60 protein-coding genes (1 of these 60 running past the window's edge) are annotated in these 54,893 nt (G+C 71.1%); 24 read left to right on the top strand and 36 right to left on the bottom strand.

The window, feature by feature from the left end; translation table 11 throughout:
- Positions 1–329 precede the first annotated feature (329 nt).
- The 11 genes from A37W_RS0111265 to guaA form a co-directional block, all read right to left on the bottom strand.
- The gene (locus A37W_RS0111265) at positions 330–947 is read right to left on the bottom strand and encodes a TetR/AcrR family transcriptional regulator (RefSeq protein WP_018303139.1); all 618 of its coding nucleotides are present in this window, start codon (positions 945–947) and stop codon (positions 330–332) included.
- Position 948: 1 nt separating this feature from the next.
- Positions 949–1,830, bottom strand: a complete 882-nt coding sequence (gene ppk2 / locus A37W_RS0111270; protein ID WP_018303140.1) for a polyphosphate kinase 2 — start codon at positions 1,828–1,830, stop codon at positions 949–951.
- Positions 1,831–1,877: 47 nt separating this feature from the next.
- Positions 1,878–2,834: an alpha/beta fold hydrolase gene (locus tag A37W_RS0111275; RefSeq protein WP_018303141.1), complete on the bottom strand. Its 957-nt coding sequence runs from the start codon at positions 2,832–2,834 to the stop codon at positions 1,878–1,880.
- Positions 2,824–3,744 (bottom strand): homoserine O-succinyltransferase, encoded by a 921-nt coding sequence (locus tag A37W_RS0111280; protein ID WP_018303142.1) that lies wholly within the window; start codon positions 3,742–3,744, stop codon positions 2,824–2,826. The genes A37W_RS0111275 and A37W_RS0111280 overlap by 11 nt, the downstream gene beginning before the upstream one ends.
- A 156-nt stretch (positions 3,745–3,900) precedes the next feature.
- On the bottom strand, positions 3,901–4,755 hold the full coding sequence (locus A37W_RS0111285) for a hypothetical protein (RefSeq protein WP_018303143.1): 855 nt from the start codon (positions 4,753–4,755) through the stop codon (positions 3,901–3,903).
- Positions 4,756–4,764: 9 nt separating this feature from the next.
- Positions 4,765–5,682, bottom strand: a complete 918-nt coding sequence (locus A37W_RS0111290; protein ID WP_018303144.1) for a DMT family transporter — start codon at positions 5,680–5,682, stop codon at positions 4,765–4,767.
- A gap of 103 nt (positions 5,683–5,785) precedes the next feature.
- On the bottom strand, positions 5,786–6,979 hold the full coding sequence (locus A37W_RS0111295) for an OmpP1/FadL family transporter (RefSeq protein WP_018303145.1): 1,194 nt from the start codon (positions 6,977–6,979) through the stop codon (positions 5,786–5,788).
- 120 nt (positions 6,980–7,099) lie between these two features.
- A complete protein-coding gene (locus tag A37W_RS0111300; protein ID WP_018303146.1) occupies positions 7,100–7,975 on the bottom strand; it encodes a DMT family transporter in 876 nt (291 codons plus the stop codon).
- Positions 7,972–8,247 (bottom strand): putative quinol monooxygenase, encoded by a 276-nt coding sequence (locus tag A37W_RS0111305; protein ID WP_018303147.1) that lies wholly within the window; start codon positions 8,245–8,247, stop codon positions 7,972–7,974. Before A37W_RS0111305 ends, A37W_RS0111300 begins: the two co-directional genes overlap by 4 nt.
- Before the next feature lie 64 nt (positions 8,248–8,311).
- Positions 8,312–8,959 carry a YdcF family protein gene (locus tag A37W_RS22820; RefSeq protein ID WP_018303148.1) on the bottom strand — a complete coding sequence of 216 codons (648 nt, stop codon included), beginning with the start codon at positions 8,957–8,959 and terminating at the stop codon, positions 8,312–8,314.
- Positions 8,956–10,518 (bottom strand): glutamine-hydrolyzing GMP synthase, encoded by a 1,563-nt coding sequence (gene guaA, locus A37W_RS0111315; protein ID WP_086016998.1) that lies wholly within the window; start codon positions 10,516–10,518, stop codon positions 8,956–8,958. Before guaA ends, A37W_RS22820 begins: the two co-directional genes overlap by 4 nt.
- 180 nt (positions 10,519–10,698) lie before the next feature.
- Here guaA and A37W_RS0111320 point away from each other — a divergent pair, with 180 nt between their 5' ends.
- Both A37W_RS0111320 and A37W_RS0111325 read left to right on the top strand, forming a co-directional pair.
- Positions 10,699–11,181 (top strand): YciE/YciF ferroxidase family protein, encoded by a 483-nt coding sequence (locus A37W_RS0111320; RefSeq protein WP_026198442.1) that lies wholly within the window; start codon positions 10,699–10,701, stop codon positions 11,179–11,181.
- A gap of 187 nt (positions 11,182–11,368) precedes the next feature.
- Entirely contained in the window at positions 11,369–12,907 is a 1,539-nt protein-coding gene (locus tag A37W_RS0111325; protein WP_018303151.1) for a trimethylamine methyltransferase family protein, read from the top strand.
- Here A37W_RS0111325 and A37W_RS21575 read toward each other — a convergent pair.
- A complete protein-coding gene (locus tag A37W_RS21575) occupies positions 12,862–13,221 on the bottom strand; it encodes a DUF6477 family protein (protein WP_018303152.1) in 360 nt (119 codons plus the stop codon). The two genes, A37W_RS0111325 and A37W_RS21575, sit on opposite strands and share 46 nt — an antisense overlap.
- A 201-nt stretch (positions 13,222–13,422) precedes the next feature.
- Here A37W_RS21575 and A37W_RS0111335 point away from each other — a divergent pair, with 201 nt between their 5' ends.
- From A37W_RS0111335 to A37W_RS0111360, 6 genes are all read left to right on the top strand, one after another.
- A complete protein-coding gene (locus tag A37W_RS0111335; RefSeq protein ID WP_229666064.1) occupies positions 13,423–14,553 on the top strand; it encodes a DUF6456 domain-containing protein in 1,131 nt (376 codons plus the stop codon).
- Positions 14,554–14,605: 52 nt separating this feature from the next.
- Positions 14,606–15,520 carry a serine hydrolase domain-containing protein gene (locus tag A37W_RS0111340; RefSeq protein WP_018303154.1) on the top strand — a complete coding sequence of 305 codons (915 nt, stop codon included), beginning with the start codon at positions 14,606–14,608 and terminating at the stop codon, positions 15,518–15,520.
- Between the two features lie 283 nt (positions 15,521–15,803).
- Positions 15,804–16,292, top strand: a complete 489-nt coding sequence (locus A37W_RS0111345; RefSeq protein ID WP_157236477.1) for a Hint domain-containing protein — start codon at positions 15,804–15,806, stop codon at positions 16,290–16,292.
- 100 nt (positions 16,293–16,392) lie between these two features.
- On the top strand, positions 16,393–17,364 hold the full coding sequence (lipA, locus tag A37W_RS0111350; protein WP_018303156.1) for a lipoyl synthase: 972 nt from the start codon (positions 16,393–16,395) through the stop codon (positions 17,362–17,364).
- Positions 17,361–18,017 carry an SGNH/GDSL hydrolase family protein gene (locus tag A37W_RS0111355; RefSeq protein WP_018303157.1) on the top strand — a complete coding sequence of 219 codons (657 nt, stop codon included), beginning with the start codon at positions 17,361–17,363 and terminating at the stop codon, positions 18,015–18,017. Before lipA ends, A37W_RS0111355 begins: the two co-directional genes overlap by 4 nt.
- Positions 18,018–18,091: 74 nt before the next feature.
- Positions 18,092–18,289: a hypothetical protein gene (locus A37W_RS0111360; protein WP_018303158.1), complete on the top strand. Its 198-nt coding sequence runs from the start codon at positions 18,092–18,094 to the stop codon at positions 18,287–18,289.
- A 223-nt stretch (positions 18,290–18,512) separates the two neighbouring features.
- On the opposite strand, the gene A37W_RS21580 is transcribed toward A37W_RS0111360, so the two are convergent.
- The 3 genes from A37W_RS21580 to A37W_RS0111375 all read right to left on the bottom strand — a co-directional run bounded on the left by A37W_RS21580 (position 18,513) and on the right by A37W_RS0111375 (position 20,980).
- Complete coding sequence (locus tag A37W_RS21580; protein ID WP_018303159.1) at positions 18,513–19,565, bottom strand: FAD-dependent oxidoreductase; 1,053 nt, start codon at positions 19,563–19,565, stop codon at positions 18,513–18,515.
- Positions 19,566–19,634: 69 nt separating this feature from the next.
- Positions 19,635–20,519, bottom strand: a complete 885-nt coding sequence (locus tag A37W_RS0111370) for a cytochrome c (RefSeq protein ID WP_018303160.1) — start codon at positions 20,517–20,519, stop codon at positions 19,635–19,637.
- A complete protein-coding gene (locus A37W_RS0111375; RefSeq protein WP_018303161.1) occupies positions 20,519–20,980 on the bottom strand; it encodes a c-type cytochrome in 462 nt (153 codons plus the stop codon). Before A37W_RS0111375 ends, A37W_RS0111370 begins: the two co-directional genes overlap by 1 nt.
- A gap of 80 nt (positions 20,981–21,060) precedes the next feature.
- On the opposite strand from A37W_RS0111375, the gene A37W_RS0111380 reads away from it, so the two are divergent.
- Positions 21,061–21,957 carry a LysR family transcriptional regulator gene (locus tag A37W_RS0111380; protein ID WP_081617097.1) on the top strand — a complete coding sequence of 299 codons (897 nt, stop codon included), beginning with the start codon at positions 21,061–21,063 and terminating at the stop codon, positions 21,955–21,957.
- Here the strand turns inward: A37W_RS0111380 and A37W_RS0111385 are convergent.
- Positions 21,920–22,099 (bottom strand): hypothetical protein, encoded by a 180-nt coding sequence (locus A37W_RS0111385; RefSeq protein ID WP_018303163.1) that lies wholly within the window; start codon positions 22,097–22,099, stop codon positions 21,920–21,922. The two genes, A37W_RS0111380 and A37W_RS0111385, sit on opposite strands and share 38 nt — an antisense overlap.
- On the bottom strand, positions 22,096–22,632 hold the full coding sequence (hpt, locus tag A37W_RS0111390) for a hypoxanthine phosphoribosyltransferase (RefSeq protein WP_018303164.1): 537 nt from the start codon (positions 22,630–22,632) through the stop codon (positions 22,096–22,098). Before hpt ends, A37W_RS0111385 begins: the two co-directional genes overlap by 4 nt.
- Positions 22,633–22,781: 149 nt before the next feature.
- Between hpt and A37W_RS0111395 the strand changes: the two genes are divergently transcribed.
- A complete protein-coding gene (locus A37W_RS0111395; RefSeq protein WP_018303165.1) occupies positions 22,782–23,225 on the top strand; it encodes a type II toxin-antitoxin system RatA family toxin in 444 nt (147 codons plus the stop codon).
- Between the two features lie 27 nt (positions 23,226–23,252).
- On the opposite strand, the gene A37W_RS0111400 is transcribed toward A37W_RS0111395, so the two are convergent.
- Genes A37W_RS0111400 through A37W_RS0111410 form a run of 3 tightly spaced genes read right to left on the bottom strand, consistent with a single transcriptional unit; the run spans position 23,253 to position 25,335 of the window.
- The gene (locus A37W_RS0111400; RefSeq protein WP_018303166.1) at positions 23,253–23,726 is read right to left on the bottom strand and encodes a CinA family protein; all 474 of its coding nucleotides are present in this window, start codon (positions 23,724–23,726) and stop codon (positions 23,253–23,255) included.
- Complete coding sequence (locus A37W_RS0111405) at positions 23,723–24,211, bottom strand: phosphatidylglycerophosphatase A family protein (protein ID WP_018303167.1); 489 nt, start codon at positions 24,209–24,211, stop codon at positions 23,723–23,725. The genes A37W_RS0111400 and A37W_RS0111405 overlap by 4 nt, the downstream gene beginning before the upstream one ends.
- Positions 24,208–25,335 carry a bifunctional 2-C-methyl-D-erythritol 4-phosphate cytidylyltransferase/2-C-methyl-D-erythritol 2,4-cyclodiphosphate synthase gene (locus A37W_RS0111410; protein ID WP_026198443.1) on the bottom strand — a complete coding sequence of 376 codons (1,128 nt, stop codon included), beginning with the start codon at positions 25,333–25,335 and terminating at the stop codon, positions 24,208–24,210. The genes A37W_RS0111405 and A37W_RS0111410 overlap by 4 nt, the downstream gene beginning before the upstream one ends.
- A 207-nt stretch (positions 25,336–25,542) precedes the next feature.
- Between A37W_RS0111410 and dusB the strand changes: the two genes are divergently transcribed.
- The 5 genes from dusB (at position 25,543) to ntrX (ending at position 32,751) form a co-directional block, all read left to right on the top strand.
- A complete protein-coding gene (gene dusB, locus A37W_RS0111415) occupies positions 25,543–26,529 on the top strand; it encodes a tRNA dihydrouridine synthase DusB (RefSeq protein WP_018303169.1) in 987 nt (328 codons plus the stop codon).
- The gene (locus A37W_RS0111420) at positions 26,526–27,617 is read left to right on the top strand and encodes a two-component system sensor histidine kinase NtrB (RefSeq protein WP_018303170.1); all 1,092 of its coding nucleotides are present in this window, start codon (positions 26,526–26,528) and stop codon (positions 27,615–27,617) included. Before dusB ends, A37W_RS0111420 begins: the two co-directional genes overlap by 4 nt.
- Positions 27,617–28,981 (top strand): response regulator, encoded by a 1,365-nt coding sequence (locus A37W_RS0111425; protein WP_018303171.1) that lies wholly within the window; start codon positions 27,617–27,619, stop codon positions 28,979–28,981. The genes A37W_RS0111420 and A37W_RS0111425 overlap by 1 nt, the downstream gene beginning before the upstream one ends.
- A 100-nt stretch (positions 28,982–29,081) precedes the next feature.
- Complete coding sequence (locus tag A37W_RS0111430; protein ID WP_437437303.1) at positions 29,082–31,343, top strand: sensor histidine kinase NtrY-like; 2,262 nt, start codon at positions 29,082–29,084, stop codon at positions 31,341–31,343.
- A 7-nt stretch (positions 31,344–31,350) separates the two neighbouring features.
- Entirely contained in the window at positions 31,351–32,751 is a 1,401-nt protein-coding gene (gene ntrX, locus A37W_RS0111435) for a nitrogen assimilation response regulator NtrX (protein WP_018303173.1), read from the top strand.
- Between the two features lie 6 nt (positions 32,752–32,757).
- Here ntrX and A37W_RS23730 read toward each other — a convergent pair whose 3' ends face one another.
- Entirely contained in the window at positions 32,758–32,979 is a 222-nt protein-coding gene (locus tag A37W_RS23730; protein ID WP_156169451.1) for a hypothetical protein, read from the bottom strand.
- A gap of 427 nt (positions 32,980–33,406) precedes the next feature.
- On the opposite strand from A37W_RS23730, the gene A37W_RS22825 reads away from it, so the two are divergent.
- The 6 genes from A37W_RS22825 (at position 33,407) to A37W_RS0111465 (ending at position 39,531) form a co-directional block, all read left to right on the top strand.
- Positions 33,407–34,261, top strand: a complete 855-nt coding sequence (locus A37W_RS22825; protein ID WP_081617098.1) for an alpha/beta fold hydrolase — start codon at positions 33,407–33,409, stop codon at positions 34,259–34,261.
- 74 nt (positions 34,262–34,335) lie between these two features.
- The gene (gene trkA, locus A37W_RS0111445; RefSeq protein WP_018303175.1) at positions 34,336–35,712 is read left to right on the top strand and encodes a Trk system potassium transporter TrkA; all 1,377 of its coding nucleotides are present in this window, start codon (positions 34,336–34,338) and stop codon (positions 35,710–35,712) included.
- The gene (locus A37W_RS0111450; protein WP_018303176.1) at positions 35,713–37,266 is read left to right on the top strand and encodes a TrkH family potassium uptake protein; all 1,554 of its coding nucleotides are present in this window, start codon (positions 35,713–35,715) and stop codon (positions 37,264–37,266) included.
- 128 nt (positions 37,267–37,394) lie between these two features.
- Positions 37,395–37,631 (top strand): RNA chaperone Hfq, encoded by a 237-nt coding sequence (gene hfq / locus A37W_RS0111455; RefSeq protein WP_018303177.1) that lies wholly within the window; start codon positions 37,395–37,397, stop codon positions 37,629–37,631.
- Positions 37,632–38,906: a GTPase HflX gene (gene hflX, locus A37W_RS0111460; protein ID WP_040753924.1), complete on the top strand. Its 1,275-nt coding sequence runs from the start codon at positions 37,632–37,634 to the stop codon at positions 38,904–38,906.
- A 223-nt stretch (positions 38,907–39,129) separates the two neighbouring features.
- Entirely contained in the window at positions 39,130–39,531 is a 402-nt protein-coding gene (locus A37W_RS0111465; protein ID WP_018303179.1) for a DUF2177 family protein, read from the top strand.
- Between the two features lie 118 nt (positions 39,532–39,649).
- Here the strand turns inward: A37W_RS0111465 and A37W_RS0111470 are convergent, their stop codons facing one another.
- Entirely contained in the window at positions 39,650–42,112 is a 2,463-nt protein-coding gene (locus A37W_RS0111470) for a penicillin acylase family protein (protein ID WP_018303180.1), read from the bottom strand.
- Here A37W_RS0111470 and A37W_RS0111475 point away from each other — a divergent pair.
- On the top strand, positions 42,111–43,070 hold the full coding sequence (locus tag A37W_RS0111475) for an NAD(P)-dependent oxidoreductase (RefSeq protein WP_367834145.1): 960 nt from the start codon (positions 42,111–42,113) through the stop codon (positions 43,068–43,070). The two genes, A37W_RS0111470 and A37W_RS0111475, sit on opposite strands and share 2 nt — an antisense overlap.
- Positions 43,071–43,218: 148 nt before the next feature.
- Positions 43,219–43,812, top strand: coding sequence for an outer membrane protein (locus A37W_RS0111480; protein ID WP_018303182.1), 594 nt, complete (start codon positions 43,219–43,221; stop codon positions 43,810–43,812).
- Positions 43,813–43,994: 182 nt separating this feature from the next.
- Here the strand turns inward: A37W_RS0111480 and A37W_RS0111485 are convergent, their stop codons facing one another.
- The 14 genes from A37W_RS0111485 to A37W_RS0111550 form a co-directional block, all read right to left on the bottom strand.
- Positions 43,995–45,290, bottom strand: coding sequence for a branched-chain amino acid ABC transporter permease (locus A37W_RS0111485; protein WP_018303183.1), 1,296 nt, complete (start codon positions 45,288–45,290; stop codon positions 43,995–43,997).
- A complete protein-coding gene (locus tag A37W_RS0111490) occupies positions 45,287–46,297 on the bottom strand; it encodes a branched-chain amino acid ABC transporter permease (protein ID WP_018303184.1) in 1,011 nt (336 codons plus the stop codon). Before A37W_RS0111490 ends, A37W_RS0111485 begins: the two co-directional genes overlap by 4 nt.
- Positions 46,298–46,325: 28 nt before the next feature.
- On the bottom strand, positions 46,326–46,703 hold the full coding sequence (locus tag A37W_RS0111495; protein WP_018303185.1) for a hypothetical protein: 378 nt from the start codon (positions 46,701–46,703) through the stop codon (positions 46,326–46,328).
- Positions 46,704–46,767: 64 nt separating this feature from the next.
- Positions 46,768–47,214 (bottom strand): hypothetical protein, encoded by a 447-nt coding sequence (locus tag A37W_RS0111500; protein WP_018303186.1) that lies wholly within the window; start codon positions 47,212–47,214, stop codon positions 46,768–46,770.
- A gap of 2 nt (positions 47,215–47,216) precedes the next feature.
- Positions 47,217–48,035 (bottom strand): ABC transporter ATP-binding protein, encoded by an 819-nt coding sequence (locus tag A37W_RS0111505; RefSeq protein ID WP_018303187.1) that lies wholly within the window; start codon positions 48,033–48,035, stop codon positions 47,217–47,219.
- On the bottom strand, positions 48,032–48,628 hold the full coding sequence (locus A37W_RS0111510; RefSeq protein WP_018303188.1) for a hypothetical protein: 597 nt from the start codon (positions 48,626–48,628) through the stop codon (positions 48,032–48,034). The genes A37W_RS0111505 and A37W_RS0111510 overlap by 4 nt, the downstream gene beginning before the upstream one ends.
- The gene (locus tag A37W_RS0111515; protein ID WP_018303189.1) at positions 48,625–49,401 is read right to left on the bottom strand and encodes an ABC transporter ATP-binding protein; all 777 of its coding nucleotides are present in this window, start codon (positions 49,399–49,401) and stop codon (positions 48,625–48,627) included. The genes A37W_RS0111510 and A37W_RS0111515 overlap by 4 nt, the downstream gene beginning before the upstream one ends.
- A gap of 72 nt (positions 49,402–49,473) precedes the next feature.
- A complete protein-coding gene (locus A37W_RS0111520) occupies positions 49,474–50,664 on the bottom strand; it encodes an ABC transporter substrate-binding protein (protein WP_018303190.1) in 1,191 nt (396 codons plus the stop codon).
- A gap of 116 nt (positions 50,665–50,780) precedes the next feature.
- The gene (locus A37W_RS0111525) at positions 50,781–51,359 is read right to left on the bottom strand and encodes a retropepsin-like aspartic protease family protein (RefSeq protein ID WP_026198447.1); all 579 of its coding nucleotides are present in this window, start codon (positions 51,357–51,359) and stop codon (positions 50,781–50,783) included.
- 16 nt (positions 51,360–51,375) lie between these two features.
- Positions 51,376–52,002 carry a MarC family protein gene (locus A37W_RS0111530; protein ID WP_018303192.1) on the bottom strand — a complete coding sequence of 209 codons (627 nt, stop codon included), beginning with the start codon at positions 52,000–52,002 and terminating at the stop codon, positions 51,376–51,378.
- Positions 52,003–52,051: 49 nt separating this feature from the next.
- Positions 52,052–52,678, bottom strand: coding sequence for a DUF1638 domain-containing protein (locus A37W_RS0111535; RefSeq protein WP_018303193.1), 627 nt, complete (start codon positions 52,676–52,678; stop codon positions 52,052–52,054).
- Entirely contained in the window at positions 52,675–52,989 is a 315-nt protein-coding gene (locus A37W_RS0111540; RefSeq protein ID WP_018303194.1) for a YbjQ family protein, read from the bottom strand. Before A37W_RS0111540 ends, A37W_RS0111535 begins: the two co-directional genes overlap by 4 nt.
- The gene (locus A37W_RS0111545; RefSeq protein ID WP_018303195.1) at positions 52,989–53,210 is read right to left on the bottom strand and encodes a hypothetical protein; all 222 of its coding nucleotides are present in this window, start codon (positions 53,208–53,210) and stop codon (positions 52,989–52,991) included. Before A37W_RS0111545 ends, A37W_RS0111540 begins: the two co-directional genes overlap by 1 nt.
- Before the next feature lie 463 nt (positions 53,211–53,673).
- Positions 53,674–54,411: a dienelactone hydrolase family protein gene (locus tag A37W_RS0111550; RefSeq protein ID WP_018303196.1), complete on the bottom strand. Its 738-nt coding sequence runs from the start codon at positions 54,409–54,411 to the stop codon at positions 53,674–53,676.
- 180 nt (positions 54,412–54,591) lie between these two features.
- Between A37W_RS0111550 and pgl the strand changes: the two genes are divergently transcribed.
- Positions 54,592–54,893, top strand: partial view of a 6-phosphogluconolactonase gene (gene pgl, locus A37W_RS0111555; protein WP_018303197.1) — the start only. It continues 370 nt past the right edge of the window; the window shows 302 of its 672 coding nt (coding positions 1–302); it begins with the start codon at positions 54,592–54,594; the stop codon falls past the right edge of the window.

Raw genomic sequence — 54,893 nt, forward strand, 5'->3', positions numbered from 1 at the left:
GAAGGACCTTGGGCTCGGTGGCCAGACGGGCCGGTCCGGTCTGCGGATGATGCACGTCGATCCACCGCTTCGAGACGTCGACGCCGATGCACTCTTCTGTCATGATCTTCTCCTGTCCCTGTCGGTGCGGGGTCTGGTCACGCAGCCCCAAGCAACTGTTCAGGTTGACGATCCAAAGGCGGACGGCTCCCGCGCCGGCTCGCGGGCTCCAAGCCCTGGGACCTCACGGGATGCCGTCCGCCACCAGCACATTGACATGATTTCGTTAGACAGGGACCTCGCGCAGGTTCGAAAGAGGCCCCGGCTCGGGGCCGGGGCGGGCTGCTCCCTCACGCGTCCGGCGGGACCAGGCCCAGGCCGCGGAGGTAGACGCCGATCCCGCTCTCCAGCAGGTCCTCCGGCGGGAACGGGCTCTTGGTCCCCGGCGAGCCGCGGGCGAACAGCTCCACGACGCCGTGCGACAACGCCCAGATGTGGGCCGAGAACATCTGCGGCGGCGGCCGGCGCTCCGCCGGGATGTGCTCGCTCAGCTTCTCGGCGGCGTGCTGCAGCACCCCCAGGGCGCGGTTCGCGGCCTTTGCGAGCGCGGCGGTCCGCTGGATCGAGATGCCGCTCTCGAACATCGCCACGTAGTGGCCCGGATATTTCCGCGCGAACGCCAGGTAGGCCCGGCCCGTCCGCTCGAACGCCGCCAGCGCCGAGGGCTTGCCGTCGTCGTAGGCGTAGTCGAGCAGGTCGGCGAAGATCTCGTAGCCCTGCAGCGCCGCTTCGGCGATCAGATCCTCGCGCCCCTCGAAATGGCGGTAGACCGCGGCGGGCGTCACCCCGGCCTCGCGCGCCGCCTCGGAGAGGGTGAAGCCGGTCGGCCCCTTCTCCTCGATCAGCCGCAGCGAGGCGTCGACCAGCGCCTGGCGCAGGTTGCCGTGGTGATAGCCCTGCTTGCCCACGTCACCCCGCCCAGAGGTCCGGTCCGCCGACGAGCTTGGGGTCCGGCGCGCCGACCACGTCGGCCCGCTTGCCGGTGTAGTCGAGCCCGGCAAGGACGGACCGGATCACCGCGAGACGTGACCGGCGCTTGTCGTCGCCCCTGACGACGGTCCAGGGCGCCGTCTCCGAATGGGTCCGGCTCAGCGTCTCGCCGATGGCGGCGGTGTAGGCGTCCCACTTGCGCAGCCCGTCCACGTCCACCTGGCTGAGCTTCCACTGCTTCAAGGGATCGCTCTCGCGGTCGAGGAACCGCTCCAGCTGGGTGGCGCGGCCGACGTTCAGCCAGAACTTGCGGAAATGGACGCCTTCCTCGACCAGCAGCTTCTCGAACGGGCCGACCTGGTTGAACCAGTCCTCGCGCTCCTGCGGGGTGCAGAAGCCGAACACGTGCTCGACCACGCCCCGGTTGTACCACGAGCGGTCGAAGAGGACGATCTCGCCCGCCGTCGGGAACTGCGCGACGTAGCGCTGGAAGTACCATTGCCCGCGCTCGGCCTCGGTCGGCTTGGGCAGGGCGACGACGCGGGCGCCGCGGGGGTTCAGGTTCTCGGTCAGGCGCTGGATGGTGCCGCCCTTGCCGGCGGCGTCGCGGCCCTCGAAGACGAGGAGGATGCGCGCGCCGGTCGCCTTGACCCACGCCTGCATCTTCACGAGCTCGATCTGGAGCGCATCCATCTCGTCCTCGTACTTCGATTTCTTCATCCGCGTGGGATAGGGAAAGCGGTCGTTCGCCACGTCGCCCTTGCCGGACTCGGCGATCGCGCGGCGCACCTCGTCCGGGGCCTCGGACTCGAGGTAGCGCGTGATCGCGCCGTCGAACGGCAGTGCGCCGGGGTCGGTCATAAGTGAAAGTCCTTTACATGCCCGCCCAATATGGGCGGCCGGATCCCTCAGCGCAATCCGGCCCGCGCCGCGGCCCGGTCCACCGCCGCCGCGACCGCGTCCATGGCGGCGCGGTGCGGCATGTGGCCCATGCCGTCCAGCACCGTCAGGTCGGCGCCTTGGATCGCCTGCGACAGCGGGATCGAGTGGATGCCGATTGGCACGATCGTGTCGGCGTCGCCGTGGACGATCTCGACGGGCAGGTGGAGGGACGGATACCGCGGCTCCATCTCCACCACGTGCGGGCGCAGGGCGTTCACCTGCCGGGCGTTCGCGCGGAAGCGGCCGGGCGAGAGGATCAGCGCGGCGCCGGCCTCGTCGACGTAGCCCTCGGGCTCGGGCTGGGGGGCGAACACGCTCTCGATCGCGGCCGCCACCTGGCCGCGGGTCGCGGCGGCGGCGACGAGGGCGGGAACGACGGCGCCGCCGAGGCGGCTGTCGGTCGCCCTGTAGAGCGTGCCCAGCCCCCCGGGCCACGGCATCGCGACGCCCGAGACGTCGATCAGGCCCGCCGCCTCCTCGTCCAGCGCCCAGGCGAGCGCGACCGCGCCGCCGTAGGAATGGCCGAGGACGAGCGGCCGCTCGGCCCCCAGCGCCCGCGCGGCGGCGGCGAGGAGGCGGGCCTGCTCCGCCGGGCTCTCGGCGGCGAGCGTGAACGGGTCCGCGTAGGCCGGGTCGGTGCGGCCGGTATAGCCGAGGCCGGGCCGGTCGAAGGCTATGACGCGGTAGCGGTCCTGCAGCCGCGCGATCAGGGGCAGGAACTCCCGCAGGTTGCCGCTGGCGCCGTGGATCAGCACGAGGTCCGGTCCGTCGCCGCGCACCAGCGCGTGCACCGGCACGCCGTCCACGTCGAGGATCCGGCCGATCGGCGGATACATCGCCTCGACACTCCGGGTCCGTGCCCCGGCCCGCCACCAGACGACCGCGACGAGCAGGGCGAGGAGGATCAGGAGGCTAACGGCCAATCGCATCGAGGTCGTACGGCGTGGTCTGGTAGATCTGGTTGATCCAGTTGCCGTAGAGCAGGTGGGCGTGGCTGCGCCACCGGTTCTGCGGCGGCCGGGCCGGGTCGTCGTCCGGGTAGTAGCCCGGCGGCACCTCGATCGGCGTGCCGGCGGCGACGTCGCGGTCGTACTCCTCCTTCAGCGTGCCGGAATCGTATTCGAGGTGGTTGATGATGTAGAGGGCGCGTCGCTCGGGATCGTCGACGAGACAAGGGCCGGTCACGTCGGAGGTCAGCAGCGTCTTGAGCCCCGCGGCGTCGATGTCCTCCTGCCGCATCTCCGTCCACCGGCTGACCGGCATCACGCAATCGTCCGAGAACCCGCGCAGGTACGGCGAGGCGGGGTCGAGGTTCTGGTGACGGAAGCAGCCGAAGGCCTTCTTCGGCAGGGCGTGCTTGTAGATGCCGTGCAGGTGCCAGGCCATCGCCATCCCGCCCCAGCAGACGCCGAAGGTGGAATGCACGTTCGTCTGTGTCCAGTCGAAGACCTGCCGCAGCTCGTCCCAGTAGGTCACCTCCTCGAACGGCAGATGCTCGATCGGGGCGCCGGTGATGATGAGGCCGTCGAACCGCTCGCCGCTCGCCGCCACGTCCGAGAAGGGACGGTAGAAGGTCTCCATGTGGTCGGCCGCGGTGTTCTTCGTCTGGTGCTCGCTCATGCGGATCAGGCTCAGCTCGATCTGCAGGGGCGTGGAGCCGATCAGCCGGGCGAACTGGTTCTCCGTCTGGATCTTCTTCGGCATGAGGTTGAGGAGGCCGATCCGCAGCGGACGGATGTCCTGCCGCATCGCCTGATCCTCCGACATGACCATGACGCCCTCGCGGGAGAGGACGTCGTAGGCGGGTAGGTCGGCGGGCAGCTTGATCGGCATGAGGACGGGTCCGGAGATGCGAGAGGCCGATGTAGGCCCGGGGCGCGCGAGGGGCAAGCCTGCGGCCGCCGGGAGGGGGCGCGAAGAAATTTCGAAGAAATTTCTTCTGGGCCGCAGAACGAAATTCGACGAATTTCGTTCGCGCCCTTCGACGTCTCAGGGCAGGGCCGCCGCCACCGCCTCGATCACCTCGGCCTCGGTGCGGACCCCGTCGAACGCCGCTGCTGGCACCGTCACGCCCCAGCGCTCCGCCATCGCGCGGTAGCGGGGCTGGCGGTGCGCCAGCGCGCGGGCGTAGGTCCAGCGGACGAAGGCGTCGGGGTCCACCGCGTCCGGCGCGTTCCCGGACTCGGCGAGATACTCGTCCCACGCGGCGGTGAGGAACGCCGGCTGATAGGCCATCGGCTTGGGCGCGCGGTCGAACCGCTTCACCAGTTCGAAGGTGTGGGCGTCCGTCCCCTCGATCCAGACCGGCAGGACATGGGCCGACAGTTCGCGCATGATGGGATCGTCCGGATCGTCCGGATCGACCCATTCGCAGATCGACCCCCCGGTATCGCAGACGAAGTGCGGATAGCCGTACAGGGCCTCGGCCCGCTCGATGAAGTGGGCGGTGTCCATCAGCGTCGCGATCTCGGCGCGGCGGAACTCCTCCTGCCGCTTGCGGAACGTCTCGATCGAGTGCCCGCCCCTGGCCGGGTCGCCCGGCTTGCCGAGGTAGGTCGAGACCGGCGCGAGGTTCGAGAAGGTGATGTTGGAGCCGATGTAGATGGAATCCGACAGCAGCAGGTCGCGCAGGAACGGCACCTGCATCGCGTGGCGCTTGGCATTGTCGGCGATCAGCTCGCCCATGTAGCGGGTGCCGATGCGGTAATCGACCGAGTAGTGGAACCAGCCGCCCGCGCCCCGCAGGACCGAGCTGACATGCGTCTTGCCGAGGCCGGACATGCCGAACAGCAGCAGTCTCTTGCGGGGTGCGCTGCGCCATTCGTCGGCGGTCCGGTAGATCATGGGCGATGCCTAGCCGGGCGGGATGTCCTTTGCCAGCGGCTTTCGCCGCAGGAGGCGCCCTTCCAGGACCGCGAGGCCGAGGGCGAGGAGGGCGAAGCCGGCGTAGGCGCTGCCGTGGAGCGCCTCGCCCCGGACCAGCGCGCCGAGGACGATGGCGACGGGCGCGACCAGCAGGGTGGCCAGCATGGCATTGCCGCTGCCGGCCGAGGAGAGGATGCGCCAGTAGAACAGGTACGCGATGCCGGTCGCGGCGACCGAGATGTAGGCGACCGCGGCCCAGCCCGAGGCGGGCAGAGAGGCCGGCGGCGCCCCCTCGACCGCGAGGGCCAGCGGGATCGCGACGAGGGACGAGCCGGTGAGCATCCCGGCCGAGGCCGCGAGCGACGGCTCGCCCCGCAGCATCGTCCGCCCCCAGACGCCGGCGAAGGCGTAGCTCACCGTGGCGCCGACGATGGCGAGCTGGCCGAGCGAGCGGGGATCGAACGAGGTCAGCGCCGACGGCCCGATCGCCGTCGCGACGCCGACGAAGCCGAGCGCGACGCCGGCTGCCCGCCGCGCCGTCAGCCGCTCGTCCGCGAGCAGCAGTGCGGCGACCAGCACGCCCCAGACGGCGGTCGAGGCGTTGACGATGGCGGCGAGGCCGGTCTCGACGAACTGCTGGCCCCAGGCGATCAGCCCGAACGGGATGACGTTGTTGAGCAGGCCCATCCCCAGATACGCCCACCAGCGCCGCGGCGACGGCCGCGGCAGGCGCAGCGCCAGCAGGATCAGCCACAGCGTCAGCGCCCCGAGCGACACCCGCGCGGCGACGATCTGGAACGGGCCGATGGAGTCGAGCGCGACGCGGATGGCGAGGAACGAGCCGCCCCAGATGCAGGCGAGCGAGAGGAGGTCGATCCAGGTGCGGGCGGTGAGGGCGGCGGGCATGGCCGCCGGTGTGGCCGCGCCCGCCGGTGGGGTCAATCCGGTCCCTGCGACATGCGACGGGCCCCGGCGATGCGGGGCCCGTCACGTCCGCCGGTGGCGGGGATCAGAAGCGGAAGCCGACCGTCAGGCCCGCCGACAGGGCGTCGTTGTCGGTGAACTCGGCGCGCGCCTCGTCCGGCGTGCCGGTCTCGGGCATCGCGTCGCCGAGCCAGGTGTAGCGCACGCCGCCCGACAGGACGATGTCGCCCACCGTGTAGGCCGCGCCCAGCTGCAGCGAGTAGTTGCCATTCGTCGGCGACAGCGGCGAGACCAGGTCGTCCGACCCCTCGCCCTCGTATCCGACCGCGACCGAGGCGGAGAACGCGTCGCTGAAGCGGCGGCCGACGCCGACGCTGTAGGACGTGTTGCTCTCGATCTCGGTCAGGCTGTCCATGTCCCGCAGGCCGCCGTCCTGCGCGGTGTCGAAGAAAACCGGCGAGACGATGACGTCCTCGTACTTCGCGTAGCGCACGTTCGCGAACAGCAGCGTGTCCTGCGCGATGCCGGTCTGGAAGTCGATGTTGATCGCCTCGGGCGTGTTGACCGTGGTGGTCGACGTCGCCGACAGCGCCGGGTTCAGGACGTTCACGGGGACGCCGCCGAGAGTCTCGGTCGTCTCGAACTCGTGCTCCATCGAGGAATGGTAGGTGACCGCCAGCCGCAGGGCGATGTCCGGCCGCTCGTAGGCGGCGCCGACCACGTAGCCCCAGGCGTCGCTCTCCTCGAGCTGGACGTTGTAGCCGTTCAGCGTCGGAGCCGGGGCCGTGGGATCGAACGGGGTGCCGTAGGCGAGGCCGGACAGCGTGATCTCGGCGTCGAGGCGCTCGCGCACCACGCCGGCATGGACGCTGAACGCGTCGTTGATCCGGAAGCGGCCGAGGGCGGTGATCGCGCCGGAGTCCAGCCGTGCCTCGGTCCCGCCGAGGGCGGTCGCGGCCGGAGAGCCGCCGTACAGGACGTCCGCGCCGAAGGGCTGGTCGAAGATCACCGCGAAGGACATCTGCGTGCCGATATCCATCTTCACCGCGGCGCCGAACTGCGAGTAGTCCTCGCCGACGTCGTCGTAGTCGTAGCCCGGGAACGGCGGGCTGAGGTCCGAGCCGGTGACGTCCGGCACGATCCGCCCGAAGCTGAGCTCGGCGTAGTTGCCGTCCTCGAACAGCACGGTGATGTCCTGGTTCGACCGGTCGAGGCCGACAGCCCCGGCGGCACCCGCGGTCAGCAGAAGGGCCGCCCCGCTGGACAGAAGATGTTTCATGATGTCCCTCGTCACGTGAGTGTGTGATCCTCGTGACAACCGTTGGTCGCAGGGTCGCAATCGGTCAATCAATGACGCGGCGTTACGGCCAGATCGCAGGATTTGCGTAACCTTTTGGGCTCACGTCCGCCCGCGCGTGAGGTTCAGCCAGTTGGCGAAGACGATGACGCCCGCGCCGAGGAAGACGAACGGGTCCAGCGGCTCGGCATAGACCAGCATCCCGATCACGGCGACCAGCGGCAGGCGGGCGAAGTCGATCGGCATGACGAGGCTGGCGGGCGCCAGCGACAGCGCGGTCGTCAGGCAGAAATGCGCGACGAGGCCGGCGACGGAGATCAGGAGGACATAAGGAAGGGCCGCGGTCGAGGGCACCGCGATGGCGCCGTCGATGCCGGCGCAGACGAGGCCGAGGACGGCCTGCATCACCGTCAGCCAGAACAGGATCGAGGTCACCGTCTCGGTCCGCGTCAGCCGGCGGGTGAAGAGCGCCGAGAAGGCGAAGCCGATGGCCGCGAGCGCGGCGGCGATCAGGCCGGGGCTCAGCGTCTCGGCGCTGGGGCGCGCGACGATCAGGATGCCGCAGAAGCCGATGGCGGCGGAGGCGAGGCCGACCTTCGTGATCCGCTCGGACAGGACCAGCGGGGCGAGGAGGATCGCCCAGATCGGCTGGGTGAACTCCAGCGCGAAGACCTGCGCCAGCGGCGCGGCGGTGATGGCGAAGAACCACAGGTTCTGCCCCGAGAAGTGCGCGACGTTCCGCAGCCCGTGCAGGCCCATCCGGTGCGCCCGGATCTGCCCGCGCGTGCCGAAGGCGGATGCGGCGGCCAGCACGATCAGGATGCCGGCGAGGCTGCGGTACAGCATGATCTCGAACGTATCGAGCTCCACGCTCACCGCGCGGCCGGCCAGCGCCATCGAGGTGAAGGACACGATGGCCCCGGTCATCCAGAGGCCGGCCCGCAGCAGCGGGACCGGCGCCGTGGCGGCGGCGGTCATGCCTCGTCCGTCGTCATCTCGCGCCGGATGGCCGCGGTGCGGCGGCCCCATTCGCTGTCCCTCGTCCGGGCCTGGTGCGCCTCGAACGCGGCGCGGTCGGCGAAGCGCTCGCGCACCTCCCAGATCGTCGTGCCGGGCAGCTCCTCGACCTCGAACATCTCGCAGCCGGGTTCCTCGCGGGTCAGGCGCACATGCTCGGGCAGCAGGTCGCGCACCAGGGCCGCCTCGGCGGCGTCGGCGCAGATCAGGCGGCCGGTGACGGTGAAGGGCATGGCGGGTCCTCCCAGCGGTGCGGGCGGACCATGCGGCGGGGCGGGGGCGGGCGCAAGGGCGCGGTCAGTCGAGGAAGCGCTCTGGCAGGTCGTCCTCGCGGCCCAGGAGGGCGGCGACGGACCAGAGCGTGCCGCGGGCGACGTTCAGGCCCCAGGCGGCGGCTTCGCGGGCGAGGCGGCCGGCGACGAAGGCGGGGTCGCGGTTGGCAATGGGCGAGGACTGGCAGATCGCGTCGGGCGCGCGGCCGGCCCAGGCGAAGCTCGCCCAGCTGCGCCACAGGTGGTAGCCCTCGGTCACGACCACGAAGGTCTCGTCGGGCGACAGCATCGCCAGCGAATAGGCGGCGTTCTCGAGCGTCGAATCGCTTCGGATCTCGGCCCGCGCCGCGCCCGGGGGCACGCCTTCGGCGACGGCGATCCGAGCCATCTCGTCGGCGACGATCGGCGTCCGGCCGCCGTTCCGTCCGCTGAAGATCAGCGTGGCGACCTTCCCGGAGGTCTGCAGCCCCGCGCCGGCGAGCGTCCGGTCGAGGCCGCCCTCCGAGAGCCCGCGGAACCGGCCCAGCCCCTCGCCGAGGACCACCGCCGCGTCCCAGCGCCCGTCCAGATCGGCGCAGCGCGGCGATAGCGCCATCGACCCCGAGACCGCCAGGGCGGGGAGCAGCAGCGCCAGCAAGGCCAGCCAGCCGAGGCGGCGGAGCGCCCGCCTCACTCCCACTCGATGGTGCCGGGGGGCTTGGACGTGATGTCGTAGGTCACCCGGTTGATGCCCTTCACCTCGTTGATGATCCGCGTCGCGGTCTCGGAGAGGAAGTCGTGGCTGAACGGGTAGTAGTCGGCGGTCATGCCGTCGACGGAGGTCACGGCGCGCAGCGCGCAGGCATAGTCGTAGGTCCGCCCGTCGCCCATGACGCCCACGGTCCGCACCGGCAGGATCGCGACGAAGGCCTGCCAGATCTCGTCGTACAGGCCGTGGCGGCGGATCTGGTCGATGTAGACCGCGTCCGCCTTGCGCAGGATGTCGAGCTTGGCGCGCGTGATCTCGCCCGGGCAGCGGATGGCGAGGCCGGGGCCGGGAAAGGGGTGACGGCCGATGAAATGCGCCGGCAGGCCGAGCTCGCGGCCGAGCGCGCGAACCTCGTCCTTGAAGAGCTCGCGCAGCGGCTCGACCAGCTTGAGCCCCATCTTCTCGGGCAGGCCGCCCACATTGTGGTGGCTCTTGATGGTGACCGAGGGGCCGCCGGCGAAGCTGACGCTCTCGATCACGTCGGGGTAGAGCGTGCCCTGAGCGAGGAAGCGGGCGCCCTCAATCCCGTCGGCGTATTTCTGGAACACGTCGATGAACAGGCGGCCGATCGTCTTGCGCTTGGTCTCGGGGTCGCTGACGCCCTCGAGCGCGCCGAGGAACAGGTCCTGCTCCTGCGCGTGGATCACGTGCAGGTTCATGTGGTCGCGGAACATGCCCACGACCTCCTCGGCCTCGTTCAGGCGCAGCAGGCCGTGGTCGACGAAGACGCAGGTCAGCTGGTCGCCCACCGCCTCGTGGATCAGCGCGGCGGCGACGGACGAATCGACGCCGCCGGACAGGGCGCAGATCACTTTGGCGTCGCCCACCTGCTCGCGGATCATGCGCACCGCTTCCTCGCGGTAGGCGCCCATCGTCCAGTCGCCGGAGAAACCTGCGGCGCGGACGAAGTTCTCGTACAGCTGCGACCCACGGGGCGTGTGGTGCACCTCGGGGTGGAACTGCACGGCGTAGAAGTGGCGGCCCGGGTCGGCGGTGATCGCGAATGGCGCGCCGGGCGAGGTGCCGAAGACGCGGAATCCGGGGGCGATCTCGGCCACGTGGTCGCCGTGGCTCATCCAGACCTGCTCGCGGCCGGTGGAGAACCAGCCCTCCAGCAGGTCCAGCTTCTCGTCCGCCGGGGTGACGAAGGCACGGCCGAACTCGGCGGTGCCGTCGCCGGACAGGACCTTGCCGCCCAGCTCTTCCATCATCACCTGCTGGCCGTAGCAGATGCCGAGGATCGGCACCCCCAGCTCGAACACCTCGCGCGGGGGACGGGGCGAGCCGGGACGCGTCACGCTGTCGGGGCCGCCCGAGAGGATCACCGCCTTCGGCGCCTTCTCGGCCAGCATCGCGGCGGTGACGTTCTGGAACGGGTGGATCTCGCAGTAGACGTTCAGCTCGCGCAGGCGGCGCGCGATCAGCTGCGTCACCTGGGAGCCGAAGTCGATGATGAGGAGCAGGTCGTGGGCGTCGCCGGGCAGGGTCATGCCCCTGCCTCTAGGGCCGCGCCCCGGGCGAGGCAAGGCCCGCGCGGCGCGCTGGCGCACCGCCGGCCGGAGGGATCGGCTGGTCGGGAACGACCGGGCCGCGACGGAGTTGAGCGGTTGATGCGGACCGCGCCGGTCCCGCGCACCCACCGACACGAAGCGAAGGAGGAGGCCATGAACGACCTCGAAGCACTCTTCAAGCACTTCCTGAGAGACATCTACTACGCCGAGAAGCAGATCCTGAAGACCCTGCCCAAGATGGCGCGCAAGGCCGACTCCGACGAACTGAAGGAGGCGTTCGAGCATCATCGCGAAGAGACCGAGGAGCAGATCGAGAACCTCGAGAAGGTGTTCGAGCAGCTCGGCCTGAAAGCCCGCGGCGTCACCTGCGAGGCGATCCAGGGCATCATCGAGGAAGGCAAGGAGATCATGGAGGAGGCGGAGGACGGGGATACCCGCGACGCCGGCATGATCGCCGCCGCGCAGGCGGTGGAGCATTACGAGATCACCCGCTACGGCACCATGATCGCGTGGGCCAAGACGCTCGGCTACACCGACGCGGTGCCGCTGCTGGAGGCGAACCTCAAGCAGGAATATTCCGCCGACGACAAGCTGACGAACCTGGCCACCTCGACGCTGAACCGCGAAGCGGCCTGACCCCTCGGCGCGCCCCCTCCGGGGCGCGCCCGCACCCGGGCCGGTGGCGGGCGACGCCGCCGGTCCGGGCGACCCTCACCCCGCGACATGTCGTTTTTCCCCCCACGGCGGCGCAAACCCGCCGCGGCTTGCGGACCGCAACCGCTAAGAGGGCGGGAAACCGCAGCCTCCCGAGGGGTCCGATACCATGAGCGAAGTCAGTGCCCGCAGGCGGGGCGGCGGCGGCGCGGCGCGCCGGGCCGAGCGTACCGCGATCAGCGTCGAGACCGCCCGCTTCATCGAGCGCAACATCCCGAACTTCGAGGTGCTGGACGAGGAGGCGCTGCAGGTCATCGAGCACAACGCCGAGACCGTGCTCGAGGAGATCGGCGTCAACTTCGTCGAGAACCCGGCCGCGCTGGAACTCTGGCGCCAGGCCGGCGCCGACATCCAGGGCGAGCGGGTGCGCTTCCCCCGCGGCCTCGCCCGCGAGCTGTGCCGCACGGCGCCCTCCACCTTTACCCAGCACGCCCGCAACCCGCAGCGGAGCGTCGAGATCGGCGGGCGGAACCTCGTCCTCGCCCCGGTCTACGGCCCGCCCTTCGTGCGCGACGCCGACGGCGGCCGGCGCTACGCCACGATCGAGGATTTCCGCAACTTCGTGAAGCTCGGCTACATGTCGAAGTGGCTGCACCATTCCGGCGGCACCGTGTGCGAGCCAACGGACGTGCCGGTGAACAAGCGCCACCTCGACATGCTGCACGCCCACATGACGCTGTCCGACAAGCCGTTCATGGGCTCGGTCACCGAACCCAGCCGGGCGCAGGATTCGGTCGACATGTGCGGCATCCTCTTCGGCGAGGAGTTCGTGCAGGCGAACACGGTGATGACCTCGCTCATCAACATCAACTCGCCGCTGACCTTCGACGGGATCATGATGGGCGCGCTCGAGGTGTTCGCCCGCAACAACCAGGCCGCGATCATCTCGCCCTTCATCGTCGGCGGCGCGATGGCGCCGGTGACGGTGGCGGGGACGCTGACGCAGGTCCTGGCCGAGGTGCTGGCCGGCGTGGCCTACAGCCAGCTGGTGCGCAAGGGTGCGCCGGTGATCTTCGGCGCCTTCGTCACCTCGATCGACATGAACTCCGGCGCGCCGACCTTCGGCACGCCCGAGGCCTCGCTCATCACCTACGGCGCGGGGCAGCTGGCCCGGCGGATGGGTCTGCCCTACCGCTCGGCCGGCGCGTTCTGCGGGTCCAAGTTGCCCGACGCGCAGGCGGCGTACGAGAGCGCGAACTCGCTGAACATGGGCCTGCTCGCCGGCGTCAACTTCATGCTGCACGCCTGCGGCTGGCTCGAGGGCGGCCTCGTCGCCTCCTACGAGAAGTTCGTGATGGACGCCGACCAGCTGGGCGTGCTGCACGGCCTCGCCCGCGGCGTCGACCTGTCCGAGAACGGGCAGGGGATGGACGCGCTGCGCGAGGTGGGGCCGGGGGGCCACTACCTCGGCTGCGCGCACACGCAGGCGAACTTCAAGAGCGCGTTCTGGCGGACCGACCTCCTCGACTACAAGCCGTTCGAGACGTGGGAGGAGGAGGGCGCCCGCGATACCCAGGCGCTCGCCGCGATCCGCGTGCGCCGGCAGCTCGAGACCTACCGCCAGCCTGACCTCGACCCCGGCATCAACGAGGCGCTCGCGGACTACGTCGCCAGGCGCAAGGCCTCGATGCCCGACGCCTTCATCTGATCGCCCCCGATGGGCCCGCCCGCGCGCGGGCGGGAGAGGTCGCGCAGGAGCGCGGCCTCACCCATCAGCGCGATGAGCGTCTCGACGTGCACGGCGACCTTGTAGTCCGCCGTCCCCGACCGGCGCTGTTCGTCCAGTTCCACCTCGCGGTCCAGGAGCCGCATCAGCGCCGGCCCCGGACGGCCCGGCGCCGCCCCGCCCAGCACGCGCGGCAGCACCCTGAGGCGATCATAATCCTCCAGCCCGTACCGCGCCGCGCTCACCAGGAGTCGCGGCCGCCGAAGCGCCTTCACTCGTGTCTGCAGGTCTTCCATTCGCGCGCACTCCTTCCCCAAGGCGACGGCGACAAAGTTGCACGAATCGAACCACTGTTGCGCGATCGGCCGCAGGCCGCTCCGCACATGCAGACATTGTAAATCAAATGGAAACAGTCTTCCGCTGTGGTTCGAAATGTTAAGCTTTGGGTAACCAACTCAACCGTAGGTTTAGTGCTCCTGCAGCGGGAGCGGCAGGGGATGAAGACGGGGATTGGGAACATGGGCGGAACGGACAGGTCCGGTCCCGGCGAGGGGTTGCCGGACTGGGTGCCACAAGCGGCGCGGCATTACCTCGCGCATACCGAGGAGGGGCTGTCGATCCGGCAGCTGGCCCGTCGGGCGGACGTCCACGCCTCCACCGTCCTGCGCCAGATCCGGCGGACGGAGGGGCGGCGGGACGACCCGCTGGTCGACGATGGATTGCGGGCGCTGGCCCGCGACGCACGGTCGGCAGGACGGCAGCGCAAGGAGACGAGGATGGGAGCAAGGGTCGGACCCGGCGAGGCGGCGGGCGCGCAGAGGGTGCCGGGCGCGGACGAGATCGAGAGCCACGCGGCGCGGATCCTCCGCCGGCTCGCCGAAAGCGGCGCCGTGCTCGCGGTGGCCCGCGACATGGAGATGGGCGTCGTCGTCCGCGAATCTCCGGACGGCACGCCGCAGCGCACGGCGGTGGTCGGGCGTGGGATCGCGCAGGCGATGGCGCTGCGCGACTGGGTGGCGCCCGTCGATCCCGCGGCGCGGATCGTCCGCTACCGCATCACCGCGACCGGGCGGACCGCGCTGAAGGAGCTGCTCGCCCGTGCCGATCCGGCGCCGTCCGGCCTCGCCGAGGCGCGGGCCGGCTTCGACCGGCGGGGCGCGGATCCCGTGGACGACACGCTCCTCCGTCACGCCCGCAGCGCGATGCCCGAAAGTCCGCTCGTCGCGCTTGCCCGGCGGCGCGACCGGCACGGCGGCTACTTCCTGCCGCGGGACCTCGTCGCGGCGGGAGAGCGCCTGCGCGAGGATTACGAACTGGCGCAGATGGGCCCGCAGAAGGGAACCGACTGGCGCGCCGTCCTCGCCGGAGAGACGCCGCCCGCGGTCGGCCGGTCCGCCGATCCCGGCACCGCCGCGGCGGGCCGGCTCGCCGCCGCCCTGGCGGACCTCGGTCCCGGCCTCGGGGACGTGGTGCTGCGGTGCTGCTGCCTCCTCGAAGGGCTCGAGAGCCTGGAATCGTCGCTCGGCTGGTCGGCTCGTTCGGGCAAGGTCGTCCTGCGGATCGCGCTGCAGCGGCTGCGGCGCCACTACGACGAGACCGGGGGCCGGTTCGGCCCGATGATCGGCTGAGGACGGCCGACGGCGATTGACCGCGGCGATTGGCGGTGCACGTTCGCAGGGCATGAAATCTCTCGCCGCAGCGCTCTTCCTCATGGCCGCCCCGGCCGCCGCCGACCCGGCCGCCGTCGAGCAGGCCTTCAGCGACTGGGTTGCGGCCAACCAGGCCGAACCGGCGACGCTGGCCGTCCTGGACGACGGCGCGGTGGTCCGGCAGGCGGGCCTCGGAGCGGACGCGGCGGCGCCCCGACCGCTGGCGAGCCTGTCCAAGCCGATCACCGCCGCCTGCGTTTCGGCGCTGGTGGAGGAAGGGACGCTCGCCTGGACCGACACCGCCGGCGACTGGCTCGGCCAGAGAGGCCCCGGGAGCGCCGCCCGCCTCGCCGACCTCGTCACCCACGGCTCCGGCATCGGCCCCGACGAGACCCAGGGCGACGCGGCACTCGCCGCCGCGCAGGAGCCGCAGACGGCCGGCGTCGCCGCCCGCGCCTTGTCGCGGCCCCTCGCCGCGGAGCCGGGCACATACGCCTACAACAACGAGAACTACGCCATCCTCGGCGCCGTTATCGAGGCGGCGACCGGCGAGGCCTACGACGAGGCGTGCCGGACCCGCGTCCTCGATCCCGCCGGCGTGACCGGCCGGATCGGCGGCCGCTGGGCCGCCCACGGGCCGTGGGGCGGGTGGGAGATGTCGGCGCCCGACTATGCCCGTCTGATCCGCTGGATCGCCGACCGTCCGGCAATGGACGCGCCTGCGCTCGCCATGGGCGGCGGGGTACTGTCGACGCAGGGGCTGCTGCGGCGGGAGAGCGGCATCGCCTGGGGCTTCGGCCTGCTCTGCTGGAACGGCCGGGCGAACGGCGCCTACGCCGTCGCCCATCCCGACGGGCCGGCCATAGCGGTGACCTTCACCGGCTGCCCGGACGACGCGGCGCTTCAGTCTCTCGACGCGGCGCTCTTCGAGGCGGCGACGAAGTAGGCGACTCACGGTCCGTCCGGGTAGGATGGGGTGGCGGTTTCGTATAGCGTCCCAGGAATATGCCCAGCAGACGTCGCCCATCCGCGGACGAGGGGCCCCGGTTCCGCGCACCGGCGGGACGCCCGCGGCGGTGCCCCGGTCGCAGACCGCTTCCGACGAAAAGACGGCCGGGTTGCAGCACGTCCCGGATGGCATCGGGCAGCCAGCCATGCCGCCACCCTGTCGGACCCGGAGACCGGCCGTGTTCCCGGACCGCGCCACCCGGTGCGCGGCCGCCGCCGCCGTGACGGCCCTCGTACCGTGCGGCCTGATGCCGGACACCCTGATCGACACCGCCGAGGGCTGGCGCCCGGCCTCGGCCCTCGTCCGCGGGACCGAGGTCCATACCGTCGATGGCGGCCTGCGCTCCGTCGCCGCGGTCCGCCAGCTCGCCGGGCCCGGCGATGCGATCCGGATTCCCGGCGGCAGCTTCGGCGCCGACGACGAGACCTGGCTCTCGCCCGGCCAGATGATCCTGCTCGACACCGGCGCCGCGATGGGCCGGCTGAACGTCCCCGTCGCGCTGGTCCGGGCCGGGCACCTCGTCGGCCATCGCGGCGTCCGCCGCGGCCGCGCGCCGTCCGACCTGCTGTTCCAGCCGGTCCTGCAGGAGGAGGAGGTGCTCTTCGCCTCGACCGGCCTGCGGCTCTTCGCCCCGGGCCGGACCACCGACCTGGAGCCGCAATCCTACCCCGTCCTGACCCACGAAGAGCTGCGCGAGGTCCTGAGATGAGCCATGCGCCCGCCGCGGACCGCCCATTCGCCGCAGCCGCCGCGGTTGGCAGGGCCCCGCGACGGGTATAGGTAACCCTCACGCCCTGACAGGAGCCGACATGAGCCCCCGCGACCTCAGGATCCCCGGCGAGCGCCACCCCGAGAAGGCGCACCGCCCCGACAGCGCCGCCCAGCCGCGCAAGCCGGACTGGATCCGCGTGAAGGCGCCGACCAGCGCCGGCTACCGCGAGACCCGCGACATCATCCGCGAGCACCGCCTGTCCACCGTGTGCGAGGAGGCGGGTTGCCCGAACGTGGGCGAATGCTGGTCCCAGGGCCACGCCACGATGATGATCATGGGCGAGATCTGCACCCGCGGCTGCACCTTCTGCAACGTCGCCACCGGCCGGCCCGACGCGCTCGACGTGTTCGAGCCGGGGCGCGTGGCCGATGCGGTGAAGAAGCTGGGCCTCAGCCACGTCGTCATCACCTCCGTCGACCGCGACGACGTGGACGATGGCGGGGCCGAGCACTTCGCCCAGACGATCCGCGCCATCCGGCGGCAGGCGCCGGACACCACGATCGAGATCCTGACGCCCGATTTCCTGCGCTGCGGGCCCGAGGCGCTGGAGGTGGTCGTCGCGGCGAAGCCCGACGTCTTCAACCACAACCTCGAGACCGTGCCGGGCCTCTACCCGTCGGTCCGTCCCGGCGCACGCTACTTCCACTCGCTGCGCCTGTTGCAACGGGTGAAGGAGCTGGACCCGGCGATGTTCACCAAGTCCGGCCTGATGGTCGGCCTCGGCGAGACGGCCGAGCAGGTCCGCCAGGTGATGGACGACATGCGCGCCGCCGACATCGATTTCCTGACCATCGGCCAGTACCTGCAACCGACGCCCAAGCACCACGCGGTGGAGAAGTTCGTGACGCCGGACGAGTTCGCCGCCCTGGAGCGGTCGGCCTACGGCAAGGGGTTCCTGATGGTCTCGGCGACGCCGCTGACGCGATCCAGCTACCATGCGGGCGACGATTTCGCCCGCCTGCGCGCCAGCCGCGAGCGCCAGCTGGCCGCCCGCCCCGCGCCGGCGTGAGGGCGCTCGCCGCGTTCGCCGTCACCGCGCTCGCCGCCTGTGCGGCGGACCCGCCGGACCGCGGCGAGGTGCTGATCGTCGGCGACAGCGTCATGGCGTGGAACCGCCTGTCCGGCCAGTCGGTGGGCGACGTTATCGCGGCGGAGACGGGCCTCGCGGTCGCCAACGCCGCCGTGCCGGGCGCCGGGTTCCTGGACGGCGCCCCGTTCGCGCCCATCGGCACGCAGTACGCCGACGCGCCGGGCCGGCGCACCGTGGTGATCGCGGGCGGCGCCAACGACCTGCGGGGCACCTGCGGCTGCGAGAGCGGCTGCGCGCCGGTCCTGGACGCGCTCATCTCGGGCGGGGAGGGCGCGATCCCCGACGCGGCGCGGCGCGCGCTGTCGGACGGGGCGGACGTGATTCTCGTCGGCTACTATTCCGCGCCCGTCGGCGGCGGGCCGTTCTCGGTCTGCTCGGAGGAACTGGGTGACCTCGACGCCCGGCTCGCCGCGTTCGCCGAGGCGACGGACGGGGTGCGTTTCGTCGATCCGGACGACGCGATCGACCCGGCCCGGACGTCGCTCTACGACGACGACCGGACCCATCCCTCGCCCGAGGGGTCGGCCCGGATCGGCGCGCTGATCGCGGCAGAAATCGCAGAGGACAGCTGAAGGGCCCGCGCTTAACCCCGCCGTAAGGCGGGGCGGGGCAGGGTGACCGGGTCCGTTCCCCGAAAGGTCAGCCCATGATCCGACTCGCCGCAATTCTCTCGCTCGTCGCCTCCGCCGCCCTCGCCGCCCCCGGTTCGGGCGCGACCGCCGCCACCGGTCCGCACCTCGGTGCGCTGGTCACGGGCGGCCTCCTCGGAGCGCTGTTCATGGCGGCGCCGTCCCTGCCGCGGCCGCCGCGCCTTCTGCACCGCCGCAGGCGGGCCCGGGCCTGACCGGGTTCGCGAACCGGCCTTCGGCGATACTTGCCCGATAAGAAGATCGGTTGACCGACAGGTTTCGCCTTGCGGTTTTCGCCGCAGCCCCGGCTCTCCACATCTGTCTCGCTCTGCCACGGCGCCCGAAAGCAGTGGCCGCAGGCCGGCCCGCGGGGGCGGGTCGCGAAACGCCGAGGCGCGTTGCGTGAAACGCGGCGGGCGGCTTCCGGTGTCCTTGCGCCTACGCCCCTGCCGCGCGGCGGGCGGCGGCGCGGCGGACGGCCGGGACCTGCAGGGCGAGGCCGAGGGTGCGCAGGATCAGGCGCTGCCGCCATGGCTCCTTCGACTGCACCGCGCGCCGCACCCGTTCGGTCAGGCGGATCACGCGGGCCGCCTCGGGATGCCGCGCCGCCTCGTAGCCGTCCACCTCGCCCGACGAGATCCGCGCCGCGAGGTCCGCCGCATCCGCTATGCCGAGGTTCATCCCCCGCCCGCCGACCGGCGAGTGGCAGTGGGCCGCGTCCCCGGCGAGGCAGACCCGTCCGACGCGGAACGACGGCGCCTGTCGCACCGAGATGCGGAAGGTGCCGGTGCTGCGGATGGCCGACACCGCCATCGGCACCGGCAGAGCCGCCAGCGCGTCGGGATCGCTCGCGATGACGCGGAACCGCGCCCGCTCCAGCGGGACCACGACCGCGACCTCGCCGCCGGGCTTGAAGAAGCCGTGGAACCAGCGCGGGTCGGGCCAGCCGGGCGCGTCCACGTCCGCGATCGACCAGGTCTCCGGCAGATCGTAGCCTTCGAACGGCAGGCCGAGGGCGCCGCGCACGGCGCTGTGGACCCCGTCGGCGCCGATGACCCAGTCGTACTCCGCCGTCTCGCTAGCGACCGTGGCGCGTACGACGTCGCCGTCCTGCTCCAGCCCCTCGAAGGTCGTGCCGTACTCCACGGCGCCGCCCTCGCGCCGCAGCGCCGCCGCGAGATGCGCCTCGGTCCGGTCCTGGGCGAGGCCCCAGAGGCGGCTGTCCTCGCTATGGCCCAGCGGCAGGCGGCCGATCTCGCGCCGGCCGTCGTGCAGGATCGCGCCCTCGAACGGGATCGCCTCCTCGGCGATGGCCTTCGCCGCGCCGGACGGCGCGAGGAGGTCGAGCGTGCGGGACTGGATGCCGACGGCGCGGCTGAACGGCGACGGCGTGGCCCGCTTCTCGACGATCCGCGGGACGAGGCCGCGGCGGGCGAGTTCCACCGCGGCGGTGAGGCCGGTCGGCCCGGCGCCGACGACGAGGATGCGCATGGGGGGATGCCTTCTGCCCGTGCCGGCGCGATCCTGCGTCCGGCGCGGGCGACAGTCAAACTGGCGGCGTCATTCGACCGCCGGCACCGCCTTAACGTAGGCCGCGATGGCCGCGAGATCCTCGTCCGGCAGCTGGCTGACGTTTCGGATCACCTCGGCCATCTCGCCGCCGGCGCTGTCGAACTCGGGCGTGAAGCCGCTGTCGAGGTAGGCGGCGATGTCGTTCTCGGACCAGGACAGCCCGCCCGGCGTGATGTTCGGGATCGTCCCGTCGCCCGCCGGGTGCGGCGCTCCGCCCAGCCAGCGCCCGGTGTCGAGCTGCCCGAACGGGCCGCGCGGCGTGTGGCACTCGCCGCAATGGCCCAGCGCCTCGACGAGGTACTGCCCCTCGGCCGCCTGACCTTCCAGCCCCGGCACGATCCAGTCGTCCGAGAGGTACATCAGCTTCCACAGCCCGATGCCGCGGCGGATGTTGAAGGGAAAGCCCACCTCGTGCGGCTGACTCGGCGTCGCGTCGGCGGGCAGGGTGCGCAGGTGGGCGATCAGGTCGACCACGTCCTGCGGCTCGGCGCGGATGTAAGTCGTGTAGGGGAAGGCGGGGTAGTAGTGCGCGCCCTCGGGCGAGATGCCGCGCATGACGGCGTTCGCGATCTCGGCGTCCGTCCAGTCGCCGATGCCGGCCTCCGGGTCCTGGCTGATGTTCGGCGCGACGAAGGTGCCGAAGGGCGAGGCGAAGCGCTGGCCCCCGACGAGGACCGGCGCCTCCGCCGCCTCGGCGTCGGGCGCCGTGTGGCACCCGGCGCAGCCGGCGGCGTGGAAGATGCGGGCGCCCCGTTCGGCGTCGCCCTCGAGATCGGCCAGCGTCTCCGCCGGCAGCGGGTCGGGCGCGGACAGCACCCACCCGCCGGCCGCGACGGCGACCGCCAGGACGAGGACGCCGCCGAGGAGCCGCATCAGTTGTCGGACTGCCGGAAGTCCTCGTGGCAGCTGCCGCAGGCCTGCCCGACGGGGCCGAGCCCGGCCTGCATCGCCTCGAGCCCGTCGCCGGCCACCTGGACCAGCCCGGCCGCCGCCTCGTCCAGCTGATCGACGTGGGCCTGGAACTCCTCGGGGTTCTCCCAGATCGCGGGCAGCGCGCGGCTGTCCTCGATCTCGCCCGCCGCGGTGCCCTCGGGCCAGTAGAAGCGGTGCGACATCGAGGCGAGCGCGGCGAGGTTGTCGGCCGCGGCCTGGGCCGTTTCGGCGTCGTACTCCATGTTGCCGCGGGCCATGCCGCCGAGGACGCCGACCATCATGCCCTGCAGCTCCATGTGCGACTGACGCGCCTCGACGGCCGCTTCCAGCGGGTCCTGCTGGGCGAGGGCGACGCCCCCGGAAAGGATGACGGCGGCTGACAAGATCGTGAGTTTGCGCATGTTTCCGGCTCCCGGTGGCTGCGATGGCTTGCCCCCACGGTAGCTCGGCGGCGACATAGGGCCAGACGGCAATTGTGCGGATGGCCCCTTCGGAAATGCAGAGTGCGAACTGGGACGATTTCCGCTTCGTGCTGGCGGTGGCCGAGGCCGGCTCGGTCGGCAGCGCCGCCCGCGTGCTGGGAGTGAACCACGCCACCGTGCTGCGCCGGATCGCGGCGTTCGAGACGGCGCACGGCACGCAGCTGTTCCTGAGGACGGCGCAGGGCTACACCGTCCGGCCCGAGCAGCTGGCGGTGATCGAGGCCCTGCGCGAGACGGCCCGCGCGGTCGACGGCGTCGCCCGGACCATCCGCGGCCGGCGCAGCGCCGGGGCGACCCGGTTGCGCATCACCTCCACCGACACGTTCTGCGGGACCGTCCTGCCGCCGCTCCTCGCGCGGCTGCGGCGGGAGACTCCGGGCCTGTCGATCGACGTGGCGACCACGAACGTCGTGCTCGACCTCGGCCGGATGGACGCGGACATGACTGTTCGCCCCGCGCTGCAGCTGCCGGCCGACCTCGTCGGGGCGCCGGCGGGGCGGCTGCGCTTCGCCGTCTACGGGGCGGCGGAGGGCGGTGCGGATGCGTGGCTGGGGCTGCGGGGCATGCTGTCCCGCGCGCCGGCGGCGGCAGAGCTGGAGCGTCTGCTGGACGGCGAGACGCCGGAATGCGGCGCCGACAGTTTCGTCACGCTGCGCGAGCTGATCGCCGCGGGGCAGGGGCGGACGTACCTGCCGACGATCCTCGGCGACCCCGACCCCCGCATCGTGCGCGAGGACGGGCCGCCCGAGGTATCGGTGCCGGTCTGGGTGGCGCTGCACGGCGCCCTGTCCGACAGCCCGCGTCTGGTCGCGCTGCGCGACACGCTGGCCGGCTGGCTGCGGGACGCGCTCGGCGCCTCTAGCGGACGATCCGGCCGCCCGCCCGCTCGGGCGTGAGCCAGTCGGGCCAGCCCCAGACCTGCTCCACCGCCCAGAGAAGGACGCAGACGCCCACGACGGCGAGGACCAGCAGGATGCGGCTCAGGGGCGGCGGGTGCCGCGCCCACCGCGCCATCCGGAGGAGCCACAGCGGGTTCACGTGAACCTCACCTTGCCGATGAAGGGCAGGTTGCGGTTGCGCTGCGCGTAGTCGATCCCGTAGCCGACGACAAACTCGTCCGGAATCTCGAAGCCGGTCCAGTCCGCCTTCACCGCCGTCTCGCGCCGCGTCGGCTTGTCGAGAAGCGCGATGGTCTTCAGCCGCCGCGGCTGGCGCGCGGTCAGCAGGCCGATGACGTGGTGCAGGGTGAAGCCGGTGTCGACGATGTCCTCGACGACCAGCACGTCGCGATCCTCGATGCCGCCTCGCAGGTCCTTGAGAATCCGCACCTCGCGGCTCGACTCCATGGAATCGCCGTAGGAGCTCGCCTCGATGAAGTCGACCTCGACCGGCAGGTCCAGCTCGCGCACCAGGTCGGCGATGAACACGAACGAGCCGCGCAGCAGGCCGACGACGACGAGCTTGTCGGTGCCGTCGAACTCGGCCCGGATGTCGCGCGCCAGCGCCTCGATCCGGGCGGCGATCGACTTGGCCGAGATCATCTCGTCGATGACGTAGGGCTGATCCGCCATCCGTTCCTCCCACGGGGTTCCGCGGCCGCTTCTAGCCCCATCGGCACCGCGATTCACAGGGCAAAGTGCCGCCGGCCCGCGGCGATCCGCCTCTTGAAACCGCGGCCCCGGCAATGACATGGAAGGGCGAGCCGCCTGACGGGAGCGCCATGCCGACCCATTCCGAGACCCGCGTGCTGCCCTACAGCGCGCAAGCGATGTACGACCTCGTCGCCGACGTGCCGTCCTATCCGCAGTTCCTGCCCTGGACCGCGGCCGCCCGGATTCGCAGCCGCGAGGACAAGGGCGACCACGAGGAGATGCACGCCGACCTCGTGATCTCGTTCAAGGTGTTCCGCGAGAGCTTCGGCAGCCGGGTGCTCCTCTGGCCCGCGGAGAAGCGGATCGACACCGCCTATATCGACGGTCCGTTCAAGCACATGGAGAGCCGGTGGGGATTCCGCGACGTGGAGGGCGGCTGCGAGGTCAGCTTCCACGTCGATTTCGAGTTCAGGAACCGGCTGCTGCAGGGCGCGGCGAACATGTTCTTCATGGAGGCGATGAGCCGGATCGTCCGCGCCTTCGAGCGCCGCGCAAAGGAGCTTTACGGGTAGGGCGGGTGAAACCCACCGCCGGCCCCGTCACCCGCCCCCCGTCGCCCCGATCAGCAGCCGCAGCGCGTGGTCGCGCGCCGCCGCCCGCACCTCGGCCCGGCCCAGCGCCCCGAACTCCACCGTCTCGGTCCGCAGGTCGCCGAACGCGGCGAGGCCGAAGCAGACCCGCCCCTCTGGCTTGTGGTCCGAGCCGCCGGGCCCCGCGATGCCGGTGATCGACACCGCGATGTCCGCGCCCGACTGCGCCAGCGCGCCCGCCGCCATCTCGGCCGCGACCTCCTCGGACACCGCGCCGCGGGCGGAGAGGGTGGCGTCGCGCACGCCCAGCATCTGCACCTTGGCGGCGTTGGTGTAGGTCACGAAGCCGCGGTCGAAGATCGCGGACGATCCGGCGACGTCGGTGATCGCCGCCGCGACCATTCCGCCGGTGCAGCTCTCGGCGGCGGCGATCGTCAGTCCCCGCGCCCCGGCCGCGCGCAGGAGGTCTTCGGCGAGGCTCATGCCAGCAGCCAGACGTGGAACAGCGCGGCGAGGATCACCACGCCCACCGCGGCGATGGCGCCGGCGATCAGGTCGTCGCCCATGACGCCCCAGACGTCGCCGCGCCGGTCGGCCCAGCCGACGGGCCCGGGCTTCCAGATGTCGAACAGGCGGAACAGGAGGAACGCCGCGACCCAGCCGGGCCAGAGCGCGGTGTAGGCGGCGCCGACGTGCCAGGCGCCGAAGGCGACGGGCATCAGCGCGATCCACTGGCCCGCCACCTCGTCGATCACGACGTGCGAGGGATCCTCCGCCCCGCTCGCCGCGACCTCCTCCCGGATCGCGGGCAGGCCGACGGCGATGGCGAGCACCGTCGCGGCGAGCAGCAGGAACGGCCCGCCGATCCAGAGCAGCGGCAGCGCCACGACCAGCGCCGCGAGCGAGCCCCAGGTGCCGGGGCCGGGGCGCATGAGGCCGGCGCCGAAGAAGACCGCGATCCATCTCACGGCCGCACCAGCGTCGCGGTGGCGAGCGCCGCGATCCCTTCCTCGCGGCCGGTGAAGCCCAGCCGCTCGCTCGTCGTCGCCTTCACGCTCACCCGCTCCACCTCGATGCCCATCACCTCGGCCAGCGCAGCCCGCATGGCATCGGCATGGTGGCCGACCTTCGGCCGCTCGCAGACCAGCGTGACGTCGGCATGGGTCAGGCGCCAGCCGCCGTCCCGCGCCAGCCCCGCGGCATGGGCGAGGAAGACGCGGCTGTCGGCGCCCTTCCATTGCTGGTCGCTGGGGGGGAAGTGCCGGCCGATGTCGCCCGCCGCGAGCGCGCCGTAGATCGCGTCGGTCAGCGCATGCATGCCCACGTCGGCGTCCGAATGGCCCTGCAGGCCGCGCCCGTGGGGCACCTTCACGCCGCACAGCATCACGTGGTCGCCGTCGCCGAAGCGGTGGACGTCGTAGCCATTGCCCGTCCTCACATCCATCGCGGCCAGCTCCCTCTCGGCCCGGGCGAAGTCGCCGGGCTCGGTGATCTTGAAGTTGCGCTCGTCGCCCGGAACGATGGCGACGTCCAGCCCGGCGGCAAGCGCCACCGCCACGTCGTCGGCCGCGCCCGGCCCATGCGCCTGATGCGCCGCCCGGATCGCCGCGGTGTGGAAGCCCTGCGGCGTCTGCGCCCGCCAGAGGCCGCTGCGGTCCTGCAGGCCGGTGACCTTGCCGTCGGCCCCGGTCCAGAGCGCGTCGGTCACGGCGAGCGCCGGCGCGGCGGCGGGCGCGGTGTCCAGCGCGCCCAGCACCCGGTCGATGATCTCGGGCGGCAGGCCGCAGCGGGCGGCGTCGTGGATCAGCACGCGGTCGGCGTCCACCGCCGCGAGCCCGGCAAGGACCGAGGCCGACCGCTCCGCGCCGCCGGTCACCAGCGTCGCCCGCCGGTCCAGCCCCAGCGCCCGTGCGCGGTCCAGATCGTCCTCGGCCACCACCAGCACGATTCCGTCCACCCGCGGATGCGCGTCGAAGATGGCGAGCGTGCGCTCCACCACCGTCCGGCCGGCAAGGCGCCGCCACTGTTTCGGCAGGCAGCCCCCGGCGCGGAGGCCGCGCCCGGCGGCGACGATCACGGCGGCTGTTGTCATCGTCCTCGCGCCCTGTCCCACGGCCTGCCGGTCGTGATACGCGGTGCGGAAGGGCCGTGCAAACGCCCGTCGCGCAGGGGCGTGACTGCCTAAAATACGGGCGGTTCGCGTTTCAGCGGAGTCTGACGTAGAGACGCGCGTTGTTCGGCGACGCGCCGCGGCCTAGATCGAACCCGAAGCTTAACGATTGAGCATTCGACCATAATCTTGGCGACATCTCCGACCCATATCCCGTTTCCGCCCGGCCCCCCGGTCGCACTGGCCCCGCTCGCCGGGATCACCGACCTGCCGTTCCGGCGGCTCGTCGCGTCCTTCGGCGCCGGCTGGGTCGTGTCCGAGATGGTGGCGAGCCAGGAGATGGTGGAGGCCAAGCCGTCGGTCCGCGCCCGGGCCGAACTCGGCCTCGGCGACGGGCGGACGGCGGTGCAGCTGGCCGGGCGCGATCCGCGCTGGATGGCCGAGGCGGCGCGGATGGTCGAAGGGCAGGGCGCCGCGATCATCGACATCAACATGGGCTGCCCGGCCAAGAAGGTGACGGGGGGGCTGTCGGGGTCCGCGCTGATGCGAGACCTCGACCATGCGCTGAGCCTGATCGAGGCGGTCGTCGGCGCGGTCTCGGTCCCCGTGACGCTGAAGACCCGCCTCGGCTGGGACGATGCCAGCCTCAACGCCGCCGACCTCGCCCGCCGGGCCGAGGGGGCGGGCATCCGGCAGATCGTGATCCACGGGCGGACCCGCTGCCAGTTCTACAAGGGCGCCGCCGACTGGGCGGCGATCGGCGCGGTGAAGGAGGCGGTGACGATTCCCGTGATTGCGAACGGCGACATCGTCGATGCCGGCACCGCGCGGGCGGCGTTGAAGGCCTCCGGCGCCGACGGCGTGATGGTCGGACGCGGGGCGCAGGGCGCGCCGTGGCGGCTGGCGCAGATCGCCCACGCGCTGCACGGCACGCCGGCGCCGCAGGTGCCGCGCGGCCGGGCGCTGGCCGACATGGTCGCGGGCCACTACGAGGCGATGCTCTCCTTCTACGGCCGCGACCTCGGGATCCGTGTCGCCCGCAAGCACCTGGGCTGGTACATGGACCTCGCCGCGACGCCGGGCGCGCTGCGGCGCGAGATCCTGACCGAGAGGATCCCCGCCGGCGTACTCGGCCGCCTGCCGCTGGCGCTGGACGGCGAAAGGCTCGCGGCATGATCGTCGACGCGGCGCTCTGGAACTCGCTGCCGGTCCCTGCGCTGCTCATCGCGCCCGACGACACGATCGCCGAGACCAACACGGCGGCCGAGCTGTTCCTCAACCTCTCGTCCCGCGCGCTGATCGGCGCGGTCGTCTGGGACAAGGTGGCGATCGACGCCGCCCTCGAGGAGCCGTTCGCCCGCGCCCGCGAGCAGGGCTCGTCCCTCTTCGTGAACGACGTCGACGTGGGCTCGGGCGAGCGCCCGCCGCTCCAGTGCAACCTGCAGTTCGCGCCCCTGCAGGGCTCGGACGGCAAGATGCTGATGATGATCTCCCCGCGCGAGATCGCGAGTCGGATGACCCAGAACGCCCTGTCGGGCAAGGCGGCGAAGTCCGCGATCGGCATGGCCGAGATGCTGGCGCACGAGATCAAGAACCCGCTGGCCGGGATCACCGGCGCGGCGCAGCTGCTGTCGATGAACCTCGAGAACGGGGACCTGGAGTTGACGGGCCTGATCGTCGACGAGTGCCGCCGCATCGTGAAGCTGCTGGAGCAGGTGGAGCAGTTCGGCAACCTGAGACCGCCCGTCCTGCGCCCGGTGAACCTGCACGACGTGCTCGACAAGGCGCGGGCCTCGGCCGCCGTGGGCTTCGGCGCGCACATGGCCTTCGTCGAGGATTACGACCCCTCGCTGCCGCAGACGCTGGCGGACGCCGACCAGCTGCAGCAGGTGTTCCTGAACCTCCTCAAGAACGCGTCCGAGGCAGGAGAGGCGGGTGGCACGATCCGCCTGCACACCTTCTACGAGCCCAGCCTGCGCGTGCGCCGCCCCGACGGCAGCCGCGCGCGGTTGCCCTTGCAGGTGGAGATCATCGACGACGGCCCCGGCTTGCCGCCGGAGATCGCCGGCGACATCTTCGAGCCCTTCGTGTCCGGCCGCGAGAACGGCACCGGCCTCGGCCTCGCCCTCGTGGCCAAGCTGATCGGCGAGACCGGCGGCTGGATCAGCGTCGACTCGGTCCCCGGACGCACCGTTTTCCGCATCTCGCTCCCCCGTGCGCCGCAGGGTGCGGCGGACGAGGAGCCCCCAGCAGGAGCCGAATGATGGATGGCACCGTCCTCGTCGCCGACGACGACCGCACGATCCGCACCGTTCTGACGCAGGCGCTGACCCGCGCCGGCTGCAAGGTGCACGCGACCTCGTCGCTGGTGACGCTGATGCGCTGGGTGGACGAGGGCAAGGGCGACCTCGTCATCTCGGACGTGGTCATGCCCGACGGCAACGGCCTCGACCAGCTGCCGAAGATCGCCGAGGCGCGGCCGGGCCTGCCGGTGATCGTCATCAGCGCGCAGAACACGATCATGACCGCGATCCAGGCCGCCGAGAAGGAGGCCTACGACTACCTGCCCAAGCCCTTCGACCTGCCCGACCTGATGAAGCGCGCCGCCCGCGCGCTGGAGGTCAAGCGCCGCACGCCGGCGCCGCGGGCCGAGGCGGCGGGCGAGTCGGGCGACCTGCCGCTGGTGGGACGCACGCCGGCGATGCAGGCCCTGTACCGCCTCGTCGCGCGGGTGATGAACACGCCGCTGCCGGTCCTCATCACCGGCGAGAGCGGGACCGGCAAGTCGCTGATCGCCCGCGCGATCCACGACTTCTCGGACCGCCGCTCGCTGCCCTTCGTCGTGGCGGGCGCCGCCGACCTGCAGGGCATGGACGGCCCCTCGACGGTACTGGCGCGGGCCAAGGGCGGCTCGATCCTGTTCGACGAGGTCGGCGACCTCGACGACGAACTGCAGGGCCGGATCGTGCGGATGCTGGACACGCTGACCGACGGCGGTCCGCGGGTGATGGCGACGTCGCAGACCAGCCTGTCGCAGCGGATGGAGGACGGAGAGTTCCGCGAGGACCTGTTCTACCGCCTCTCCGGCGTGACGCTGACGGTCCCGTCCCTGCGCGAACGGGTGGACGACATTCCGCTCCTGTCCGAGCATTTCCTCGCCCGGGCCGAGCGGGACGGGTTTCCGGTCCGCCGGCTCGGCGCCCCCGCGCTCGACCTGGTGCGCGCCTATTCCTGGCCCGGCAACGTCCGCCAGCTGGAGAACGCGCTGCGCCGCCTCGTCGCCACGTCCTCCGAAGAGGAGATCACCCGCGCCGAGGTGGAGGCCGTCCTCGGCAGCCAGCCCGCGATCGAGCCGTTGAAGGGCGGCGGGTCGGGCGAGAAGCTGTCGGCCTCGGTCGGCAAGCACCTGCGGCGCTACTTCGACCTGCATGGCGGCGTGCTGCCGCCGCCCGGCCTGTATCAGCGGATTCTCAAGGAAGTGGAGATGCCGCTGATCGAGATCGCTCTAGACGCGACCGGCGGCAATCAGGCCAGATGTGCCGATCTCCTCGGCATCAACCGCAATACCTTGCGCAAGAAGATCACCGATCTGGATATTCGCGTGACACGGCGGCGCAAGTTGATGTAAAAGGGCAACAGGCCCGTGACACCCCAGCCATAGGGGCGCGCGGGGCGCGCCGGCGGGGGGAGCCTCCGGCGTTTTTCGAGGCGTCGAGAAGGCAAAGAGCCTGGTGCAGCGGTCCCTGACCGGACAGTCCCTGACCCGATTCAACCGCTGGCGCCGCCAGCGGCGGGTGCAGAACGTCGCCACGATCGGGCTGGTGATTCTCGGGCCGGCGCTGGCCGTGCTGACCTACATCGTTCTCGGCCCGCTCGATCAGAACGCGTCGGCCCCGGCGCTGCGCCTCGTCCTGCTCGCCGACCTCGTCTACGTCCTCGCGCTCGCCGCGATGGTGGTGATGCGGATGATGCAGGTCATCGCCAGCCGCCGCCGCCGCTCCGCCGGATCGCGGCTGCACCTACGTTTGACCGGGGCCTTTGCGCTGCTGGCGCTGATCCCCACCGTGACCGTCGCCGTCTTTTCGGTCCTGACCATCAACATCGGCCTCGAAGGCTGGTTCTCGGACCGCGTCCGCAACGTTGTGGGCTCGTCCCTGCAGGCCGCCCAAGCCTACGAGGAGGAGCACCGGCAGGAGGTCGGCCGCGATGCCCGGGCGCTGGCCGAGGTGCTGGACCGCGAGCGGCGGGCGAACTTCTTCATGAACGACGGCGAGGTGCGGCAGCTGCTCGGGCGGCTGCAGCCGCAGATCGAGCGCGGCCTCAGCGAGGTCTACGTCGTCGACGGCACCGGCGAGATCCGCGTCCGCGGCCCGTCCTCCTACGAGTTCGACTTCGAGCAGCCCCCGCCCGAGGCCTTCGTCACCGCCGCGGCCGAGGGGATCGCGGTGCTGGAGGACTGGGACAACAACGAGTTCCGGGCCCTCCTGCCGCTGTCCGCCTTCGTCGATCGCTACCTCTATGTGACCCGCGAGGTGGATGGCGAGATCCTCGCCCTCCTCGACGAGACGCAGGCGACGGTGAACCTGTACGAGCAGCTGGAGGCCGACCGCGGACGCCTGCTGTTCGAGTTCGGTCTCCTCTATCTCGGCTTCGCGGCCCTCCTGATCCTCGCCGCCACCTGGCTGGGCCTGTGGTTCGCCGAGCGGCTGTCGAAACCCGTCGGCCGCCTCGTCAGCGCCAGCCAGCGGGTCGGGGCAGGGGACCTCGATGTGCGCGTGATCGAGGACGAGGGCGACGACGAGATCAGCCAGCTCGGCCGCGACTTCAACAAGATGACCGAGCAGCTGAACGCGCAGCGCCAGACCCTGCTGGAGAACACCCGCCAGATCGAGCGCCGCCGGCGGCTGTTCGACTCCGTCCTGTCCTCCATCACCTCCGGCGTCGTCGGCCTCGACCCCGAGGGGCGCGTCACCTTCGCCAACCGCTCGGCCCGGCGCTTGCTCATCATGGGCGAGGCGCAGGAGGACATGGCGCTGCCCGTGGCCATCCCCGAGTTCGGCCACCTGTTCCACCAGCTCCGCGACGAGGGGCGCGAGGTCGCGCAGGAGCAGATCAACCTCGTCCGCATGGGCAAGCAGGAGAGCCTGCTCGTCCGGATGAGCCCCCGCCGCAGCGAGGACGGCGAGCTGGAGGGCTACGTCGTCGCCTTCGACGACGTGACCGACCTCGTCAGCGCGCAGCGGATGGCCGCCTGGGGCGACGTGGCGCGGCGCATCGCGCACGAGATCAAGAACCCGCTGACGCCGATCCAGCTGTCGGCCGAGCGGATCAAGCGCAAGTTCCGCGCCGCCGTGGGCGACGACGCCGACAAGCTGGACAACATGACCGACGTGATCGTGCGGCAGACCAACGACCTGCGCCGGATCGTCGACGAGTTCTCGAAATTCGCCCGCATGCCCGAGCCCGAGCGGCGCAAGTCCGACCTCTCGGCCCTGCTCCGCGACGCGGTGACCCTGCAGGAGGCGGGCCAGCCCGAGGTGGCCTTCGCCGCCGAGATTCCCGAGACGCCGGTCTGGGCCGACGTCGACCAGGGCATGATCTCCCAGGCGCTGACCAACCTCATCAAGAACGCCGGCGAGGCGATCGAGAGCCGCCGCGAGGCGGGCACGGACGACGCCCCCGGCGAGATCCGCGTGAACATGGCGCTGGAGCCGGGCGCGGCGGTCCTGACGATCGCCGACAACGGCGTCGGCCTGCCCGAGGACCGGGCGCGCCTGTTCGAGCCGTACGTGACGACCCGCGACAAGGGCACCGGCCTCGGCCTGCCCATCGTGAAGAAGATCATCGAGGAACACGGGGGGACGCTCACCCTCGAGGACGCAGAGCCGTTCGCGGAGGGCGCCCGCCGCGGCGCCAGGGCGGTCATCCGCCTGCCGCTGGCCCTGTCGGTCTCGGGCGCCGGCCAGCCCCCCGAAAAAGAAACAGCGTGAGGTAACCATGGGCGACATTCTGATCACCGACGACGAGCGGGACATCCGCGAGCTGATCTCGGACATCCTCGAGGACGAGGGCTACACCACCCGCCTCGCCGGCACGTCCGACCAGTGCATGGCCGAGATCGCGAAGGAGAAGCCGTCGCTGATGATCCTCGACATCTGGCTCAAGGACAGCCGGATGGACGGGATCGACATCCTGAAAAGCGTGAAGCGCGACCACCCCGACATCCCGATCGTCATCATCTCGGGCCACGGCAACATCGAGATCGCGGTCGCGGCGATCAAGCAGGGCGCCTACGACTTCATCGAGAAGCCGTTCAACATCGACCAGCTGCTCGTCGTGATCCGCCGCGCGATGGAGACGTCCTCGCTCCGCCGCGAGAACCAGGAACTGAAGCGCGGGCCCGTCGCGCCCGCGGTGATGCTGGGCGACAGCGGGTCCTTCCGCGCGCTGCGGGCGCAGCTCGACAAGGTGACGAAGTCGAACGGCCGCGTGATGCTGTCCGGCCAGCCCGGATCGGGCAAGGAGACCGCCGCCCGCTACATCCACGCCAATTCCGGCCGCGCCTCGGGGCCGTTCGTCACGGTGTCCTCCGCGTCGGTGGAGCCGGACCGGATGGAAGAGGTCCTGTTCGGCCGCGAGAGCCCGGGCAAGGGCATCGAGAAGGGCCTGCTGGAGCAGGCGGATGGCGGCATCGTCTATTTCGACGAGATCGCCGACATGCCCTCCGGCACCCAGTCCAAGATCCTGCGCGTCCTCACCGACCAGTCGTTCCAGCGCGTCGGCGGCACCGACAAGGTGCAGGTCGACCTGCGCGTCATCTCCTCCACCACCCGCGACCTCAAGGCGCTGATCGACGCCGGGAGCTTCCGGCAGGAGCTGTTCCACCGCCTGAACGTGGTGCCGATCACCGTCCCAGGGCTGGAGGACCGGCGCGAGGACATTCCGCTGCTGGCCGAGCACTTCATCGCCGAGTTCAACCGCGCCCAGGGCCTGCCGCTGCGCGCGCTGGCCGAGGACGCGCGGGCGCTGCTGCAGACGATGGTCTGGCCCGGCAACGTCCGGCAGCTGCGCAACGTGGTCGAGCGCGTCCTGATCCTGGGCGAGCCCCACGGCGACATCACCGCCCGCGAGCTGCCGACGATGGAGGAGGCCGCCGGCGAGGAGGGCCGCGTGGTCCTGTCCGGCTCTTTGGCGACGATGCCGCTGCGCGAGGCCCGCGAGGCGTTCGAGCGCGAGTACCTGCTGACCCAGATCAACCGCTTCGGCGGCAACATCTCCCGCACCGCCGCCTTCGTCGGGATGGAGCGCTCGGCCCTGCACCGCAAGCTGAAGAGCCTCGGCGTGGTGACGGGGGCGAAGGGGAGCGGCCGGGTGGCGTTCGTGGGGGAGGAGGGGTGAGGGTACTCAATCGTCATTGAAGTATTGGCGGCGAGGCAATCTGACATTCGGCCTCGCCTTTCCAATGCGCTTCAAGGCCTCGTTGTGGACGTCCTTAGAAACACGCGGAATTAGGCCGCCCTTTAGCAGATTATCCATATGGGCTTTTATGGCCTCTTCGCGAGCCTGTTGAGCCGCCCCAATCAAGAGCACGATGATTAGCGCGATGCCGCCGATGACCCACCACATCTACACGGCACCAATCTCGCCACACCCGTTCATCGCTCTCTACTCCCCTGTCCAAACGGCCCCGATTAAAATGGAGACAGTCACCAGTATGCCAAGGAAAGTGATGATGTTCACTCGGCCCCCCAGCGACAGCACGGAGAATATTACGGCTCCAGACGCGCCGGCGACGCTTGCAACATACGCAATCCCGACTCCCGCGAATGGTATCACACCTACTTGCCAGTATCCCAGATAGTACGACAGTGCTGCCAGTAGCGCGGCAAGAAAAAGGCCAAATATGTACTTCACTTTTCGTGCCTCCATCGCTGCAAAACACTAGTGGGCTGATTTGCTGCAGACAACGCTTTTGCGACGCTGACATGATTTCCGTAGCACACGTCCACCTTGCCCTCACCCCCGGCCTCCGCCAAACCACCCTCGCTCCCCCATGACCCCCGCCCCCCGCAAGCGCCCCCGCCGTATCCTGTCGGTCCACGGCCGCCGGGCGGCGTGCGTGATCACCGGGCGGGGGGCGCCGCTCATCCTGCTGCATGGCGGGGCGTTCGATCATGCGGACCTCGCGTGGGGGCCGGTGATCCCGGGGCTGGCGCGGGTGGCGCGAGTCCATGCGCCGGATCTGCCGGGCTATGGCGGCAGCGCGACGCTGGGGCCGGTGCAGACGATCCCCGATCTCGGCCGCTGGGTGCTGGCGCTGATGGACCGGCTGGGGCTCGCCCGCGCCTCGGTCGCGGGGCTGTCGATGGGCGGCGGCGTCGCGCTGTGGCTGGCGCTGAACGCGCCCGGGCGGGTGGAGCGGCTGGTCCTCGTCTCCTCCTACGGCCTGATGGAGCGCGCGCCCTTCCACGCGCTCGCCCGCCGCTCGGCCACCTCGCCGCTGCGGCCTCTGGTCTACCACCTGTCGGGCGCCAGCGCGGTGCTGACGCGGGCGGGCCTCGCCTCGGCCTTCGCGAACCCGTTCGCCGCGCCCGCCGCGACCGTCGCCGCGGTGCGCGCCGTCGCGCGCGAGCAGGCGCGGCGGCAGAGCTTCGGCGCCTTCCTGCGGGGCGAGATGGGGCCGGCCGGCACGACGACGTGCTTCACCCGCGACCTCGCCCGCGTGGCGCAGCCCGTGCTGCTGCTGCACGGCACGCGCGACCCGCTGGTGCCGGTCCGCCACGCCCGCGACGCCGCGCGCGCCCTGCCGCGCGCCCGCCTCGTCGAGATGCCGTCCGGCCACTGGCCGATCCAGGAATTTCCCCAGCGCAGCGCCCGGCTGATCGCCGGCTTCCTCGGCCGGCGCTGACAGCCCGTGCACCTTGCCCCCACCCCCCGCCTCCGCCATACCGGCCCCATGACGCCAAACCCCAAGGGACGCGCATGAAGGTCATCATCTGCGGGGCCGGGCAGGTGGGGTGGCAGATCGCCAAGCACCTGTCGGGAGAGCGCAACGACGTCACCGTCGTCGACAACAACGCCGACCTGATCCGGCGCGCGACGGACACGCTCGACGTCAGCGGCATCCACGGCCATGCCAGCTACCCGGACGTGCTGGAGCGTGCGGGCGCGCGGGACGCGGACATGATCATCGCCGCGACGCACAGCGACGAGGTGAACATGGTCACCTGCCAGGTGGCCCACTCGGTCTTCTCGATCCGGCGCAAGATCGCGCGCCTGCGCGCGAAGTCCTACCTCGACGCGATCTACTCCGACCTCTACCGCCGCGACCACATGCCCATCGACGTGGTGATCTCGCCCGAGAGCGAGGTCGCCGAGGCGGCGCTGCAGCGGATCGCGGCGCCCGCGACCTTCGACACCGAGAGCTTTCTCGACGGGCGGGCGCAGCTTCTGGGCATCCAGATCGACGAGAGCTGCCCGGTCATCAACACCCCGCTGCGCCAGCTGACCGACCTGTTCTCGACGCTGCGCGCCATCGTGGTCGGCATCCGCCGGGGCGGCCAGCTCTTCGCCCCCGCGGCGGGCGACCAGATCTTCGCAGGCGACGAGATCTACGTCTTCACCGTGACCGAGGACATGGCTCGCACGCTGGAGATCTTCGGCAAGACCCAGACCAAGATGGAGCGCGTCGTCATCATCGGCGGCGGCAATGTCGGCCGCGCCGTCGCCCGCGCACTCGAGAGCCGGACCGACCGGGTGCGCGTCAAGGTGATCGAGCGCACCCGCGCCATCGCCGAGCGGGCGGCCGATGCGCTGGACCGGACGATCGTGCTGAACGGCGACGGCCTCGACGCCGACCTGCTGGAGGAGGCGGGGGTGGCCAAGGCGGACGCGGTCCTGGTCGTCACCGACGACGACAAGACGAACCTGCTGGCGAGCGTGCGGGCCAAGGGCATGGGCGCCAAGACGGCGATCTGCCTGATGAACGACCCCACGCTCGTCCCGCTGCTCGCCGACCTCGAGATCGATGCCTACATCAACCCGCGCGCCGTGACCGTGTCCTCGATCCTGCGCCACATCCGCCACGGCCGGGTGCGCAACGTCTATTCCATCGGCGACGCCGAGGCCGAGCTGATCGAGGCGCAAGTCCTCGGCACCTCGCCCATCGCCGGCCAGCGGATCCGCGACATCGAATTTCCCGAAGGCGTCCTCGTCGGAGGCGTTATGAAGGGCGACCGGGTGGTGAAGCCGGACGGCGCCCTGCGGATCGACGAGGGGGACGTGATCGCGATCTTCGCGATGGCCGCCGACGTGCCCGAGGTGGAGCGCCTGCTGCAGGTCTCCATCGACTACTTCTAGATGGCGCGCGCGCCGGCCTCCCGCGCCCCCGCGCGTCCTGGCAGCCGGCTGGCCGAGCTGCCGTTCTTCGTCCTGCTCATGGGCCTGTGCTCGGCCGCCGGCCTGCTGCCGGCCGTCCATGCGCTGACCCGCGGCGACCGGGCCACCGGCCTGATCTTCCTCGCCGCCGCCGCCATCGGGGCCGGGCTGACGCTGATCCTCGCGCTCGCCACCGCCACCGGGCGGGCGCGGCCGGGGACGCGGGACCAGCTGTTCACGCTGGTCATGGCGTTCGCGGTGCTGCCCGTCCTCCTAGCCGTACCGCTGATGATCGCCGTGGGGGACACCACGCTGCTGCGCTCCTGGTTCGAGATGGTGTCGAGCCTGACGACCACTGGCGCCACCGTGTTCGACCGCGTCGATCGCCTGAACCCGTCGCTGCACCTGTGGCGGGCGACAGTCGGCTGGCTGGGCGGGTTCCTGATGTGGGTGATGGCCTTCGCAGTGCTGGCGCCGATGAACATCGGCGGCTTCGAGGTGCGCCATGCGCGCGGCTTCGGCGAAGGCGGTACCGCCCGCGTGGTGATGCGCGCCGCCGACCCGTCCGAGAGGCTGGCGCGATACGCCGCCCGCCTGCTGCCGATCTACGTCGGGCTGACCGCGGTGCTGTGGCTCGGCCTGCTGGTGGCGGGGGAGGTGCCGATCGTGGCGATCTGCCACGCGATGTCGACCCTCTCGACCTCGGGCATCTCGCCCATCGGCGGCGTGCCGTTCGGTGCCTCGGGGATCGAGGGCGAGGTGCTGATCTTCCTCTTCATGGCCTTCGCCGTGTCGCGCCTGACCTGGTCCCGCGGCCTCCTCCCCGGCGATCACGACCGCCTCATCGACGATCCCGAAGTGCGGCTGGCGGCGATCCTCATCGGCTCGGTCACCTTGTTCCTGTTCGCGCGGCACTTCCTCGGCGCCGGCGAGGCCCCGGCGGAGACGGAGTTCGCGGCGGCCGCGACCGCGCTCTGGGGCGCGCTCTTCACCGTCGCCTCGTTCCTGACGACGACGGGGTTCGAGAGCTACTGGTGGATCGGCGCGGCGGACTGGTCCGGGCTGCGCACGCCCGGCTTCGTGCTGATCGGCCTCGCCATCGTCGGCGGCGGCGTCGCGACGACCGCGGGCGGGGTGAAGCTGTTGCGGATCTACGCGCTCGCCCGCCACGGAGAGCGCGAGCTGGAGCGGCTGATCCATCCGCACTCCATCGGCGGCTCGGGCGTCGAATCGCGCCGGGTGCGGAAGGAGGGGGCGCGGATGGCGTGGATCTTCTTCATGCTGTTCGCGATGTCGATCTTCATCGTGATGGGCGCGCTGGCGCTGACCGGGGTGCAGTTCGAGACGGCGCTGGTCCTTGCCGTCTCGGCGCTGTCCACCACCGGGCCGCTCGCCCACGTCGCGGCCGAGCATCCGGTCTCGTACGCCGGGATTCCCGACACCGCGAAGGCGATCCTCGCTGCGGCAATGGTCGTCGGCCGGCTCGAGGCGCTGGCGCTGATCGCGCTTCTCAACCCGGAATTGTGGCGCAACTGAACCGCCCGGCCACCGCTCGACAAATCGGGGCTGGAATCCCCGCGGCCCTTCCGCATACTGTCGGTCCGAACGAGGAAACGATGCCGGCCGCCGCATGGCCGCAAGAATAAAAAAGGACCCGGCCACGCATGGCTTCGGACAAGCAGAACCTGCAGGACGCGTTTCTCAACCACGTCCGCAAGACCAAGGTCCCCGTCACCATCTTCCTCATCAACGGGGTCAAGCTGCAGGGCGTGATCACGTGGTTCGATTCGTTCTGCGTCCTGCTGCGCCGGGACGGCCAGTCGCAGCTGGTCTACAAGAGCGCGATCTCCACGATCATGCCGTCCCAGCCCGTGAACCTCTACGACGGCGACGAGTCCTGATTGCCAGAGCATGACCCGCCCGTCACCCGGGCGTGGGTGATCCACCCCGAGATCCGCGCCGACCGCGACCGGCGCGAGGCGGAGCCCGCGCTGGACGAAGCCGTGGCACTCGCCGCCGCGCTGCCCGGCCTCGACGTGGTCGGGTCCGAGATCGTGCGCCTGCCGCGCCGCCATCCCGGCATGCTGTTCGGCACCGGCAAGATCGAAGAGCTGAAGACCCGTCTCAAGGCGGCGGAGGTCGAGCTGGTGCTGATCGACGGCCATGTCGGCCCGGTCCAGCAGCGCAACCTCGAGAAGGAGTGGGGCGTGAAGCTCCTCGACCGGACGGGGCTGATCCTGGAGATCTTCTCGGACCGCGCCCGCACCCGCGAGGGCGTGCTGCAGGTCGAGATGGCGGCGCTGACCTACCAGCGCACCCGCCTCGTCCGCGCCTGGACCCACCTTGAGCGGCAGCGCGGCGGCCTCGGCTTCGTCGGCGGCCCCGGCGAGACTCAGATCGAGGCGGACCGCCGCGCCATCGACGAGCAGCTGGTGCGCCTCAAGCGGCAGCTGGAGAAGGTGGTGAAGACCCGCACCCTGCACCGCGAGGCGCGGGCAAAGGTGCCGTTCCCGATCGTCGCCCTTGTCGGCTACACCAACGCCGGCAAGTCGACGCTGTTCAACCGCCTGACCGGGTCCGAGGTGTTCGCCAAGGACATGCTGTTCGCGACGCTCGACCCGACGATGCGGCGGATCGCGCTGCCGACGGGCGAGGACATCATCCTGTCCGACACGGTCGGCTTCATCTCGGACCTGCCGACCGAGCTGGTGGCCGCCTTCCGCGCCACGCTGGAGGAGGTGCTGGACGCCGACCTGGTCTGCCACGTGCGCGACATCTCGCACCCGCAGACCGAGGAGCAGGCCGAGGACGTCGCCGCGATCCTGACCAGCCTCGGCGTCGGCGAGGCGACGCCGCAGATCGAGGTCTGGAACAAGATCGACCTGATCCCGGCGGACGAGCGCGACGCCGCCTTCGCCCGCGCCGGCCGCCGGGGCGAGATCCACGCGATCTCTGCCCTGACCGGCGAGGGCGTGGCCGAGCTGATGGTCGCGATCGCCGAGCGTCTGCGCCCGCCGACGGTGACCGACACGATCCGGCTGTCCTTTGCCGCGGGGCGCGAGCGGGCCTGGCTGCACGAGGAGGGCGTGGTCGAGGACGAACGCCAGACGGATGAGGGCTATTCCCTCACCGTCCGCTGGACGGAGCGCCAGAAGGACCGTTTCCGGCGCCTGTAGGGTGGGTGAAACCCACCGTGGCCGACGGACGGTGGGTTTCACCCACCCTACATCCTGCGGCCCTCGAAGGGCCCGCCCGGGGCCCTGACGGCAAGGGCGCGCCCGGCTGAGCGGGGTCCCGGCTCGGGGGCCGGGACGGGTCACCGTCGCCCGATCGCACCCGCTCGATGAACCGACGGTGGCTGCCGCTCGTACACTCTCCGACCAGCCATCCGGAGCCGCCATGAACCTCGTCATCCTCTACGTCGCCTCGGCCGTGATATTCCTCGGGCTCGACGCGGTGGGCCTGCGGTTCATCGTAAAGCCCGCATTCGAAAAGCAGCTGGGCGACTGGCTCCTCGACAGCCCGCGCTACGGGCCGGCGGTGGTGTTCTACCTGTTCTACGTGGCGGGCCTTCTCTACTTCGTCTCCTGGCCGGCGGTGACGGGCGACTGGAGCGTGGGGCGGATGTTCCTCGTCGGCGCGTTCTTCGGCGCGGTCGCCTACGGCACCTACGAGTTCTCGAATCTCGCGACGCTGGGGCGCTGGACGTGGGGCATGGTGGGGATCGACCTGGTCTGGGGGACGCTGCTGACGGGCGTCACCGCCGCCGCCGGCGTTTGGATCGCGCGCGCCTTCGAGTGAGGGCAGGGCGGAGGGCCGTCCTCAGGCAGACGCCGCCCCGGCCCTGAGCCGGGGGCCTCTGCGGAAGGGGCGCCTGATCCATCGTGGCCCCGGATCACGTCCGGGGCGGGCCGCCTGCCTACTCCTCGGGGATCAGCCGCGTCACGCCCACAGCCGCCGCCCGCGCCAGCGCGGGGTCGAGGGACATCGGCAGGTACTCGCCGCGGCGCCACAGCTCGCCCATGTCGTCGTAGTGGCGCGACAGGAAGTGGCCGGACTGGCCGGTCGAGGTGATGAAGACGGACGAATCCGGGTCGGCGAAATCGTAGACGCCGCGGTAGCCGGCGGCGTGGACGTTGCGGAACGGATGCTCGGGCTCGCCGGAGGTGCGGCCCCGCATCAGCGTGTTGTCCCCGCCCGAGGTGGACTGCACGATGTTCACGAACCAGTTGATGACGGGCGCATCGCCCAGCACCTGGTGCTCGTGCACCGCCTCGTGTGCATCGCCCCAGCGCAGCGATTCCAGCTGCGTGCCGTAGGTCTCGCCGATCCAGACCAGCGCATCGTCGAGGGCCATCCGCGCGATGTCGGGGCAGGTCTCCACCGGGGCGGACTGGATGACGTCGCACCAGGCGGCGGCGCCGCTCTCGTCGCGGAACACCCGCTCGATGAACAGCGGCTCCACGTGCGCGAACTCGTCCGCGAGGGGCCCGAGCTCGTCGCGGATCAGCCGGTCCTGCAGCGCGCGCAGCCACGCGGCGTAGATCAGCGGCTCGGGCTGGTGCTCGTTCATCTCGCCGTTCCACTCGGCCAGCAGCGCCAGCGCGCGCTCCCGCTGCCGCTCGGGCGTGCCGTCGGGCGCGGCCTCGCCGGTGAACCAGAGCTCGGCCCCCATCAGCGGCAGCAGCGACCGGGCGGTGAAGCTGACCGTGTCGAGCTGCGCCTCGATGAAGCTCTCGCGGGTGTGGACCTGCCGGGCCTGCAGCAGGAACCGCCAGCGGTTGATCCGCTGCGTGTCGCCCCACAGGAAAGAGACGTGGTCGGGGAAGGGACGGTCGACGACCTTGTTGTTGGTGTTGCCGACGATGCCGCCCGCGGGTTCCGAGACGCCGGGATTGGCGGAATAGGGGAACGTGCCCTGCCAGCGGTTCTGCGGCAGGTAGCCGTAGGTGGGGATGCGCCCCTCGCTCTGATGCTCGGGGTCCCGGCGGGGCATCGCGCCGATCAGCTGGATCGCGACACGGTTGCGGTCGGCCAGCGTCAGCATCTGCGAGGGCGCCACGAACAGCTCGCCCGCGCGGAGGCCCTCTTCGACGCCGTGGGCGGCCATCAGGCGCATGCCGGCGGTCATCGTGGTGTCGTCCTCGCTGAGCGCGGTCCAGGCGACCGAGGTGACGTGGCCCGGCGGGCGTATGGTGCCGAGGTCGAAGGCGTCGGGCGGCAGGACCGGGCCGTTCGACGTGCGCTGCAGCACTTCGGTCACCGAAGGCGCGTCCTTGACGACGATGATGCTCTCGCGGGTCTCGAAATCCTCCCAGCCGCCCGGGCCGCGGTACTGGCCGGTATCGCGGGGGTTCACCTCCTCGATGTAGACGTCGGTGTCGTCGAGGTAGGACGAGGTGATGCCCCAGCCGAGGTCCGCGCTGCGGCCGCTGAGGATCAGCGGGATCCCCGGGATGGTGCCGCCGATCACGCCGCCGTCCGACAGTTCCAGCCGGGCGAGGTACCAGATCGACGGCGCGGTCAGGGCGAGGTGCGGATCGTTCGCGAGCAGAGTGGATTCCGAGGCGGAGCGGCTGATCCCGGCGGCCCAGCCGTTCGACGCGCCCTCCAGCCCGCGGGGCGAGACCGGCGACAGGAAGGAGTGGTCCGGCGTGGTGTTCGCGGCGTAGCGCGGCACGTCGTCCACGAGGCTGGCATACTGGGGCAGGGCGATCAGCCCGTCCCCCGGCGCCTCGGGCAGGATGTCGGCCACCCGCTCTCCCGGCAGCATCAGCGAGACCCGCGCCCGCAGCACCTCTTCCGACAGGTGCGCGTTCAGCTGCAGCGCCATCAGCTTGAGGATCACCAGCGAGTCCGCGGGCGTCCACGGCGCGACGGCATGGTTGAACAGCCACATCTCGGGCGCGCCGCGACCGCGCGCACCCTCGTTCACCTCCTCCAGCCAGGCGTTCACCCCGGCGGCGTAGGCGTCGAGCGCGGCCTGGGTGCCGGGGTCCTGGTCCTCGTACGAGCGGACCGCGGCGGTGTAGAGGTCGAGGTGCCGCAGCAGGCGGTCGGTGGACAGGGTCCGCGGCCCGAACAGCTCGCTCAGGCGGCCCTGCGCTGTGCGGCGCAGCATGATCATCTGCCACAGGCGATCCTGCGCGTGGGCCCAGCCGAGGGCGAAGAACACGTCCTCGTCGGTCTCGCCGAAGATGTGGGGCACGTCGGCGTTGTCGCGCACGATCTCGACCGGTGCGTCGATGCCGGCGACTGCCTCGGTCGCGTCGTAGTCGGGGAGCGAGCGGGCGGCGAACCAGTAGACCAGCGTCACCGCGAGCACGAACAGGACGACGATCCCGGTGGCGATCCGCAGGAGCCAGCGAAAGACGAGGAGCATGGGCGGCCTGCTTGACGGACGGTGCCGGTCGGGTAGGTACCGAAAGGGTCCGCGGATGGAAAGGCCCGAGGGAGGGGCGATCACGATGGCGAAATGCGCGTTTCTGGGTCTCGGCGTCATGGGCTACCCGATGGCGGGTCATCTGGTGAAGGCGGGCCACGAGGTGACCGTCTACAACCGGACCGCGGCGAAGGCCGAGGCCTGGGCGGCGCAGCATGGCGGTCGCACCGCGGCGACGCCGCGCGACGCCGCCGAGGGGGTCGACTTCGTGATGGCCTGCGTCGGCAATGACGACGACCTGCGCGAGATCGCCTCGGGCGAGGAGGGCGCGCTGGCCGGGATGGCGGATGGCGCGGTCTTCGTCGACCACACGACCGTCTCGGCGCTGGTGACGCGCGAGCTGGCCGAGGCGGCGGCGGGCAGGGGCGTCGCGTGGATCGACGCGCCGGTCTCGGGCGGTCAGGCCGGCGCCGAGAACGGTCAGCTCGTCGTGATGTGCGGCGGGCCCCAGGACGCCTACGACCGGGCCGAGCCGGTGATCGCGGCCTACGCCAAGGCCTGCCGGCGGCTGGGCGACACCGGGGCCGGGCAGCTGACCAAGATGGTGAACCAGATCTGCATCGCGGGCCTCGTGCAGGGCCTGTCCGAGGGCCTGCACTTCGCCGAGAAGGCGGGTCTCGACGGCCGCGCGGTGGTCGAGGTGATCGCGGGCGGCGCCGCGGGGTCGTGGCAGATGCAGAACCGCCATGGCACCATGCTCGACGACGAATTCGAGCATGGTTTCGCCGTCGACTGGATGCGCAAGGACCTGGGCATCTGCCTCGCCACCGCGGACGAGGTGGGGGCGTCGCTGCCGGTGACGGCGCTGGTCGACCAGTTTTACAAGGACGTGCAGAAGATGGGCGGCGGCCGCTGGGACACGTCCTCGCTGATCCAGCGGCTGCGCTCGGCGGGGTGATGCCGACGTTGCGCACCTGCAACGGTTCGGGCCGGCGGGGCGGGAAAGCCTGACTTTCGCGCAGCCCGGTTTCCATGTCTGACGTTGTCGCCAGGACGGGGCCGAAAGACCCCGCTGACGACATCGAAGCAGAATGCGAGACAGACAGATGAAACACCTTCTTGGCACCGCCGCCGCCCTGACCCTGACCGCCGGCGCCGCCGCCGCCGGCGGCATGGCCGACCCCGCCCCGACCCCGATCGTGACCGCCCCCGTCGTCGTCACCCCGCCGCCGGCGCCCGCCGCGGACTGGAGCGGCTTCTACGGCGGTCTGTCCTACGGCGTGGGCAGCGCCGAGTTCGGCGACGGCGATGATCCGTTCGAATACGACACCTCCGGTTTCGGCGGGCAGGTCGGTTACCTCTTCGACTTCGGCCGCATCGTGGCCGGTGCCGAGGTCCAGTACTTCGCCGGCGAATACGAGCTGGTAGACAGCGACACCGCCTTCGACGCCGGGCTGACGCGGGCGAAGGCGATCGTCGGCTACGACGCCGGCCGCTTCATGCCCTACGCCTTCGTCGGGGCGTCGATGCTGGACATCGACGACCTGGACGAGAGCTACAACGGCTACAACTACGGTGTCGGCGCCGAATACATGGTGAGCAACCGCTTCAGCATCGGCGCGGAATACGGCCGCGACGAGTTCGACGACGAGGAGCTGAGCTCCGACCTGGTGTCGATCCGGGCGAACTTCCGGTTCTGATCCGAGTCTCCGGGACGACAGGAGGGCCGCCCTTGGGGCGGCCCTTTTCATTCGGCCCGCGGTCGCTGAGCGGAACCGCGTCGATGACGACCCGCCCCGGCCCTGAGCCGGGGCCTCGATGGGGCGGGGTGCATCATCTCGGCGGGGCCCCGGCTCAAGGCCGGGGCGAAGTCCGCCACCGCTCACCGTTCCGGCACCAGCCCGCGCGGCGAGAACCGCAGCACCAGCAGCAGGATCACGCCCATCGTCAGCAGCCGCATGTGCGCCGCGCTGTCCTGAAGGTGACCCTTCAGCCAGGAGCCGTCGGGCATGCCGGCGGTGATCGTGGTCATCAGCCACAGGCCGATCGGCTCCACCATCACCCACAGCCACCAGACCAGCATCCCGCCCAGCACCGCGCCGTAGTTGTTGCCGGACCCGCCGACGATCACCATCACCCAGACGAGGAAGGTGAAGCGCAGGGGCTGGTACGTGCCCGGCGTCAGCTGCCCGTCCAGCGTCGTCATCATCGCGCCGGCGATGCCGCAGACGGCGGATCCGAGGATGAAGACCTGTAGGTGCCGGCGGGTGACGTCCTTGCCCATCGCCTCGGCCGCGACCTCGTTGTCGCGGATCGCCCGCATCATCCGGCCCCACGGAGAGGCCAGCGCCCGCTGCGCGAGCCACAGCAGGATCAGCAGGACCGCGGCGAAGAGGCCGGAATAGAGAACCTTCACCCACAGCGTCGAGGCGGTCACGACGTCCAGACCGACCGCGTTCGCGCGCTCCGCGAACCCGGCGCTGGCCTGCAGGTCCACCTCGTAGGGCACGGGCCGCGGGATGCCGATGACGTTCTTCACGCCGCGGGCCAGCCAGTCCTCGTTCTTCATCACCGCGATCACGATCTCGGCGATGCCCAGCGTCGCGATGGCGAGGTAGTCGGACCGCAGGCCGAGGGAGACCTTGCCGATCACCCAGGCCCCGCCGGCCGCGATCAGCCCGCCCACCGGCCAGGCCAGCAGGACGGGCAGGCCGAGGCCGCCGAGATAGCCGGTGGAGGCCGGGTTCACCGCCTCGACCGCGCCGACGCCGCCGTCGAAGACCTCGCGGTAGACAAGCCAGCCCACCAGCAGCACCGCCGCCACCGCCAGCGCCCGCATCCGGCCCCTGGCCATCCGGGTCCACAGCAGCACCGCCGCGACCACCGTCGCCGCGCCGAGCGCGAGGCCGAGGAGCAGCCGCACCCCGCCCGCCGCCCACGCCTCGCCCACGGGCGGCATCGCGACGAGCACCGCCGCCAGACCGCCGAGCGCGACGAAGCCCATGACGCCCACGTTGAAGAGACCGGCGAACCCCCACTGCAGGTTCACCCCCAGCGCCATAACGCCCGAGATCAGCCCCATGTTCAGGATCGTCAGAGCGAGGTTCCAGCCCTGCAGCAGGCCGGTGCCGACGATCAGCGCCGCCATCAGCGCATACAGGATCAGACCGCGGCTCATACCGATTGCCCCCGGAACAGGCCCGTAGGCCGGAAGAGAAGGACGAGGACGAGGATCGCGAACGAGACCGCGAACTTGTAGTCCGTCGAGAGAAGCTGGACGAGGCCCTCCGGCTCCCACCCCTCGGGGGCGAGATAGCCGAGGACCTTCTTCCACGGGTAGGTCAGCGTCACCTCCGAGAAGGCAATGAGGAACCCGCCGGCGATGGCGCCGAGGGGGCTGCCGAGGCCGCCGACGATGGCGGCGGCGAAGATCGGCAGCAGGAGCTGGAAGTAGGTGAAGGCCTTGAAGCTCTTGTCGAGGCCGTAGAGCACGCCTGCCGTCGTCGCCAGCGCCGCGACGATGATCCAGGTGACCGCGACCACCTTCTCGGGGTTGATGCCGGACAGCAGCGCGAGATCCTCGTTGTCCGAGAACGCCCGCATCGATTTGCCGGTGCGGGTGCGGTTGAGGAACCAGAACAGCAGCGCCACGGCGACTGCCGCGGTGGCCAGCGTGATGACCTGCGGCACCCGGATCACCAGCCCCTCGTCGAGGCCCGACCAGTCGCGGAAGTCCCGCGCGTTCACGAGATAGCGGGCGCCGTCGGCGAAGCCGATGTCGTCGACCCCGATGATGAAGCGCACCACGCCGTTCATCACGAACATCACCCCCATCGACACGATGACGAGGATCACCGGCGCCGCCTTCTGCGTGCGGTAGAAGCGGTAGACGGCCCGGTCGGTGCCGAGGACGAACAGCGCGGTCCCGAGGATGCCGACCGGCAGCGCCAGCAGCGCCGTCGGCAGCACGCCGAAGGTGACCCCCGCCGCCTGCAGCCCCCATGTGGCGAGGATCGTCGCCATGGTCCCGAACGCCATCGTGTCGCCGTGGGCGAAGTTCGAGAAGCGCAGGATGCCGTAGATCAGCGTCACCCCCAGCGCCCCCAGCGCCAGCTGGGCGCCGTAGGCGAGGCCGGGAACGACCACGTAGTTCAGGAGCGCGACCAGCGCGTTCATCAGCTCCATCTGTCGGCGTCCGTCCTCTTGTCCCGCTTCATCCGGCCCCCACGCACGAGAGCATCCGCGTCACCGACCACAGGCTCTCGCCCATCGTCTGCTTGACCCAGACGAGGCTGGAGGGCCCGGCCGGGATCAGCCATTCGCGGCTGTCCTCGGTCGTCCATTCCATAGCGCCGAAGGCGCCGTCCTGCAGCGCCTCGACCTCGCGCTGCTCGATCAGGATGGAGACGACGTTGATCGTGCCTTCGGTGCGGAGCGGTTCGATGACGATGGGGACGCTCCCGCCGGCGGTGCAGGCGCCCGTTGGGTCGCACTCCGAGACGATCTCGCAGGTCAGGTCTTGCACCGCGCCTTCCGCCAGGGCGGAGACCGGTGACAGGACCGCGACGATCGCAAGGGCCTGAAGCTTCATTTCGAATCCTCCACCGGTGTCTGGTCGCATCTCCGACACCGAAGTGCCGCGACCCGCGCGTTCATCACCTTGTCCATCCGGCGACCTCGCTGCAGATGCCGGCATAGGTCAGCCGGTTCGTATAGTCGGTATAGCGGCGCAGGCCATCCGGATAGATCAGCGCGTCGACGGCGCCGTCGCGGCCGATCGAGATCTGCCAGATCGCCGCGTCCTGCCGGCCACCGACGCTCCAACCTTCGCTGGTGACCCGGTAGCTCGTCTCCGCCCCGCCTTCTGTGAAGTGGATCACGGGATGGCTTTCCCCCGGATAGATCGCGGAGGACAGTCTCACCCGCCCCCGATCGGTCTCGAACGTGCCGGAGCGCAGCGCCACCGCCCGTCCCAGGCCCGCCATGTCGAGGGTGAGGGAGTCTCGCGGGCAGGGCGTCGGATCGCAGGTTCGCGACAGGGTGCACGCCGCCGCCGGTGCGGCGGTCGCGACGACAGCGAGGGCGGCGAGGGCATGGCGCATCCTCATCCCCCCAGGAAGGTCCGCCGCACGACCGGGTCGGCCAGCAACTCGTCGCCGGTGCCGGTATGGGCGTTGCCGCCCTGCACCAGCACGTAGCCGATGTCGGCGATCTCCAGCGCCTGTCGGGCGTTCTGCTCCACCATCAGGATCGTGACGCCGGTGCGGGCGACCTCGATGATCCGGTCGAACAGCTCGTCCATGACGATGGGCGAGACGCCGGCGGTCGGCTCGTCCAGCATCAGCACCTTGGGCTGGGTCATCAGCGCGCGGCCGACGGCGACCTGCTGGCGCTGGCCCCCCGACAGCTCTCCCGCGGCCTGCCGTCGCTTTTCCTTGAGGATGGGAAAGAGGTCGTAGACCTGCGCCATCGTGCCGGAGATGTCGTCGCGGCGGAGGAACGCGCCCATCTCGAGGTTCTCCTCGACGCTCATCGAGGTGAAGATGTTCTGCGTCTGGGGAACGAAGGCCATGCCCTTGGCGACGCGGTCCTGCGGCGACAGCGCGGTGATGTCCTCGCCGTCGATCACGACGCGGCCCTCGCGCAGCGACAGCATCCCGAAGATCGCCTTCATCGCAGTCGACTTGCCGGCGCCGTTCGGGCCGACGATGACGGCGATCTTGCCCTTGTCGACCGCGACGGTGCAGCCGTTGAGGATGTCCGCGCCGCGGCCGTAGCCGCCGGTCATTGCCTCGCCGATCAGGAACGGCGTGCCGCCGGCCGCCCGCGGGTCGCCGGACGGGTAGGGCGGCGTCAAAGGCTCGTTCGACCGGGTGATCGAGCGGTCCTCGTTGCCGCGGGCGCCGTATGCGCTGTCGCTCACTCGTCGCCCTCCGGCCAGGTCACGGCCTCGAGCGCCGCCTGGTGCAGCAGGGCGTGCGCCTCGGTCATGTATTCCTCGCCCTCGGCGACGGTGCTGACGAACAGCGTCCCCGACGCGTCCCCCATCAGCGTCAGGGCCATCGTGGTCGGCCGGCCGATCGCGCCGGGGCCGTCGTGGGCATGATCGTCCAGCTCGTGCTCGCCCTCGGTCAGATCCTCGGCCACGCGGAACGCGAAGCGGACCGCCGGCGCGGGAAGACCCGAGGGCCGGTCCTCGATCAGCGGGACGAACCCGTGGATGTCGCCGCCGATGGCGAGTTCGGCCATGTCGTTCAGCCGCGCGCGCAGGGTCGCGACCGGATCGTCGCCGAGGTCCATCGGCTCCGCCGCCTCGACCATCACGACGCGGCCGGCCCCGTCGCGGAAGGCCACGATCCCGAAATGGTCCGGCGCCGGCGTCAGGAGTTGCGGCATGTCCTCGGGACAGAACTGCGCGCCTTGCCCGACGTCCTCGCATGCCGCGGCGGTGCCTGCCGAAAAGGCCAGCGACGCCAGCGCGTTGCGCGCCGCAGCGAATGTCGCGGGGCCCCTCATGCCGGCGCCTTGTTCTTGAGGCCGGTGCCGAGATAGGCCTCGATCACGGCCTCGTTCTGCATGATGTCCGAGGCCGAACCCTCGGCCAGCACCTTGCCCTCGGCCATCACGATGACCGGGTCGCAGAGGCGGCCGATGAAGTCCATGTCGTGCTCGATGACGCAGAAGGTGTAGCCGCGCTCCTTGTTCAGCCGCACGATGGCGTCGCCGATCGTGTTCAGCAGCGTCCGGTTCACGCCGGCGCCGACCTCGTCGAGGAACACGATCTTGGCGTCCACCATCATCGTCCGGCCCAGCTCCAGCAGCTTCTTCTGCCCGCCCGACAGGTTGCCCGCCTTCTCGTCCGCGAGGTGCGAGATCGTGAGGAAGTCGAGGACCTCGTCGGCCTGTTTCGCCAGCGCCCGCTCTTCCTGCGCGATCCGGCCGCGGCCGAACCAGGCGGACCAGAGCCGCTCTCCCGACTGCCCGCCCGGGACCATCATCAGGTTCTCGCGCACGGTCATGGAGGCGAACTCGTGGGCGATCTGGAAGGTGCGCAGCAGGCCCTTGTGGAACAGGGCGTGCGGCGGCAGGCCGGTGATATCCTCGCCCTCCATCGTCACGGTGCCGCTGGTCGGCGGCAGCCGGCCGGCGATGACGTTGAACAGGGTGGTCTTGCCGGCGCCGTTGGGACCGATCAGGCCCGTGATCGTGCCCCTGGCGATCTCCAGCGACGCGCCGTCCACGGCGTGGAAGCCGCCGAAATGCTTGTGAAGGGTCTCGACGCGGATCAAGCGCTTGGCCGTCTCTTGTGATGTGAAAAGGGCGGCCCGGAACGTCCGGACCGCCCCGCATTCAGCCCCGACTCAGCGGAACTGCACGGTCTCGTAGCCACCGTCGGTGATGGTGTACTCGCGGTAGGTACCCGCGGCCTCGCCCGGGCCGATCAGCTCGACCCCGGAGGCGCCCTGGTAGTCGATGTCGGTGCCGGCCGCGATGAGCTCCAGCGCCTTGGCGATCTCGCCGGGCAGGATCACCTCGCCCGGGGCGTTCGCCACGTCGAGGACGTGCTCGGCCGCCGCCGCGCCGTTCGCTTCGCCGGCCGCAGCCATTGCGAGGATCAGCAGCGCCGCCGCGTCGTAGCTCTCGCGGGTGAACGAGCTTTCGCCGTTGATGCCGGCCTCTTCGGTGATCGCCAGGAAGGCATCCGCGCCCTCGCCCTCGGCCCACGGGACCGAGCCGTAGCTGCCGGCGATGTCGGCGCCGAGGTCGGTGACGAACTGGTCGCCGTACATGCCGTCGCCCATGACGAAGGTATCGAACGCGCCGGTGTCGAGGGCGTTCTGGATGATGCCCTTGCCGCCGCCGTCGGAGTAGCCGAACACCGCCAGCACCTCACCACCCGCCGCGGCGAGCGCGCCGACCTCGGCCGAGTAGTCGGCCTTGCCGTCCTCGTGCGGGGCCGAGATCGTGACCGTGCCGCCGTTCGCCTCGAACGACGCGGCGAACGCGTCGGCCAGGCCCTTGCCGTAGTCGTTGTTGGTGTAGGTGATCGCGACCTCGGTCACGCCCTTGTCAGCGAGGATCGCGGCCAGCACCTCGCCCTGGCGGGCGTCGGAGGGGGCGGTGCGGAAGAACAGGCCGTTGTCCTCGGTTGTCGACAGCGCGGGCGAGGTGGCGGCGGGCGAGATCATCGGCACGCCGTTCGGCACGGCGACGTTCGACAGCGCGGCGCCGGTGACGCCCGAGCAGTCGGCGCCCATGATCGCGACGACGCCGTCGGCGGTCACGAGACGCTCGGCCGCGGCGGTGGCCGCCTGCGCGTCGATGCAGGTCGCGTCGGCGCGGACCGGCTCGATCATCATGCCGCCGAGGATGCCGCCGGCGTCGTTGGCCTCCTGGATCGCCAGCTCGGCGCTGTCGGCCATCTGCGGCGTCAGGCTTTCGATCGGGCCGGTGAAGCTGAGCAGGATGCCCATCTTGACGGTGTCGTCCTGCGCGCTGGCCGTGCCCGCGACGAGCGCGGTCGCCGCGGAGGCGAGAAGCAGTCTCTTCATGGTGGTCTCCCTGTTTTCGTCTTGCGACGTCGTCTTTTGTGTGCCGGAGGCTACGCGGACCTCCGGCGATTGTGAAGATGTCAGAGAGGGATTGCCCCTGCGGAACGGAGGCGACGTCAGCGGGTGAGGATCAGCCGGCCGCCCGAGATCTCGATGTGGGCGAAGCGGTTCAGGTAGCCCATCCCGAGGAGCGAGAAGTCGAGGTTTCCGTCGTTCACCACCGCGGCCACGCCGTCGTCGACGATGGGACCGAGGCGGATCTCGTCCAGCTGCACCGGCGCGGTGCGGACCATCCCGTTGGCCGTCTGGGCGGCGCCCCAGTAGTCCAGGGTCGCGGGGTCGAGTCCGACCCGCGCGGCGTCCTCGCGGCTGAGGACGATCTCGCTCGCGCCGGTGTCGACGACGAACTTCACCGGCACGCCGTTCACGTCCGCCGTCAGGTGGTAGTGCCCGTCGCGGCCGAGCGGCGCCTCGATCCGGCCGTCCGCCAGCAGCTGCTGGCCGGGCGCGACGGTGCCGCGGATGTCGCTCCACATGCCGTAGGCCGCGATCACGCCGACGAAGATCAGGGCCCACAGCATCAGCGCCCGCAGGGTGGGGCCGAGATTGCCGCGGTGGGATGCGAAGTAGTAGCCCGCGATCGCCGCCCCGAGGAGGCCGAGATACAGGACCTGCGCGATGTCGTTTCCGGTCATGCCGGACATATGGGGCTCAACCGCCGAAGCCGGAAGAGACGAGACCGTCGAGAATGAACTGCACGGCGAGCGCCGCGAGAAGCATGCCCAGGACGCGGGTGATGACGTTGATTCCGGTCTTGCCCAGCGCGTTCGCGATGAACGGCGAGGCGAGGAACGCCAGGAACACGATCCCGAGATTGAGAGCGAGAACCACGCCGAGCGCCACGATCCCCGCCGGGCCGTCGGCGCTGGAGGCGAGAAGGATGATCGTCGTGATCAGGCCCGGCCCGACGATCAGCGGCATGGCGAGCGGAAAGACCGACGGGTCGTGGTCGGAGGCGGCCGCCTCGCCGGTATTGTCGCTGCGCCGCTTCTGCCGCCGCTCGAACAGCATGTCGAGCGCGGTCAGGAACAGCAGCACGCCGCCCGCGACGCGGAAGGCGGGTATGGAGATGCCGATGAAGCCGAGGACCGCCTCGCCGAGGAACAGGAACGCCGTCATCAGCGCCGCCGCCACGAGACAGGCGCGCACGCCGATCGCCCGCCTTTCGGCCGCGCTGTTGTCATGGGTCAGCGCGATGAACAGCGGCACCATGCCCGGCGCGTCGATGATGACGAAGAGCGTAGTGAAGGCGGTGATGAGGGACGTCCAGTCGGTCATGTGCGCCGCCTAGCACGGGCGGGCGCCGCCGCGCCACTTCGCTGTCGCGTCAGAGGGCCTTCAGCGCGCCGGTGAGGTCGCCGTAGCCGGTCGGCCGCCGCTCGAAGGCGAGGCCGAGGCGGCGGGCGCAGTCCTCCGCCTTCGCCGTCAGGGCAGGGTCGTCGGTCTGCGCCTGGTAGACGAGGGTGCGGTAGTGCCCGAAATACATGTCCCGAAGCTCGGGGTGCCGGTCGAGGCCGAGAGGCCGCCAGACGAAGGCGTCGAACTGCCGGCACAGGAAGTCGGTCAGGTAGAAGGCGTCGATCTCGTCCCGCGCCGCGAAGTCCGCGTTGCCCTCGAAGAAGCTGTAGCAGTGCGGGCCCTCGATCATCTGCACGCCGAGCCGGTCGCAGGTGGCCTGCAGCATCCCGCCGGTGCCACAATCGGCGTAGGCGACGAAGACGTCGTCGTAGTCGTCCCGGCGGCGCGTCACGGCGTCCTCCACCGCGGACGGGATCCGCTCGGGGTGGTTGTGCAGGATCGCGGGCAGGCATTGAAGGTCGAGGTGGTGCAGCCCGTTCGCGTCGCGGATCGCGAGGATCTCGCGCGCCAGCGCGCCGCAGGCGAGGACCAGGACGCGGCCCGTCCCCTCCGGCGCCTTGCCGTCCGTCGTGAGGGCGGCGTCCGTCAGCGTCACTTCAGCCGCACCGCGGTGCCGTAGGCGACGATCTCGGAGGCGCCCGACATGATGGAGGACGTCTCGAGGCGGCAGGCCACCACGGCGTCGGCGCCGAGCGCGCGGGCGGCCTCGATCATCCGGTCCATCGCCTGCTCGCGCGCGCCGGCGAGCATCGAGGAATAGGACTTCACCTCGCCGCCGACGAGGTTGCGCAGGCCCGCCACGATGTCGGTGCCGATATGCTTGGCCCGGACCGTCGCGCCGCGGACGAGGCCCAGCGCCTCGGCCACCTCGCGCCCGGGGACGCCGTCGGTCGTGACCACCAGCATCAGTGCTTCACCTCGTCGTAGCGGTCGTCGTCGGGGTCGCTCCGCCGCTCGGAGATGGCGCGGAGCACGATGTAGAGGATGAGCGCTCCGGGAATGGCGAGGCCCAGGGTGGCCCAGGCCGGCAACGCGACGGAGGCGACGACGAGGGAGGCGAGCCAGACGGTGACGCCTGCGGCGGCGATCACGAGGACGAGGATCAGGACGAGGCGTTCGAGGGGCATGGGCGGGCTCCTTTCCCATCAGATATAGGGGGAGGAAGGGGCCGGCGAAAGCGGCCGCGCGCCGGGAGCCATGGTGTGCAGCCCGCCCCGGCCTCGAGCCGGGGCCCCGCCCAGCCGGAGGCGCGGACCGTTGCGAGGCCCCGGCTCAGGGCCGCGGCGGAGGGGCCACCCGCGTGGCGGGACCGAAGCGGCGCAGGACGGTTCGGCCCGGATCGCCCCGCCCCGGCCTTGAGCCTGGGCCCCGCCGATCCCGGGCGCCAGGCCCCGGCGCAGGTGCGGGGCGGAGGGGGCCTATTGCGTGGCGGGGCCGAAGCGGCGTGGGGCGATCCGCCCCGGATCGTCCCGCCCCGGCCTTGAGCCGGGGCCTCGCCGATCCCGGGGCGCCAAGCCGCGCGAGGCCCCGGCTCGGGGCCGGGGCGGGTAGTCCCGGGGGTGGGCGCTCCGCCCCGGGGGCAATGGCGCATTACGCCCCGCCGCCGGTCTCCTCTTCCAGGAAGTCGGTGAACGCCTCCCAGCTCTCGGAGTCGGCGCGGGCCTGGTAGCGGTCGGAGCCCTCGACGGTGAAGGCGTGGGGCGCGCCGGAATAGATCTCCACCGTGTAGGTGTTTCCGGCTGCCTCGAACTCCTGCATCAGGGTCTGCACCGCCGACAGGGGCACCGATTCGTCCGCGCCGCCGTGCAGGACCAGGACGGGCGGCTCGTCGCCGTCCCAGGACTGGCCCTCGGGCGTCTCGATCGAGCCGTGGAACGACGCGTAGCCGACCGCTTCGCCGGCCATGTCCGACCGCGCCATCTCCAGCGCGACGCCGCCGCCGAAGCAGTAGCCCATGACGACCAGCGACTCCGCGTCCGACTGCCCGCGCGCGGCGGCGAGGCCGGCCTCGATCAGCGTCCGCATCTTCTCGCGATCGCCGGTCAGCTCGCTGGTCGCGGCGATGTTCTGCTCCATCGTGCCGGCCTCGGTGTCGGCGCCGTACATGTCGAGCGCGAAGGCGTCGTAGCCGAGGTCTGCCAGCATGTCGGCGCGGCCGCGTTCGTAGTCGTCGAGGCCGTCCCAGTCATGGGCGATGAGGACGAGGCCATGCGGGTCCTCGGCGGCGGCGAAGTAGCCGGTATATTCCACCCCGCCCACGTCGTAGGTGACGTCGTCGGCGAGGGCGGGCGAGGCGGCGAGGGCCGCAAGGATGGCGAGACGGGACATCGGAGGTTCCTCCTTGGCATGGGCCGATGCGCCGGACGGTGGTCCGGACGCTCCATCGGTCAACCGCCCCGCGGGCCGGGCGCGGTCACGCCTGCGTTGGGTGCGCCCCCGACGCCCCCTTTCCCGTGGCCGCCATCGCGCCTAACACTTCCCCCCGGATCCGATGGAAGGAGGCGCCGCGTGGAGCTCAAGGAATATCCCGACGCCGAGATGATGATGCTCGACCTCGCCGACCGGCTGGCGAGCGAGCTGCGGACGGCGCTGACGTCGCACGAACATGCCTCGCTGGCGGTGCCCGGCGGCACGACGCCCGGCCCGGTCTTCGACAGCCTGTGCGGCGCGGACCTCGACTGGGACCGCGTCCACGTCTTCCTGACGGACGAGCGCTGGGTGCCGGAGGACTCGCCCCGGTCGAACACCGCGCTGGTGCGGCGCCGCCTGCTGACCGAGCGGGCGGCGGCGGCGACCTACGTGCCGCTCTA

This window comes from Wenxinia marina DSM 24838 (assembly GCF_000379485.1).
Classification (GTDB): domain Bacteria; phylum Pseudomonadota; class Alphaproteobacteria; order Rhodobacterales; family Rhodobacteraceae; genus Wenxinia; species Wenxinia marina.

Coding starts and splice junctions, on each gene's coding strand:
- A37W_RS0111500 (WP_018303186.1), bottom strand. CDS start 47,214: ATGCGCCATGCCCTCGCCGCCCTCGCTGTCGTCGCGACCGCCGCACCG.
- A37W_RS0111325 (WP_018303151.1), top strand. CDS start 11,369: ATGAGCGAAGTCAGTGCCCGCAGGCGGGGCGGCGGCGGCGCGGCGCGC.
- A37W_RS22825 (WP_081617098.1), top strand. CDS start 33,407: ATGACCCCCGCCCCCCGCAAGCGCCCCCGCCGTATCCTGTCGGTCCAC.
- A37W_RS0111290 (WP_018303144.1), bottom strand. CDS start 5,682: ATGCCCGCCGCCCTCACCGCCCGCACCTGGATCGACCTCCTCTCGCTC.
- A37W_RS0111410 (WP_026198443.1), bottom strand. CDS start 25,335: ATGACAACAGCCGCCGTGATCGTCGCCGCCGGGCGCGGCCTCCGCGCC.
- hfq (WP_018303177.1), top strand. CDS start 37,395: ATGGCTTCGGACAAGCAGAACCTGCAGGACGCGTTTCTCAACCACGTC.
- A37W_RS0111280 (WP_018303142.1), bottom strand. CDS start 3,744: ATGCCGATCAAGCTGCCCGCCGACCTACCCGCCTACGACGTCCTCTCC.
- A37W_RS0111475 (WP_367834145.1), top strand. CDS start 42,111: ATGGGCGGCCTGCTTGACGGACGGTGCCGGTCGGGTAGGTACCGAAAG.
- A37W_RS0111300 (WP_018303146.1), bottom strand. CDS start 7,975: ATGACCGCCGCCGCCACGGCGCCGGTCCCGCTGCTGCGGGCCGGCCTC.
- A37W_RS0111550 (WP_018303196.1), bottom strand. CDS start 54,411: ATGTCCCGTCTCGCCATCCTTGCGGCCCTCGCCGCCTCGCCCGCCCTC.
- A37W_RS0111540 (WP_018303194.1), bottom strand. CDS start 52,989: ATGCTGGTGGTCACGACCGACGGCGTCCCCGGGCGCGAGGTGGCCGAG.
- A37W_RS0111400 (WP_018303166.1), bottom strand. CDS start 23,726: ATGAGCCTCGCCGAAGACCTCCTGCGCGCGGCCGGGGCGCGGGGACTG.
- A37W_RS0111380 (WP_081617097.1), top strand. CDS start 21,061: ATGGCCCCTTCGGAAATGCAGAGTGCGAACTGGGACGATTTCCGCTTC.
- A37W_RS0111525 (WP_026198447.1), bottom strand. CDS start 51,359: ATGACCGGAAACGACATCGCGCAGGTCCTGTATCTCGGCCTCCTCGGG.
- trkA (WP_018303175.1), top strand. CDS start 34,336: ATGAAGGTCATCATCTGCGGGGCCGGGCAGGTGGGGTGGCAGATCGCC.
- A37W_RS0111495 (WP_018303185.1), bottom strand. CDS start 46,703: ATGAAGCTTCAGGCCCTTGCGATCGTCGCGGTCCTGTCACCGGTCTCC.
- A37W_RS0111340 (WP_018303154.1), top strand. CDS start 14,606: ATGAAATCTCTCGCCGCAGCGCTCTTCCTCATGGCCGCCCCGGCCGCC.
- lipA (WP_018303156.1), top strand. CDS start 16,393: ATGAGCCCCCGCGACCTCAGGATCCCCGGCGAGCGCCACCCCGAGAAG.
- A37W_RS0111470 (WP_018303180.1), bottom strand. CDS start 42,112: ATGCTCCTCGTCTTTCGCTGGCTCCTGCGGATCGCCACCGGGATCGTC.
- A37W_RS0111375 (WP_018303161.1), bottom strand. CDS start 20,980: ATGCGCAAACTCACGATCTTGTCAGCCGCCGTCATCCTTTCCGGGGGC.
- A37W_RS0111370 (WP_018303160.1), bottom strand. CDS start 20,519: ATGCGGCTCCTCGGCGGCGTCCTCGTCCTGGCGGTCGCCGTCGCGGCC.
- A37W_RS0111425 (WP_018303171.1), top strand. CDS start 27,617: ATGGATGGCACCGTCCTCGTCGCCGACGACGACCGCACGATCCGCACC.
- A37W_RS0111450 (WP_018303176.1), top strand. CDS start 35,713: ATGGCGCGCGCGCCGGCCTCCCGCGCCCCCGCGCGTCCTGGCAGCCGG.
- A37W_RS21580 (WP_018303159.1), bottom strand. CDS start 19,565: ATGCGCATCCTCGTCGTCGGCGCCGGGCCGACCGGCCTCACCGCCGCG.
- A37W_RS0111490 (WP_018303184.1), bottom strand. CDS start 46,297: ATGGAGCTGATGAACGCGCTGGTCGCGCTCCTGAACTACGTGGTCGTT.
- A37W_RS0111530 (WP_018303192.1), bottom strand. CDS start 52,002: ATGACCGACTGGACGTCCCTCATCACCGCCTTCACTACGCTCTTCGTC.
- A37W_RS23730 (WP_156169451.1), bottom strand. CDS start 32,979: ATGTGGTGGGTCATCGGCGGCATCGCGCTAATCATCGTGCTCTTGATT.
- ntrX (WP_018303173.1), top strand. CDS start 31,351: ATGGGCGACATTCTGATCACCGACGACGAGCGGGACATCCGCGAGCTG.
- A37W_RS0111320 (WP_026198442.1), top strand. CDS start 10,699: ATGAACGACCTCGAAGCACTCTTCAAGCACTTCCTGAGAGACATCTAC.
- A37W_RS0111395 (WP_018303165.1), top strand. CDS start 22,782: ATGCCGACCCATTCCGAGACCCGCGTGCTGCCCTACAGCGCGCAAGCG.
- hpt (WP_018303164.1), bottom strand. CDS start 22,632: ATGGCGGATCAGCCCTACGTCATCGACGAGATGATCTCGGCCAAGTCG.
- A37W_RS0111465 (WP_018303179.1), top strand. CDS start 39,130: ATGAACCTCGTCATCCTCTACGTCGCCTCGGCCGTGATATTCCTCGGG.
- A37W_RS0111360 (WP_018303158.1), top strand. CDS start 18,092: ATGATCCGACTCGCCGCAATTCTCTCGCTCGTCGCCTCCGCCGCCCTC.
- A37W_RS0111305 (WP_018303147.1), bottom strand. CDS start 8,247: ATGCCCTTCACCGTCACCGGCCGCCTGATCTGCGCCGACGCCGCCGAG.
- A37W_RS0111420 (WP_018303170.1), top strand. CDS start 26,526: ATGATCGTCGACGCGGCGCTCTGGAACTCGCTGCCGGTCCCTGCGCTG.
- A37W_RS0111295 (WP_018303145.1), bottom strand. CDS start 6,979: ATGAAACATCTTCTGTCCAGCGGGGCGGCCCTTCTGCTGACCGCGGGT.
- A37W_RS21575 (WP_018303152.1), bottom strand. CDS start 13,221: ATGGAAGACCTGCAGACACGAGTGAAGGCGCTTCGGCGGCCGCGACTC.
- A37W_RS0111485 (WP_018303183.1), bottom strand. CDS start 45,290: ATGAGCCGCGGTCTGATCCTGTATGCGCTGATGGCGGCGCTGATCGTC.
- A37W_RS0111510 (WP_018303188.1), bottom strand. CDS start 48,628: ATGAGGGGCCCCGCGACATTCGCTGCGGCGCGCAACGCGCTGGCGTCG.
- A37W_RS0111285 (WP_018303143.1), bottom strand. CDS start 4,755: ATGATCTACCGGACCGCCGACGAATGGCGCAGCGCACCCCGCAAGAGA.
- A37W_RS0111520 (WP_018303190.1), bottom strand. CDS start 50,664: ATGAAGAGACTGCTTCTCGCCTCCGCGGCGACCGCGCTCGTCGCGGGC.
- A37W_RS0111545 (WP_018303195.1), bottom strand. CDS start 53,210: ATGCCCCTCGAACGCCTCGTCCTGATCCTCGTCCTCGTGATCGCCGCC.
- A37W_RS0111335 (WP_229666064.1), top strand. CDS start 13,423: ATGAAGACGGGGATTGGGAACATGGGCGGAACGGACAGGTCCGGTCCC.
- A37W_RS0111480 (WP_018303182.1), top strand. CDS start 43,219: ATGAAACACCTTCTTGGCACCGCCGCCGCCCTGACCCTGACCGCCGGC.
- ppk2 (WP_018303140.1), bottom strand. CDS start 1,830: ATGACCGACCCCGGCGCACTGCCGTTCGACGGCGCGATCACGCGCTAC.